Consider the following 56,875-nt stretch of genomic DNA (forward strand, 5'->3'; position numbering starts at 1 on the left):
AACAAGAAAAGTTGCTGTTATGAGAGATAGTCGTATGTTCATTGTTCCTCCTTGAATAAGTCAAAGATTTTCAATAAGTCTAAAGATTTCCATTGAGAGGAATTATTATAGGGGGGGGGGTTAATCTAAGCTTAAAGTTATATGTCTGTGTTGAAAATTTTTATAGAATGTTCCCCGTTATATTTTATTACTTGGCAAGGATTGAAGAATGCAGCGATTGATTATGCTAGTGGTGGTATTTGCGTTAAATTTGCATGCAGAATCTGGGATCATCAAATCATTGCAGTCGCAATTCGAAAACAACAGCACACAAAGAGCTAAAATACAATCTATCCTCCAAAAACATGGTATAAATTTTGAAGTTTTAGAGGTACATAATCTTACCCATGGCCTTAGTTTTGTAGTGGTTGGAGATAAAGAAGGCCACAAGAACTCTTTGTTTAGCACCAATGATGGTGAGGTCATCTTCCACACACAAGCAGTTTTTAGTCTGGATAGAGCTTTTGACACCAAGTTAGAAACTCTCCATCAAGAACTCTATGAAGAGCAAAGAAAGCGCGTGGATTCTCAGGTGTTAGAGATTTTCAAAAACTACACAGATGCAGTGATAAGCTTTAAAGCAAAGACTGCTAGTAAAAAGACATTTTATATTGTTTCTGATCCTAATTGTCCCTACTGCCACAAAGAGTTAGAGAGGCTTCCTATACTGCTAGAAGATGCTAATGTAAAAATGCTTGTTGTGGGATTTTTGGGTGAGAATTCTTTACAGAAAGCAAGTGTGATTCTTGAGAAGAGAGGAGCTGATGAAAAGGCCAATCTAGTCTTACTGCAACAACTCTATACGAAAGACAAAAAGCAAAACCTCTCTTACCAAAAGCAGCTTGAGAAGGCATTGCAAATCACTAGAGCGCTTTCAGATTCTGGAATCAATGGAGTACCTTACATCATTGAGCGTGATAACTAATGCAAGTAGCGCCAATTGTTGAGAGATTCTTTTCTCCATTGCTTACACAAGAGCAAGAAAGCGATAAGTTAGAGCATATCCGTGCTAATACTATTTTGGATTCAAAGACACATTATTTTGATTGGACGGCAAGCGGTCTTGCGTATAGAGATATAGAATCTCGTATAGATGAGATTTTGCCTTTTTATGCTAACACGCATTCTTTTTCCTCTACGCATGCCAAGATAATGAGTGCGCTTTATGAGGAGGCAAAGGTGCATTTGGCAGAGTGTCTTGAGCTAGACTCTAGCTTTGCCTTGCTTGCTTGTGGTAGTGGTGCAAGTGGGGCAATCAAAAAATTCCAAGAGCTCACAGGGCTTTATATCCCACCACAAAGCCTTGAGATTTTACAGAAACAGGGATTTTTGCAAACATTAAGCGTACAGGAAAAAAGTGCGCTTGCAAGAGTTTTTATCAGCTCTTATGAGCACCACTCCAATGAAATCTCATTGCGTCAGGGTCTATGTGAAGTGCTCAAGATAGCACTAGATTCCCAAGGTCGCTTTAGTCTGCAAGATTTGCAATCCCAACTCCAACTATCAACTTCTAGTACGAGGCTTATTGGCGCATTTTGCCTTGCTTCAAATGTCAGTGGATTACTCTCTCCATACAAAGAAATCGCGCGCATTTTTAGGCAATACAATAATTCTATCCTTGCCTTTGATGCAGCAAGTGCCAGCTCGCATCTGAATATACCTTCACGATATTTTGATGCGCTTTTTCTCTCTCCGCATAAGTTACTTGGTGGTGTGCAGGCCTGTGGGCTTTTGGCTATCAAAAGGAGCTTGCTAGATTCACAAAATCCAAGCTTTAGTGGTGGAGGCACTATCGAGTATGCAAGCAATCAAGGACATTTATATGTGCAAGATATGGTACATAGACAAGAGGCTGGAACACCACCGATTTTAGGATTACTGCGTGCATGTCTTAGCTTTAAGCTACGCAATGAAGTGGGGTTGGACCTTATTAGAAGGCGTGAGAAAATCTTAAGCCAGATTCTACTTCATGAGCTTAAGGCAATCCCTGCACTTGAGCTTTATGGCGATTGGCATAGCGCGCAATCCCAGCACAATCTAGGGATTATTAGCTTTAATATCGCCTGTGTGTCTCCTTTTGATTTAAGCTTGGTTTTGAGTGAAAGATTTGGAATCCAGACACGAGCGGGATGTTCGTGTGCTGGACCTTATGGGCATTATTTGATGGAACTAGATTCTTTGCATATAGATTCCCAAAGTACCAAAACCCTCTATGAGCTTTATCAAAATCCAAGCAAGCGTCCGGGCTGGATTAGGATTAGCTTGCATTATGCCCACAGTTTAGAAGATATTGAATACCTCGTAGATTCTCTACAAAAAAGCATAAAACTCCTGCGCAGATAGATAGCAGCCTTTGTTGGCAAATTAAAACAGACTGGTTATTTGTTTTCAATGTTTTGTGTTAAATTCTGTAAACTCTTGAAAACCATACGCTTCTTTGACTTCTTTAAGAAGCACAATTGTTTGAAGCTGTCTCTCAAATCTTTTGATATTTAATAAAATCAATCAAGGGATAATATTTATTATTTATGTATTTTCTCAGTATAGAATTGCTGGCTTTTTCAGTGCAAAACAAACCACTAGAGGCAAATCACCACAAATAAAGGATAAACAAATGAAAAAAAGCTTTTTTTTGCGTACGCTCCTTGGAGCCATAACTATCGTTACATGTGCAGCCCATGATATATCCACACATGATCACTTGCATCATCATATGCACTCTTATGATTCCCACTCTGATGACCATCACAAAGCGCATTGGGGATATGGAAAAGACAATGGTCCAAAGCAATGGGGTAAGCTTGATGAGGCGTACAAGCTCTGTGATTTGGGACATAATCAAAGCCCTATAAGTATCCCCACGCATTCTGCGCAAAAAAGCGCTCATGCGCTAAAAACTGCTTATCTTGCCAATTCTGTTGAGTTTATAAATAACGGACATACATTGCAAGTCAATTATAAAAACTCTGGCGAATTGCTCTATGAAAACAAGCCGTATGAATTGCTCCAATTCCATTTCCATACGCCTTCTGAGACATATATTGATCAAAAAGGGTATCCCCTAGAAATCCATTTTGTCAATAAAAGCGCAAATGATACTCTGCTTGTGCTTGCGGTATTAGTCAAGGAAGGAAAGGCAAATAAACATTTTTCGCAGCTCATAGCGCATCTACCTGAAAAGGAAGGGCAAAGTGTTGCGCTGAAAGGGTTTAATCCTACTAACTTGCTGCCAAAAAAACTTGGCTACTATGCCTTTGATGGCTCACTTACAACTCCTCCTTGCAGTGAAATGGTGCAGTGGGTAGTTTTAAAAGATTATATCTTTGCTTCTAAAGAACAAATAGAAGCTTTGCATAGGATTTTGCAAGACAATGCAAGAGATCTCCAAGAGCTCAATGATCGAGTGATAAAAGTCGCAAACTGATTGCTTTGCAAGCAGTTGCACTTAAGATGGGCTACAATCCACTTTGAGTGAGAATTCATAGTTGTAAAGGAGAAATGATGCCTGTAGCATTTATCACTGGGGCAAGCTCTGGTTTTGGCAGAGAGATAGCTAGGGCCTTGGCAAAGAAGGATTATAAAGTCGTGGCTTTGGCGCGCAGAAGTGAGCGATTGGAAGATTTACGCAAGGAGTTTGGAGAGAGAATCTATCCAATATGTGTGGATGCAAGAAACAAAGAAAGTGTTTTTAGCGCTATTGATTCTTTGCCCCAAGAGTTTTCTGACATAAGCATATTGGTTAATAACGCAGGCCTTGCACTAGAGCAAGTTGAGTTTGATAAGCTTGAAATAGATGATATTGATACTATGGTGGATACGAATATCAAAGGCTTTTTGTATGTGGCTCGCGCTCTTATACCTCTTTTGCGCCGGCAAAAAGATGCCTATATTTTTAATATTGGCTCGGTTGCCGGTAGAAACCCCTATTTTGGCGGGAATGTGTATTGTGGTACAAAAGCTTTTGTCGGACAGTTTTCACTTGCTTTGCGCAATGATTTACGAGGGAGTAATATCAAGGTTACAAACATCGCTCCAGGACTTTGCAAGACAGAATTTAGCGAAGTGCGCTTCAAGGGTGATAAAAAGAAAGCAGATTCCTTGTATGAAAATACAAAATTTATAAGTGCAAAAGACTTGGCAGAAGTGTTATTGATGCTTGTTGCCTTACCTTCTCATATCAATGTCAATGAAATCGAGCTTATGCCAGTCACACAGACATGGTCAGGATTCCATATAGAGAGATTTGGGTAGTGGTGTTTTGGTCTCCATTATCTTACAAGTCTATTTAACTCTCTCAACCACTTGCACATTGTTCACATTGTATTGGAATAAGACAAGTACTTTATCTTGTATTTTGTATATCAAGAGTCAAAGTAGTTGGCTCGCTTGAAGGGAAATGTGTGCCTACAAATCTCATATTTGTTTCTTTGAGCATTCGGAGTACTTCTTGTCTTGTCTTTATCGCCTCATCTTTATCCATATCGTATTCTATGGCAATCTGCGGATTGTCTTTTTGCACATCATAAACATGTAGCAAATCCGCAACAAAGAGTAGCTTAGAGTTTTTGGAATCTTCTAGCAAGATCATAGTGTGTCCGGGCGTGTGCCCAAAAGCTTGCAAGGGTGTAATCTTGAACTGCAAAGATTCTAAAATAGGAGTGTCTTTTGTGAAAAATTCTTTTTTACTGAAAGAGTTAAGAGCATTCTTTGCTTGCAAATCTTGTGAATGCATCCAGAATTCGTATTCCTTTTTCTCGACCAGTAATGTCGCGTTTTTAAAAATATTCTGTTGGTTGTTATCTAAAATCCCTCCTACATGATCTCTGTGCCCATGAGTAATGATTATATGGGTAATATCGCTGGGGGTTAGTCCTTGTTCTTTGAGTTTGGATTCTAAAACTTCTCTTGTATGAGGGAATCCCGTATCTATAAGAGCAATAAAGTCTTTGTTTTTGACAAGCATAATATTGTGCTGATTTTGGCGATAGGTATTGGTCTTTATCATTTTATTTTCTGTAATGAGCTTATTTGTTGGTGGATTGCCTTGCTGCAAAGAGATGACAAATACCTCAGAATCCGCCATATTCTGCTTATAAAATCCACTTCCAAAAGCATAGTAAACACACATACCAAAAGACAAAATCCATACTAAAAGTTTCATTATTAGCTCTCCTTTTTGTATTTTTTATAAACCCATTTTGCCCGGATTTAAGATGTTATTTGGGTCAAAAGCTCTTTTGAGATTCCTAAAAAGATTCATTTCCTCTTTGGTAAAAGCAAGCTCCATAAAAGATGCTTTTGATAGCCCTATACCGTGCTCGCCACTTAGTGTGCCTTCCAAATCTACTGCAAGCTTGAAAATCTCAGTGATTGCCTCATGGCCTCTCTGTAAGTCCTTTAAGTCCTCTACCATCACATTTGTATGTACATTACCATCGCCTGTATGCCCAAAACAAGGAATCTTAAAGCCATATTTCTTGCTGATCTCACCAATACCAGCAAGCAGCTCGGGTAAGCGCGCACGTGGGACTGTTATATCTTCGTTTAGTTTTTTCTTACCATAGATTGTGATGCTTTGGCTTGCATTACGTCTTGCAAACCACAAGTCCTCCTCTTCTTGTTCATTTTGTGCGATCTTAAATTCTTTGCAATTGTTTTCCTTGAACTTTGCTTGGAGTGCGTGTAACTGGTAGTCTAAGAGCTCTTGTAAGTCGCCATCTACCTGGGTGATGATAATAGCACCTGCATCTTTTGGTAATCCTTTGTGGAATCTGTCTTCAACTGCGCAAATACTCAAATTATCCAAAAACTCCATTGCAACGGGTGTGATACCGCTAGCCATAGTTTTGTACACGGCATTCATAGCATCATCAATAGTCGCAAAGATTCCCATGGCAGATCTTTTGAATCTAGGCTTTGCTATGAGCTTTAAAGTAAGCTCTGTGATTACTGCGAGTGTCCCTTCACTTGCAATAAGAGTGCCTACAATGTTATAGCCCGCGACATCTTTGATTGTTTTTTTGCCTGCGCGGATAATGTCTCCATTTGGCAAAACAGCGCGCAAAGCCATCACATAATCTTTCGTGATTCCGTATTTGGCAGCGCGCATTCCGCCGGCATTCTCACTGACATTACCACCCAGAGTACTATAGTCCTGGCTGGCAGGATCAGGTGGATAGAAAAGCCCTTTTTGCTCAATTATATTTTGGAAGTGCTTATTGATAACAGCTGGTTGTACACGCGCTATAAGATTCTTTTCATCGATTTCTAAAATATTATTGAAGTGTTTTTCCATTGCCAAGATTACCCCGCCGCTACTAGGAAGTGCCCCACCTGTGAATCCACTGCCAGCTCCACGCGGGATAAGAGTGATTTTGTGTGTGTTGCAATATTTGAGAATCTCGCTTACTTGGAGCTCATTTTGTGGATAGACTACTGCATCAGGTTCATATCTCTCTCTTGTAGCATCATAGCAATAAGCAATCAAATGCGCCTTGTCGTTGTAGCAGTCTTGCTTTCCTACGATGTTTTGTAAGTTATTGAAATGTTTGGAATCCAACATAGCCAACCCTTATGAATATTGATGGAAGAAAATATCCAAACTGTAGTGCTTGGAGCTATCACGCAAATCCAAATACGCATCTATAAAGCGCAATTCATCTTTTCCATACAGAGACCGTCTTTCGCGCACTCTATCAATCATTTCAAGCTCGAGCATCACATAAAAAAGCGCAATATCTGCCATCTCATCATTAGACGCTAGATTCTCAAAAAGCTTGTACCATCTATCAGGCTCTAAAATCTGCTTGGAGTTTTTTGCAAACTGCAGATAATCACTTTGCGTAAATTTGACTTGCTTAAGACTTGTAACTATAAGATTGGTATCAAGTTTTTCGTGTTCTCTTGTAAGTGCTTTTAGCAATGCATCTTTATGCAATGGCTTAAGAGCTACACCAGAGGTAAAAAACTTCTCCAATTCTTTTTTGTCGCTGGATTCTAGAATCTGCGTTATAGCAAAGTCTTTGAGCTCATCGCATTCATCTTTTTCAAGCATGCTAAAAGCAAATTTTTTGTCGTTTCTTATTCTATTTTTGTTGTTTTGGATACTGAGTTGGTTGTCTTTTTCTAAATCATAATGTTTGAGTTCTACAACTTCGCCATTGATTATGCTTTCATAGTCTTGGATAAGCTTATCGATTTTTGATTCAAGGCATTTTTTAGAATCCACTTTAGGCATAAGTATAAAGCGTCCAAATACCTTAGATAGCAAAGCAATATGAGAATTTTTATAGATTCTTTGTGGCACTGTCTTGTGTAATGCCTGCTCGCTTATTTGCATAATGAGTTTATTGAAGTCATTTTTTGTATGGTAAGACTTGAGAAGTTCTTGTATAAAGTTGGCACCAAAAAGCACCAAAGTACAGACGAAAAATACTAAAACGATTATGATGAGCCAGAGTGCTATGGGCAGAGTGACTTCATGATCAAGATACAAAAGATTCAAACTGTAATCACCCAGGTCTAAGCTATAGGCATAAACGCCCAGCACCATGCAAAAAACAACACTAAAGCCCATATAATATTTGAAATTCATTAAGTTTCCTTTTTTGAAGCCTTCAGATTCTTGTATTTGTTTTCAATATTTTGCGTCTTTTCAAAAAACTCTCTGCAATTGATGCAAAATCTCGCATGTGGCTTTACATTGAGCCGTTGTATATCAATTTCATCATCACACATTTCACAGATTCCATAAGTTTTGGATTTGATCTTATTGAGCACATATTCTATTTCTTGTATCTCTTTTTTCTGTACCTCCATGATTGAGATTATATTGTTTCCATGCTCATGAGCTGCAACCAAATCACTATCATCACTAAAGCTATTCCATTCACGCAAAGCTTTGTCTTTCTCTAGTAAAGAATTTATAAGTTTTTCGCGTCTTGCGGTAAGCAACTCCTTGAAAAAATTATAATCCATGTTTTTAGCCTCCAATTCGATTAAGATGGTTATTTGTGATAAGGATGATTTGCTAGAATGCTTAATGCCCGATATATCTGCTCTATAAGCACAAGTTTTGCAATTTTATGACTGAAAGTAAGCGGGCTCAAACTCAGAGTTTTGACACTTTTCAAAAATCCCTCTTCAAACCCAAAAGCCCCACCGATAAAAAAATTCACCTCATTTGTATCTTTGAGTAAATTTGCAAACCCTAAAGAATCTAATGCTTTGGCATCTGGGTGCAGAGCGATATTAAGAGCATTTACTTTGATAAAAGAAGTAAATACTTTCGTATAAGATTCTTTGGCTTTGGAGGCAGAGAGCTTCTGAGCTCGTGCAATAGATTGGGTAAAAATATCAATAACATTGATTTGCGCATTAAAGGCTTGGGCTTTCATTGCAAACTCCTTTATGATACCTTCAAGCTGAGAATTTGCCTTGCTAATACAATACAGGTTGTATGTCATGCGTTTTGTATGTAAGAGCTTTACAAAGATCATACAGAGTTTGTTTGAGATTCTTGCGCTCTACTACCATATCTATAAGTCCATGTTCTAGTAAAAATTCCGCTGTTTGGAATCCTTGAGGCAAATCTGCGCCTATAGTTTGTTTGATCACCCTTGGTCCGGCAAAGCCAATTATTGCTCCGGGCTCAGCAATAATAATATCTCCCAAAAATGCAAAACTTGCACTCACCCCACCAAAAGTAGGATTGCAAAGTAATGAGATAAAGGGCAGCTTTGCCTCGCTTAGTTTATTGAGCGCACAAGAAGTCTTTGCCATTTGTAAAAGCGAGAAAGTAGATTCTTGCATTCTAGCCCCACCACTTGTGGAGCAAATGATAAGTGCTTGGCGGTTTTTGATCGCGCGATTTATCGCACGGACTATCTTTTCGCCTTCTACTGATCCAAGTGAGCCACCCATAAATTCGAAGTCAAACACTACAAGCTGTACATTCATTCCCTGTATGCTAGCACTTCCTGCTATTACAGCACTAGGCCTGCCTGTCTTTGTCTGCGCCTCTTGGACTCGGTTTTTGTAGCTTTTCTTATCTACGAATTCCAATGGATCGACAGGACGCAAGTCTTTATCAAACTCTTTGAAGCTATCCTTATCGGACAAAAGTTCGATTCTCTGGGTTGCTGAGATTTTGAAGTGGTAATTGCATTTAGGACAAACTTGTGATTGCGAGAAGATTTCTTTGTAATACATTAACGCGCCACAACCTGGACATTTCACCCAATGACTAGGAGCATCATTTTTCTCTGCACGAGGTTCATTTCTTTTGCTTTTAAAAAAATCGCTAAACAACATATCCTCATCCTCTATGTTTTAGGCTCTCTGAGTTGAAGAAGTCGCGCGATAATAGCAAAAATTTGCTTATCTTTGACCTACGAGGGAAAATCTTAGGAATGTGTTTGGTATGCGAGTTTGGGGGATAATAGAGCTGAAATCAGAGCTTGCCAAGAAGCAACTTGTAAGAAGCAATTTGTAAAAATTGTGAAGTATTTTAAAGGGATTGTATGGACTAGGGATTTTAGAGTATATAGCGTGCTAAATCTACATTTTCTACCAAATCTGCTAATTTCTCTCTGACCATAGCAGCACTCACTAGCACTTGCTTGCCGGTATATTCCTCACATGCAAAGCTAATATCTTCTAGTACTCTTTCTATTGTTGTATGTAGCCTGCGCGCACCAATATTCTCTGTTTTTTGGTTTGCATCAAAAGATAATCTTGCAAGCTCTCTAATTGCTTCATCTTCAAAATCCAATGTAATATCTTCAGTTTGTAACAAAAGCTGGTATTGGCGGATAATAGAACTTTTGACTTGGGTAAGAATCTTATATAAGCTCTCTTGTGTAAGGCTTTCTAGCTCCACTCGCAGAGGGAATCTTCCTTGCAGTTCTGGTATCAGATCGCTTGGTTTGCTAAAAGCAAAAGCCCCTGCGGCAATGAAGAGGATATAATCGGTTCGTATCTGGCCGTATTTTGTAGCTACTACACTACCCTCGACTATAGGAAGCAAATCTCGTTGGACGCCTTCTTTGCTAGGGTCTTGGCGAGAAGAATCTTTAGCCCCCACTGCAATCTTATCTATCTCATCGATAAATATCACTCCTTTTTGCTCTGCACGTTTTAAGCCCTCTTGCTTGATTGCTTCATAATCTAGGCATTCCTTGAGTGCCTCTTGGGTAAGCGCAGTTTTTGCCTCCTTCACACTCATTTCGCGTTTTTGCTTTTGTTCTTGTGGGGAAAATACCTTGATAAGAGATTCTTGCATTTTGGCCATATCCATAGGCAACCCTTCATCAATCACTAAGCTTCTGCTAATTTCAATATTGATTTGTAAAGAATCCATCTCGCCTTTACGTACTCTTTCTTTCATTTTTTGGAAGCTTTGGTCGTATTCTTGCTTTTTCTGCTCACTTACACTGCTAGGAAGAGGCGGGAGAATCTTTTGGGTGATTTTATTTAAGATATATTCTTGGATCTTTTGTTCCTCTTTTTGCTTGTATTCTTTTTCCACAAGATTCACACTTGCTAGCACAAGGTCTCGCACTATAGATTCCACATCTCTACCTACAAACCCTACTTCCGTGTATTTGCTTGCTTCCACTTTGACAAAAGGCAGTCCCATGATCTTTGCCATACGCCGCGCAATTTCTGTTTTGCCTACACCTGTCGAGCCTATCATAAGGATGTTTTTTGGTGTGATTTCCTCTTGGACTTCCTTTGGGAGATTCATTCGGCGATAGCGATTTCTTAGAGCAATGGCCACACATTTTTTTGCTTCGCTCTGCCCAATGATATAGTCGTCCAAATACGCCACTATCTCTCTTGGCGTCATATTATCTTGGTTTATCATACTAGCTCCAAAATCTTGATATTTGTATTTGTATAGATACACAACTCTCCTGCAATTTGCAGGGATTGCTCGACAATCTGGCGCGGAGAAATGGATTGAGGGATTCTCTGAAAAGCTCTAGCTGCACTGAGTGCATAATTCCCTCCGCTACCAATAGCAGCTATCTTGCCATCCTCTGGCTCAAGCACATCACCTGTCCCACTTAAAATAAAAATATGCTCTTTGTTAAGCACTATCATCATCGCTTCTAGCTTGCGTAAATACTTATCGCTCCGCCATTGTCTTGAAAACTCAAGCACTGAGCGAACTAACTCTCCCTTTTTACCTTCCAAGATTCTCTCAAACATATCAAAAAGACTAAACGCATCCGCGGTGCTACCGGCAAACCCGCTTAAGATCTGCTCGTTATAAAGTGTGCGCACCTTGGTGGCGTTACTCTTCATGATGCAATTCCCAAATGTCACCTGCCCATCACCGCCAATAACCGCATATTTCTTGCCTTCAAATTCGCCTTTGTAACCTAGAATCGTGGTTGCCTCAAACATCCCCTTCCTTTCATTGTAATGAGTTCTGCTGCTAAAGAATATGGCGTAAAAATAAGGCAGGGATTATAGCTTGTTTGTTTTGGCTTTTTGTGTGGAATTATTTTTGTTTAACCTCGCGATACACAAAAACTAAGGTATTTCTCAATGACTCATTCCCTCGAACCTTTCGCAAGCTTTGAAGAGAATCTGCTTATGTGGATAGCGCTGTTTATGCGTTGGAAAATCAACACTCTCTCAAACCACCAAGTGCGCAGTAAAGAAACAATCTTGCAATGCCTAGAGATTCTCAAATCCCAGCCAAAGAGCATCACAGAACTGCTTAATATCTGCAAGAGGGCAAGAGCCGCGGGACTTATTGGGATTAATATCTTTATCACGCCACTATCAAAGCTCTATGAGTATCTTTGCTCATTGCATCTTAAGAGTCTGCGTGAGATCAATGAGGATGCTATTGTTGATTTCTTGAGTGTCTATACTTCTATGCTGAGCAATGCGAGTAAGAAAAACTACAGAATCGTGCTCATAGGATTTTTTGGCTTTATTGACAAGCGCAATCAAGACAATGGGCTCTCACATGTCTTTGGGATCGAGCTTACTATCAGGCATTTGATGAATCTTAATAGCACGCACAAGCTCCCAGCATATTTGGATGAAGCAGAGCTTGAGAGATTTTTAGAATCACTTGATAACGCACCGCTTGGAGCCAAGTATTCTACGCGCGATAAATTGATTATAAAAATAATCGTCTATACGGGTGTGAGGGTAAGTGAGATTCTCTCTCTTCGCATAAAGGACTTTATCCCGCAAGGAGATTTGTGGCTATTCCAAGTAAGGGGCAAGGGGAACAAAATGCGCGTGGTTATGATAAAAAAAGTCAAGATAGAAAGTCTTATGAAAGCATGGATGGAGCAGCGCACCCAAATAGCATTGCACTCAACTATAGAAGATAATCTCATTTTCTGCAATAAAAAAGGCACAAAACTCACGCAAGCAAGGATATACCAAGTGTTAGGAGACATCCTAAGCTATGCAGGAATCAAAAAGGAAAAAATGGGCGCGCATATGCTTCGGCATACCTTTGCCACTATGCTCTATAGCAAGAAGCATGACCTAGTGCTTGTGCAAGAGGCTCTAGGTCATGCCAATCTTAATACAAGCAGAATCTACACACATTTTGATAAGCAGCGTCTGCTTGAGGCCGCAAGCGTGCTTGATGATTTTGAGAAATAGCATCGTATAAGAATCTGTAGTGTTATAATCACTGCTTTATCTCTAGAAACATGAAAGGATTCCCTATGTCGCGAGTGTTATTAATACTTATGCTCTGTGTTTGCAATGCCTATGGTGAAAAAATCAATGTGCTAGCAGCAGCGTCTTTGAAGTTTGTCTTAGAGGATATAAAAGAAGAGTTTTTAAAAACTCGCAGAGAAGATGGGATTGACATTAGCTACATTTCATCAGGCAAGGCTTATGCGCAGATCAAAAACGGCTCAAATGCACAGCTTTTTGTCTCTGCAGATTCTTCTTATCCACAAAAGATTTTTGAAGACAATCTTGCTTCAAGTCAGCCAAAGGCCTATGCACGTGGCAAATTGGTGCTTTTTAGCGCAAACAAAAGCTATGATGCAAGCAGTCTGAAAATCCTTGAGGATAAGAGCATCAAGCACATAGCCATTCCAAACCCAAAGCTCGCTCCATATGGCGTGGCTGCACAAAGCTATATCAAAAGCATGGGGCTAGAGAAAAAGCTCCATCCCAAGCTTGTGTTTGGAGAATCCATTGGCCAAGCAAGCGCGTATGTGAAACAAGGCGTGGCAGAAATTGGCTTTAGCGCGCTTTCGATCGTGATAAAAGATACAACCACTACCTATAGCGTGATTGAGCAGAAGTATTATGAGCCTATTGTGCAATCACTTGTGGTTACAAAAGCTGGAGGGGATTCTCAGCTGGCAAAGGATTTTGCAGAATATATCTTAGGAGAGAGAGCGCAGAGCATTTTTTACGAATATGGCTATGATGCCCCATAGGATAAGATGAACACACTCAAAGCTAGGATAACAAATATAGAGCATGATGAGAATCTCGCGCTTATAGAGCTAGATTCTTGCTTTGGTATGTTTTTGGTCTTGCTCATTTTTACTCAGAGCAAGCAGCAATGGCAGAGAGGACAAGAAGTAAGGCTTGTGTTTAAGCAAACAGATCTCTTGCTTTCTTTATCAGATAGTTTGCTTGGTATCCACAACTGCTTCATACACGAAATATCCTCCATCAAGCAAGATTGCATACTTTCACTCGTAGAATTCCAAAGCGGTGTGTCTGCCCTGCTATCTACCCGTGATTGCAAGCGTTTGCAAAGCATGGGCTTAAAAGTAGGCGCTACATGCTCATGGACAATAAACCCTACACAGATTCTTCTCCAGCAGCTCGATTAAAAGATTTATAGGAGGAATTATGCAGCAAGAATTTTTGCAAACCATGCTCTTAACCTTTAAGCTTTCTTTGCTTACGACATTGATTTTATTGCCTATTGGGATAATGCTTGCTGCTTTGCTAGATTCTTTGCGCTGTAAGCTTGTCATCGTTTTAGAATCACTCATTTGGATGCCACTTATCCTTCCTCCTTCAGTGCTTGGATTCTATTTGCTTATAGCATTCAATAAACACAATGTCTTAGGTGCATTTCTCTTAGAACATTTTTCTTTCCAGCTTGCTTTTAGCTTTCATGGATTGGTGGTAGCAAGTGTGATTTTTTCTCTGCCTTTTATGGTAAATCCAATCAAAAATGCGCTTGCCTCTTTGCCGCAATCTCTCAAAGAAGCCAGCTACACCTTAGGGAAGGGCAATCTTTATACATTATTTTTCGTCCTCTTGCCAAATATCAAAGGCGCTTTGCTTTTAGGATGTGTAACGAGCTTTGCACACACTATAGGGGAATTTGGAGTAGTGATGATGATAGGTGGCAGCAGGATGGGCGAGACCAAAGTCGCAAGTATTGCAATCTATGAAGAAGCAGAGAGTCTCAATTATGGTTTAGCACACCAGTATGCACTCAGTCTATCTGCTGTAAGCTTTCTGAGCTTGTGTGTGATTTTTCTTATCATGCGCAGATATTTTGATAGGCATCTAAGGATTATCTAGTGATGGATATAGTCTTGGATTTTGCTCAAGAGCTTAGAGGTGGCCAGAGGGATACATTTACGCTTAAGGTACAAGAGAGCTTAGATTTTGGGGATTTTGTCGCGCTTTTTGGTAAATCTGGGGCGGGCAAAACTTCGATTTTAAGAATCTTAGGTGGGCTAGCAAGGCCACAAGAGGGGTTTATCAAAGTTGGCGATGAAATATGGCTGGATAAAAAGACCTATCTGCCACCACAAAAACGTAGTATTGGCTTTGTATTTCAAGACTATGCACTTTTTCCACATTTGAATGTCTATGAAAACATCACCTTTGCACTCACAGACAAGAAAGAGCGCGATTTTGTCCAATGGCTTATCAAGCTCATGGAGCTTACCCCTATTCTCAAAAGCCCAATAAATACTATCTCTGGAGGACAGGCCCAACGCGTGAGCTTGGCGCGCGCTTTAGTGAGAAAGCCAAAAATCTTGCTTTTAGATGAGCCATTTAGCGCTCTAGATTCTCAGATGCGCTTGTCTCTGCAAGATGAGATTGCAAAGCTGCACTATCATCTTAATCTCACGACATTTTTTATCAGTCATGACATGGCAGAAATCTTTAGGCTTGCACGCAAAGCTTGGATTATCAAAAATGGCAAAATAGTGCAAAGCGGAGATATACATAAAGTCTTCCAATCCCCGCATTTGAGTGCGAAAATCCGTCTTCATGGTGAGATTTTGCGTATCACAAATCAGAGCTTGGTGAGTGTGTTTGAGATTCTTTGTGGAGGTGAGATTATTAAGATTCTCTATGAAGCAAAAGAAGCACAAAATTTTCGCGTTGGAGAAAGGGTTTTTTTAGTCTCTAAGGCTTTTGCTCCAATGCTTTTTAAAGCCAACCACAACCATTTGTAAAACCCCAAAAAGTGTTACAATCTCTATAAAAATATATGGAGTGTGATTGAGAGTGTTTATTTTCTTTCTCTTTTTGTTTTGTATCTGCACAAACCCCTTGCAAGCATTAGAATCCACAAAAGAGCAGCACCAGCACCACAAATCACAGCCAAAATTACTCATCATTATGGATGATATAAAATCCGAGCAAGAACTTCTCTCTTTGCAACAACTTGGGCTTAATATCACACCTTCTATCTTTCCCCAAACGCCAAACACACCAAGAACAGCACAAATTGCTAGAATCACTGCAGATTATATGGTGCATTTGCCACTTGAGGCATTACATTTAAAGCAAGAAAGCTTAAAACCACTGCTAATAGGTACGAGCAAAGATGATATGCGCATGCGACTACAGGAGATAAAAACACAATTCCCAAAACTCAAGTATCTCAACAACCACGCAGGATCTAAATTTACAGCCAGCTATGAGGATATGAAGAATCTTTTAGAGGTTTTTGATGAACTTGGCTTGCGCTTTATTGATAGTATGACGACCCAAGATTCCATCACTTCCCATTTGAGCAAAGAGCAAAATCGCCTCATCATGCAACGCGATATTTTTCTTGATAATCGCCCAAACAAAGAAAGCATAGCCCTACAAATTGCCATAGCGATACAGAAGGCAAAGAGCAAAGGCTATGCGATTGCTATCTGCCATCCCAAGCGCGATACCTTTAGAGCACTCAAAGAAGCAAAAGAAAGGCTTTTAGGCGAAGTAGAGCTCATTTCTCCAATGGCTTTAGAATCATTTCTACAAGAGAAAAACATAACATTTTATATCCGTTCAAAGTTCCAATATGCACAAATCCAATGATTTTATAATCAAGCCCTTGCAGATTATCCCTAAGGCCTTGAAGGAATTATCTCGCTCGCCAAAAGAGCTATTTTTCATCGGGGATTCCCATCTGCTTGCAGCACCAATCAAGATAGCCATAGTAGGCACACGCTCGCCAAACCCTTACACAAAGCATTTTTGCGCCATGCTTGCAAGTGCCATAGCCAAAGCAGGAGGTGTGGTAGTGAGTGGAGGCGCACTCGGAGTGGATATTATCGCGCATACAAATGCCCTCCCTCGGACGATTATGTTTTCGCCATCAAGCTTGGATATTATCTATCCTAAAAGCAATGCTAGGATTATTGCTCAAATCGCAAAGGATGGACTCATCCTTAGCGAATACAAATGCGGTTACCAGCCTTTTGCACATAGTTTTTTAGAGCGAAATCGCCTTGTGGTTGGCTTGAGCGATATAGTGATTATCCCGCAAGCAGATCTCATGAGTGGCTCGATGCAAAGTGCTAGACTTTCTTTGGAATCAAAAAAGCCACTTTTTGTCTTGCCACATAGAATGAATGAAAGCCTAGGCACACAAAGCCTACTTGCAAAGAATCAGGCGCGCGCGATTTATGACATAAAAGACTTTGTGAATGAGATTTTTGGGACAGATTCTGTGACAAATGATGAGGTACTAGAGTTTTGTAAAAATGCGCCAAGCTATGAGGAGGCAATCTCACGGTTTGGACTAAAGATTTTGGAATACGAGATGGAAGGAAAAATCATGCGTGATAACGGGATAGTGCGGATATGCTAGATTCTCAAATACGTGTTGTTGCTTGTGATGTGGGGCTAAAACGCATAGGAGTGGCGATTTTGGAGCAAAATATCATTTTACCTCTTGAGCCTATCTTGCGTATTAATCGTAACCAAGCTGCAGAGCAATTAAGTACATTGCTCAAAAACAAAGCAGCCACACACCTTGTTGTAGGTAAGCCAAGCGGTGGCGAGGCAGGACATATGGATACACAAAGGCGTATTGAGCATTTTGTAGGTCTCTTGGACTTCGATGGTCAGATTATATTTGTCAATGAAGATTACAGCTCCAAAGAGGTGATGGGACTATTGCCAAGCAAGAAGTTACGAAGAGAGAGAAAAGGCAAGCTAGATAGCATAAGCGCGATGATTATTTTGCGAACTTTTATGGAAGGTGGGTCAGCTTAGATTCTAAGACTGCTAAGCCTCTATGCAAAGATTGCAAATCTTTCTTATTTGGATTGCAACCACACAAATTAAGGAATCTCGCAATTATCTTTGGCTACGGATAATCAAACTCTCGGGTAGATTGAATTTTGTTATCCAATATTCTTCTTGTACTCTCTGCTCACCACTGTCTCGCTCATGATCAAAACCAAAGATATGCAAAAGCCCGTGGATAAAGAGTAGCTGCAGCTCACACTCAATACTATGCCCTTGCTTTAAAGCCACTTCTTTAGCACATTGTATATTTATCACCACGCTCCCAATGACTTGTCTATTTTCTTGTGTGAAATCTACTTCAAGTGGGAAAGAAAGTACATCAGTTGGGGTATTTTGATTTCTGTGTATCCTATTAAGTTCTTGTATGGATTTTGAATCCACAATAAGGAGTTCTAAGATTGGCATACACAAAGCTTGTGGTTTGTAGAGAGAAAACATCTCATGATAGATTTTCTCAAAACCTTCAGATTCTATATCCTGCTTGCTCAAATTTTCAAACTCAAGCATTGCTTTCTCCTTAGGTAAGTCTGCTCTCAAAAATTATAGCCTCTTTGGTGTATAATCTAAGCCAGCAAGCTTGAGAGAGGGGTTTATATGGTAGATTATGGAATCAATTTTTGGTCAAACAATAACTTCATTATTGATGAAGGACGAGTGAAAATCAATTATAAATCCAAACCAGCGCTGATAGATATTGTGCAAGAGATTCGTGAAAAGGGATATCGCGGTCCATTGCTCTTGCGCTTCCCACATCTTATCAAGAAGCAAATTGATACTATGTTTGGTGCTTTCAAAAAAGCCATCAAAGAGTATTCCTACCAGGGCGATTTCAAAGCAGTCTTTCCTCTGAAAGTCAATCAAATGCCAAACTTTGTGCTTTCACTCGTTGAACAAAGCAAAGATAGAATTTATGGATTTGAAGCAGGTAGTAAGCCAGAGCTCATACTTGCAATGGCTTATACGAATAAAAATACACCAATCACAGTCAATGGATTCAAAGATAGAGAAATGATTTCGCTTGGCTTTATTGCAGCAAATATGAAACATGATATAACCTTGACCATTGAAGGTCTCAATGAGCTAGAGACAATTATCGAAGTGGCAAAAGAGATGGGTGAGCCATATCCAAATATTGGTCTTAGAATCCGCTTACATAGTGCGGGCATAGGAGTATGGGCTAAGAGTGGTGGGATAAATTCGAAATTTGGGCTAACCTCGCCAGAATTACTCGAAGCCATCGATATGCTTAAGAAAGAAAAGCTTTTGCATAAATTTACAATGATTCACTTCCATATTGGCTCACAGATTAGTGATATTTCTCCACTCAAAAAGGCATTACGAGAAGCAGGCAATATCTATGCAGAGTTGCGCAAAAAAGGTGCTAATAATCTTAAGGTGGTCAATATCGGCGGGGGGCTTGCCGTAGAATACACCCAGCATGAAAGTGGAAACAATCGCAACTACACGCTTGAGGAATTTAGCGGCGATGTCGTATTTTCTTTACGTGATATTGCGAAAAACAAAAAAGAACCAGAACCTGATATTTTTATAGAATCAGGACGTTTCATCGCCGCAAATCATGCTGTTTTAGTCACACCAGTGCTTGAGTTGTTTTCGCATGAATATGATGAGCGTGCCTTAAAGCTCAAACAAAAAAATCCTCCACTTATCGAGGAGCTTTATGACCTCTACAATAGTGTGAGTGAAAAAAGTGCGATTGAGTATTTGCATGATAGTTTTGATCATATGGAATCTTTACTGACACTTTTTGATTTGGGTTATATTGACTTGCAAGATAGGAGTAATACCGAAGTTCTTGTGCATTTGATTATCAAAAAAGTTATAAAACTGCTCAAGCACAAAAACCACAATGAGATTATCAGAATCCAAGAGCAAGTCCAAGAGCGCTATTTACTAAATTGCAGCTTTTTCCAAAGCTTGCCAGATTATTGGGGATTAGCACAAAATTTCCCCGTAATGCCACTTGACAGATTAAACCGCCGTCCTAATAGAAGCGCAAGCTTGTGGGATATTACTTGCGATTCTGATGGAGAGATTGCTTTTAATGCGAAGAAACCGCTTTTCTTGCATGATGTGGATGTGACAAAAGAGGAGTATTTTTTGGGATTTTTTCTCGTGGGAGCATACCAAGAGGTGCTAGGTATGAGACACAATCTTTTCACGCATCCCACAGAATTCAGCATCATCTTTGATGATGATCTCAATAAAGGCTATGAACTAAGTAATGTCTTAGAGGCGCAAACAATTTTAGATGTATTAGATGACTTAGATTATGATACAAAGGAGATCGAGCGTCGCTTGAAACAATACATCGAAGAGAATCAAGACTTAGGCGTAGAGGAAAAAAAAGAGGTGCTAGGTCAGCTCTATATTATGTTGAGTGAAAATGGCTATTTACGCACAATCATCAATAAAAACCAAGATAAACCATAGGGGTCAATCATATGCAAAAACAATCCAGTCTTTTTAGTCTAATACGAGAGGATTTTGCGGTCGTTAAGACGCGAGATCCGGCGTTACAAAGTAGCTTTGAATTGTTATTTAATTACCCGGGGCTTATCGCTCTTGTACATTATAGAATCGCTCATTGGCTTTATATGCGAGGCTTTAAAAAACTAGGCAGAGCAATCTCTGGAATCACACTGTTTCTTACAAATGTGGATATCCATCCAGAAGCAAAAATTGGCAGAAGAGTATTTATAGACCATGCCATAGGTGTTGTAATAGGGCAAACCGCTGTTGTGGGTGATGATGTTACAATCTACCAAGGAGTGAGCTTAGGTGGCGTGAGCTTGGCTAGAACAAAACGCCACCCAACTATAGAATCTGGTGTAGTGATTGGCGCGGGTGCAAAGGTGCTAGGTGATATAGTCGTCGGTGAAAATGCCAAAATAGGCGCAAATTCCGTCGTTATCAAAGATGTACCAAGAGATTGTACTGCTGTAGGAATACCTGCACGCGTGATTGTGAAAGGAAGATCCAAAGAAGCCGATGCGGCAAACAAGCTACCTGATATTGATAGAGTCTTATTCCAATATCTCCTAACGCGTATGAAAATCCTAGAGAAAAACACACAATTACCCCAACAATGCGTCAAAGAATTAGAAGAGCTAGAAGTTTTGTATAAAGATTTTTTGGAATCTTGCAACCACTAGGCACTCTGTTGCATATCTAAACGCCTATAATTCTTGAAGGATAGCCATGCAAAGCGCACTGTTTAAGAAAATCATCGCATTCAAAACACAGCTTAATTCTTGTATATTAGGACAAGAGGAGCTTATAGAATCTGTGCTTGTTGGCATCTTCGCGCAAGGTCATATATTGCTCTCAAGTGTTCCTGGACTTGCTAAAAGCACACTTGCACAAAGCATTGCAAAATCCCTCAATCTTAGCTTCAAACGCATACAATTCACTCCAGATCTCATTCCTAGTGATATTTTAGGCGCCCAAATTTATAATCCAGCTATCAATCAACTGCAAATACACCTTGGCCCAATCTTTGCAAATGTCGTTTTGGCTGATGAGATAAACCGCGCTCCAGCAAAAGTCCAGAGCGCGCTTTTAGAAGCTATGCAAGAGAAGCAAGTGACATTAGGAAATGACAGCTATTTACTTCCACAGCCCTTTGTAGTAGTAGCCACCGCAAACCCTATAGAATCACAAGGTGTTTATGTGCTTCCTGAAGCCCAGCTTGATAGATTTATGCTTTGTATCCATTTAGAATATCCATCCAGTGAGAGTGAAATAAAGATTCTCAAAAATATGCATACCAAGCGACCGGATACGTTGCTTGATTCTTATGATTTGGAGCTTATCAAAAAGCATATTGAAAATATTTATGTAGAAGAAAGCCTTTATAAATACATAGTGGATCTAGCACAAGCTACACGAAAACAAGTCAGCCTCAAAGGCATTGATTCTTGCTTGCAGCTTGGCGTCTCTCCTCGCGCTAGCATTGATTTATTGAAAGCATCGCAAGCATTTGCTTTACTGCAAGATCGCGATTATCTCATACCTAGCGATGTCTTAAGGGTACTACCTCTTGTGTTTTCACATAGAATCTTACTTGGCTTTGAAGCAAAAAGTATGGGGATAAGTGCACAAGACATACTCCAAGAGATTATCGCACTCACTCCCATTCCATAATTGCCTATGTTAGTCTTTAGCAAACCGCTTCCTTTCGTACAATTTTCTTGTTTGCGCGATACTTTTGGTGATGGTTATGATTTTTTAGAATTACGCGAATACCAGTACAACCAAGACGCTCGGTTTATCGCACCTTTGGCTTCACTGAAGTATGGACGTCCTATGGTAAAAACATACAGCACTCAAGCATTTTCTTATGTACATATTTGTCTTTTTGTATCCAAAAGCCTGCTTTTAGGAAAGCCAAGAAAGCTAGAGTTTATCTCTAGGATTTGTGAGATTTTATTGCAAAGCGCGGCATTCTATCAGCTCAAAGCATTGGTGCATATTCTAGATTCTAAGGCTATAAGGACCTTAGATAATGCTTTGGATATCTCGCGATTCTTAGATGAGTGCAAAAATGTTACCTTAGCCCAGAGGGAAACTTTTACAAAACTCCCTTTTTCTTATGGGCTACATTTTTTACTCACCCAAAGACACAAAAAAGGCCTGATGGTATTACTTGGAGATTTTTTCGAGCTTGATTTTTCTCTGAATCCCCAAGTATTACACTCAAGTTTCAAACATTCTCTTCTACTCTATGGACTTTGTGTGCGAGATAAAAGCGAGATAGATCCCAAGCCGGGATTTTGTGTGCAAGATGTAGAGTCAAATCAAGTCTATGCTTCTATGATTTCTTACAAACTCTATGAGCAAAGACTCAGGGCCTACAATGCAAAATTACAAAGCTATTTTGCAAATCTTGGTGCACACTTTAGCTTACTTAGCACACAAGATGAACTACCACAGGCTTTGCAAAGGATTTTTTAGATTCGTATCTTAAAGTTGCAATCCGTGGTGATTCAAAAAAAAAAAAAAAAAACTGAATTTAAGGATTTAAAAGTATGAAAATTGTCAAACTCATTGGTGGACTTGGGAATCAATTATTCCAATATGCTTTTGCAAGAGCATTAGGCGAAAAATCACAAGATAAGGTTTTACTCGATGCAAGTTGGTACTCAAACTCCTATAATTCCATACACCCACGCCCTCTTTTACTCTCGCTCTATAACATCACTCTACCAATAGCTACAAATAAGCGTATGCTCTATTACCAGAAAATATACAGGCGGACTCCAAAGATCGTGCGTAAATTTCTTTATCAATCACTTGTTGAAACAGAAGACAGATACACAGAGTTTGATGAAACTTTTTTCCGAAAAACCAAAATTTATGCGACCTACCGGGGTTATTTCCAGAATCTGGATTATTTTAAAAATCTCTTGAAAACCTTGCAACAAGAACTTACTTTAACAATACCCCTTGATTCTCCCAATACACGACTTTTAAAACAAATCAAATCAACAAATGCCGTAAGTTTGCATATAAGGGCGGGGGATTATTGTATTAATGGAATCAAATTGCTACCAATGGAATACTACAAGCAAGCTATAAACTATATTAAGACAAAACTTGCAGATCCTGTGTTTTATCTGTTCTCGGATGATTATGGATACTTAGAGAAAAATATCCAAAATCTTGGGATACAAAGATTCCAAATCGTAAAAAATGCGCAAGACAAAGGATATTGTGATTTGGAACTTATGAGAGCTTGTAAGGCAAATATCATAGCTAATTCTACATTTTCATTATGGGGGGGGGTATTAAATGAAAATGCAGACAAAATCATCATCGCACCAAAAACTTGGATTCATAACCAAAGAGATTATATGGGATTGCCAGAATCTTGGATAAAGATATAGACCACACTTTATGTCAAAGTGGTCTTTCAAAAAGCTTGAGCAAAAACCCATAGCCTTCTTTTTTCATAGCTTCTAATGGTATAAAGCGTAGCGAAGCACTGTTGATACAATATCTTAGTCCTCCTCTTGGTCCATCATCAAATACATGTCCTAAATGTGAGTTTGAAGCGCGGCTTAATACTTCTATACGCGACATATTCAAACTAAAATCCTCTTTTGTCCTTACTACTTCTGGGCTTATTGGTCTCACAAAGCTTGGCCATCCACTGCCAGAATCATATTTGTCATAAGAGCTAAAAAGCGGCTCACCGCTTACTCTATCTACATAGATTCCATGCTCGTGGTTGTCCCAATATTCATTATCAAATGCCATCTCTGTCGCACTTTCTTGGGTAACGTCATATTGCAATGGGGTAAGTGTAGCTCTAAGATATTGAGAATCTGGTTTTGGATAATCGCTCTGTATGATCTCACCCACATTTTGCAGGTCAATATGACAATAGCCATAGGGATTTTTCTCGAGATAATTTTGGTGGTATTCCTCAGCGCGTACATAATTTTGCAATACAAAAAGCTCGATTTTAATTTTTTGTTGGTATCTGCTTTGGAGATTATCGAGTGCCTCTTTAGCAGTAGTATATACATCAGAATCTGGCGGGTAATAGATCCCACTTCTGTATTGTCGCCCTACATCATTTCCTTGCTTGTTGATACTTATAGGATCGATGACTTTAAAAAACTTCTCTAGCAGTCTTGCAAGAGGCATTTTTAAATGATCATAGAGGACTTTTACTACTTCGGCATGATCGGTTATATGAAGCATGTGGTAGTTTGTATCGCTGGTTTTGCCATTCGCATAGCCTACTTCTGTCTCAAGGACACCATAAATGCCTTTCATATACGCTTCTATCCCCCAAAAGCAACCACCTGCAAGGTAAATCATCCGCTTTGAATCTTCTAGCAAGCAAAACTCCTTTGATGTTTTGTTTTCGTGGATAATACTTCAAAAATATGGAGTGAAACAATAAACTTTAATCTACTGTTTGCTAGAGTCGCCAGAAGTTTCGACTCCAAGTAAGCCTTAAACAAAGGGAGAGATATGGACGTAAGAGGATACTACATAAAAGCACAGGCTCTTTTAGAAGGACATTTTTTGCTCAGCAGCGGCAATCATTCTGCCTATTACCTACAATCAGCCAAAGTACTTGAGAATCCAAAAGTAGCAGAAATTCTTGTCCAAGCTTTAGCCAAAGAGATTACGGCTTATGGGCTAGAAATCAGCTGTGTCTGTTCGCCAGCACTTGGAGGGATTCTCGCAGGCTATGAGCTGGCACGAACGCTTGGCGTGCGATTTATCTTCACAGAGCGCGTAAATGGTGAGATGACTTTGCGTAGAGGCTTTAGCGTTAGCAAAGATGAAGCGGTGCTTATTTGCGAGGATATTATCACAACAGGTGGTTCTGCACTAGAATCTGCCCAATGCGTAGAAAAAAAGGGGGCGAAGATAGTAGGATTTGCCGGACTAGCCAATCGTGGAATCTGCAAGCGCGTAGGCTCTAAAATACAATCCTTATCACTTGCCAAACTCCCAAAAGATAAACCACTTTTTGCGTTAGATGATTTTGTGTTTGAGATGTATGAGCCAAGCCAATGTCCTTTGTGTAAGACTGGTAGCATAGCCATAAAACCAGGTAGCAGAGGAAACTAAGTGAATAAAAAGCCTCATAAAAACAAAAAAAAACCATTCCATTTAATAGACAGGCTTATAGCCTTTGTTACAGATATGTTTATGATAAATATGCCAATCCTTTATATTACAACCTACTTTGTGCTTGGCTCTAAAGAAGCATTTTTAGAAAATCATATTGCTATTTTTGTGTGTGTCATTTTGTTTGGAATTATCACAGCACTCTTTTTTGCAGCAAGTGGACAAACACCCGGCTACAGATATGCAAGGATAAAGCTTGTACAAGAAGGTGCAGACATACAAAAACCATCATTTCTTGTGGCTTTTTTGCGTTATTTGTTATGGATTTTTAGCATGGCTTGTGTCGTGGGAGTATTACTCGCATTATTCCGAAAAGATTCTAAGACGCTTTATGACTTGGTGTGTCATACGAAAGTGGTTTCGCTAGAAAAGTTGTGATTTTTTTTAAGTTCCTATAAATTTTAACTTTTGGCTTTTAAAACTGATTTGAGCTTTTGTTATAATTTTGCAAATTTATAAATTCGCAGGGGTTGGATATGGCGTCGTTTAAGAGCTTTTTGTTTGCGCTGTTTTGCTTAATATTATTTGGTGGTGGGATCGTGTTTTATGTGCTTTTTTTGGAGAACAAAAATTTCTTAGTCCATTTTGCCAAAACACCTACTGAGCTTAATATTCCTTTGAGTGCAAGCAAAAATGTGCAGCCAGATGAATACAGTGCTTCGCCACGTTTTAGTGCTAGCTTAGAACTTTCACAAAAATTATCCTTAAGTCCCGAAGAAAAATCCATGATTAGCACGGCTTTTCGAAAAATAGCAGAGAAAATCGAAGAAAGCGGGTTATGTCATGGTGGCACCCATACATTAGAGCCTGTCTTTTCTTACAAAAATGGCGCAAAATCTGTGAATGGACAGAACTTCAACGCAAGCTTTTCTTGTAGGTTTTCAAGAGACAAGCTAGGACAATACAATGACTTACTGCAAGAAGTTGAGCTTATAAATACAAATCTTGGATTTTTTATGATCATCTTGCCTGAGGCTCATCCCACTTTAAGTGCAAGCCAAAAGCAGCATATCACTTATGAATTGCGCAATGACATCCTCAAGCAAGCAAAGGATTTGGAGCAGGATTATACGCAGAGTATAGGCAAGCCATGTGAAATTACAAAAATAGATTTTTTCTCACATACTCCTAAGCATCATACTCCCCAAAAGCCTGACAAAGAACTGCAAACTCTATATGCACAGACCAGTCTTAGATGTTGAAAGGCCGAAGCATTAAAGGCTGCGCATGAATGTGTTTTTCAAACAAGGTGGGTTTGTAAGTCGAGAGAGCTTTAACGGTGAGTTTGATTCTCATAAAACTATTCTTTGGATTGATCTTTTTGCGCCAAGTAGTATAGAAATAGATCACATCGCCAATACTTATAATCTTGATATTCCTACTAAAGAAGAACGTGAGGAGATTGAGCAATCTGCGCGTTACTGGGAGGATAGCAATAGTATCACTATCAATACTTATTTTCTTATCCGCGCAGGAAATGAGCTTGTCAATGAGACAGTAACATTTATCTTGCATAAAAATATTCTCTTTACTTTGCGTTATAGCGAGTTTAAGGTATTTGAGGAAATTGAAGCCATTGTGTTGGCAAGCCCTAAGAATTTTGAAAGTGGTTTTGATCTTATTGCCAAGATGTTTGAAGCAAGAGTAGAAAAAGATGCTGATTTACTAGAATCTGCGGCCAAAGAAACTCGAATCCTGCGGAAAAATGTTTTTAACGAAAAAATCACCGACTATGAGCACACACTTGAGAGACTTTCAAATCTGCAAGAACTCAATATGAGTGTGAGAGATTCTTTGTTTGACAAAAGACGGGCTATTACTGCGATATTAAAAAGCGATAAGGCAGATTCCCAAACCAAAAAAAACCTCACTATCGTACTCAAAGATTTAAATTCTCTTGTGGAATTTACTGCAGTCAACATGAATGCACTTGATAATGTGCAAAATATTTTGACCAATCAAATCAATATTGAGCAGAACAAAACAATCAAGCTCTTCACAGTCGTAACAGTAGCTATGATGCCCCCTACGCTAATTGGTACGATTTATGGGATGAATTTTGATGTCATGCCTGAAACGCATTGGGATTTTGGCTATCCTATAGTACTTGTGGTGATGGCACTATCGACACTTTTTCCCATTGTGTATTTCAAGAAAAAAGGTTGGTTGTAATAAGCTAGGCTTATTACGAATCTTTTTTGGGACTCCACAAAGGGGGATTACACGAAGGGCGAAAATGAATTTTTCTAAAACTGGATTTATCCTAGCAACACTTGGTAGTTCTATTGGATTAGGTCATATCTGGAAATTCCCTTATACAGCAGGCATAAATGGTGGTGGGGCTTTCGTCCTGCTATATGTAGTTTTAGCCTGCTCTATTGGTGTGGCAATGCTCATAGCAGAAATGCTCATTGGACTTACTTCTCGCAAAAACGCGCTAGAGTGCTATCCTACTTTAGCATCACAGCATGCACAAGCTAGTCCAAAGTACCAGCTCTTTGGGGTTGGTGTGTTTGTGGGTCCTATTGTCTTGTCATTTTATGCCATAGTACTTGGCTGGATTGTGTGTTATTTGGGCTTGGCATTTATAGGCTATCCGCAAGATGTTTATGTTGCAAAGATACTTTTTATAAATTTGAGCACCCTCTCTTTTTGGATCCAAAGCCTTAGTTTTAGCCTCATATTGTTCTTGAGCGCATTTATCGTAGCCAAAGGCATCAAAAGAGGAATTGAAACTTGCAATATGGTTTTTATGCCATTGCTTTTTGCGATTTTTTGCATCTTGCTTGTGTATTCTTACAGTATGCAAGAAGGCTTTAGCAAAAGCATCGCATTTTTATTCCGCTTTGAGATTGATAAGATTACCCCGCTTGTCTTTATGCAGGCTTTAGGACAAGTGTTTTTCTCGCTCTCTCTTGGGGTTGGGACTATCTTGACCTATGCGCGTTACTCACAAAATTCACAGAATCTCTTGAAAAGTTCGCTTTGGGTAGTGCTGAGTGGAATCATCATTTCACTTATTGCTGGGGTTATGATTTTTGCGTTCTTGTATGAATTTGGACAAAACCCCACACAAGGTGCATCTCTTATGCTCCAAGCCCTTCCATTAGCTTTTGGCAAAATGAATGAGCAGATTGCTTATAGTGGTCAAATTGTGGGATTCTTCTTTTTCTTAGCAGTAATTTTTGCTGGCATTACCTCAGCAGTTTCACTTCTAGAACCCATCGTAGTGGTTTTGCAAGAAAAATACCATTTCACACAGGCAAAGGCTGTATGGATTGCGACATTGTGTATTTGGCTCATAGGCGAAATTGTCATTATAAGCTCTTTGGAATCTCTAGCACCAAGCTTTAGTCTTTTTGAACGCAGTCTGTTTGATAATCTCACATTTTTGAGCTCGGATTTATTGATGCCTATTGGCGGGCTTTTAGTTGTAGTATTTGTGGGTTACAAACTTAACAGAGGATTTTTGGAATCTGCCACAAGCTCTTTTTTTAGTAGATTCCAATTCCGCATTTGGCTTTTCCTTGTGCGATTTGTGATACCTGTAGTGATTATGGGGATTATCATCTTTGGCGTCTTAAGTGTTTTCTAACCACAAACTCCGAGAATTTTTAGATTCCCAATACACACTTTTTAATACCCAAGATGCACTCAACCCAGACAAGCCCGATCCTTTACTTATCGTGCATAGATTTAAAAATCACGAATGTTTAGCAGAGATTGCGCTTTTTTGCGCACTTCTTTCATATGGGAATGCGAAGCAGATTGTCAAATTCCTCTCCAAGTTTGATTTTAAAAGTCTCCAGCGTAATCAGCCCATATCTCTTGATACTAGGCTTTTTTATCGATTCCAAAGCGCACAGGATATAGCTTATTTGCTTGAAATTTTGAGAATCTGCGCTCATAAAGGTGGTGTAAAAAAGGTCTTTGTACATGGATACAGCAATATCAACTTTACACCCTTTAGGATTTTAAATGGAATCTATCACAGCATGTACTATCTCTGGCAGATAGCACACAAAATAGGAGTACACAAAAGCACAGGATTGAAATTTGCACTTGGGGAGATCCCTTCAAGATTCAAGCCCAAAGGACAGAGCGCACTGAAACGTTGGAATCTCTTTGCAAGATGGCTTGTGAGGAAAGATAATATCGATTTGGGATTATGGAGCGAGATAGATTCAAGTGATTTGCTTATCCCGCTTGATACCCATAGCTTCCAAATAAGCAAGGCTCTTGGACTTTTAGAGCGCAATATTGCAGATTTACAATCTGTATTGGAGCTAAGCGAAAGTCTTAAGGCCTTTGACTCACAAGATCCTATCAAATACGACTTTGCGCTTTATCGCATCGGACAGTTAGGTCTGCTTGAGGGGAGATAAAGGATTTTTAGGGCTTGGTATTTTATTACACGCAAAAAGTCCCAGCCATCGGCTTAATATGGCTTCTTTGCTAAATTTTTGGCCTATGATTTGCTTTGCATATGCGCCAAAATCTGCTCTTTTTTGCTCATCGCTCATGAGAATCTTAAGCTTAGAAGCAAAGTCTTGGAGATTACCATCGGCTATCAAAAACCCGCTTTTGGCATGCTCGATAATATCACTTGGCCCAGTGCTGATATCAAATGCAACAATTGGCAGTCCATATGAGCTTGATTCTAAAAGTACCATAGGAAAGCCCTCGATATAGCTGCTCATAACAAACACACTCGCACTCAAATATTCTTGCTCTATATTTTTTGTGAAAGATCTTAAGAAGACGCAATCTTGTAAGCCAAGCTCAATGATTTTTGATTGGATTTCTGCTTGCATTTGGCCATTGCCTACGATTCTTAGTTGCCATTGTTGGAATTCCTGAGCAAATGCTTTGTCATTCTTTAAAAGATTCCATATCTCAAGCAATCGCAAGAAGCCTTTATCATGGCATAACCTACCAACAGCTAAGACTACTTTTTGGCTTGTGTCTGTGGATTTGCTAGGGAGAGATGGGATAAAGTTGGGGATACAAGCTACATTTTTAAAAAACTTGCTTGCTTGCTGCTTTTGGGAATCTGTGAGAGTGATAACCCAATCAAAAGAGCGATTGCGAGCATTAAAATGCTTCATGCTTAGGTGTAACACCTTGATATATAGAGTATGTTTGGAGCGAAAAAACGGAGCAAATGTCCAGTCATTAGTAATCATCACATCATAATCCCTATACATTTTGCATACTTTGTAGGAGATGGCAAGTCTTTGGAAATTTTTGAAATAGATTTTTTTCAAAAAATTACCCATAAAGCGCTCTTTGAACTTATACTCTGGAAGAGTATAAAGAAAATGGAGCTCTACCTCATCTCTTAATGTATAAGGGAGCTTATCTCTTGGCAACGCTCCATTATAAAAACTTATCACTGCTACTTCGTATCCATAGCCAACCAGAGCATTTGCAAGATTTACTACTACCCGTTCCACGCCTCCTGTAGTAGTTATATCACTGATAGTTAGGATGATTTTTGGCATGATGTGCTCCACAATGTATTTGTCAAGTATAACAAATCTCCTTGAAAGCTCCTCTTTGGGAGCATTTAGAACTTTAAGCTTAAATGCACTACAATCACTCCCTCTCAAAAAGGCTACATAAAGATTTCCTACATTGACTGAGTAATCCCCACAAGCCACTCATATCTTAAGGAGTAAAAAATATGGAGAAAATTCTTGATATTGTTGATTTGATAGCTTACGAAAAGGGCATAGAGCCAGATGTTGTCTATAACATAGTGCGTGAAAACATTATTCGTGTAGCAAAAGAGGAGATAAACCAAGATTATGATTTTTTTGTAGAAAAAGATACAAAAATGCGTTCTCTTCGACTCTTTTATAAAGTTTTAGTTTGTGCTGATGACGACGAAAGACTACAAGAGGGGAGTCCCAACTTTGTCCCATTCTCGCAAGTACAAGAAAATGGCGATGTGCAAGTTGGCGATAGTTTGGAATATGAGATCGCACTAGATTCTATGAAACGAGGAGCAATCAATAAGCTTTTTTTGAATCTGGAAGTAGGATTGCAGCGACAGATTGAAGACCAGCTCTTAGAAAGCCTCAATGCAAAACTACACCATATTGTAGCGGGTGTTGTCGTGGGCGTGGATAAAGAAGAAAATACCTTTGTAGAGATTAGCGGTATCCGTGCGATTTTAGCCAAAAAGCATCGTATCAAAGGAGAGAGTTTTAAGGTAGGGCAGACAATCCGCGCACTTTTAAAGTTTGTAGGTTTCAAGCGAGGTGAAATCCATTTAGAGCTATCTCGCACTGCAGTAAAGTTTTTAGAAGAGCTTTTGGCACTTGAAGTTCCCGAATTAAAAGATGAGGAAATCATCATTTATAAAAGCGCCAGAATCCCCGGTGATAGAGCAAAAATCGCAGTCTATACCACCAATGCCAGAATCGACCCCATTGGCTGCTGTGTGGGTGTTAAAGGCGTGCGTATCAATGCCGTAAGTAGCGAGCTACATGGTGAAAATATCGATTGCATCGAATACACTCAAAATAGAGAAATGTTTATCGCACGCGCACTTGCCCCCGCACAAGTGCTAAGTGTCAAAATCCAAAAAGCCCAAAAAGATATAGACATGCAAAGCATTGAAAAAATTTCAGAATCTAAAGAAAACAAAGTATCAAAAGATAAGGCAATCGTGCAAATTAAGAGTGATCAAAAAAGCAAGGCTATTGGCAAAAGCGGGATTAATGTTCGCTTGGCAGGTATGCTTTGTGATTGCGAGATTGAACTACAAGAAGTAGGTGAGAGTGCGCCACAAGATATGCCAGCACAAAGCGAGCAAGCGCAAAAAGTAGGGATTGACGCGTTGCAGTCGCTATTTAAAAACTAAGCTACAAAAAGGAAAAAACATGCTACTTTTCACCCCCGGACCAACACCCATTCCAGAATCTATCCGCGTAGCGATGAGCGTGCCTACCCTGCACCATCGCACGCCAGAGTTTGAGGCGATTTTTGCGCGCGTCAGAGAAGAGCTAAAAGCACTCCTTAAAATGCCAGAAGTCCTTATGCTAGCAAGTAGTGGAAGTGGTGCAATGGAGGCTTGTGTGAGGACATTCACGCGTAAAAAAATGCTAAGTGTGAATTGTGGCAAATTTGGCGAGCGCTTTGGCAAAATCGCGCAAAGCTACAACATTCCTTATGTCGAGATAAAGCATCAGTGGGATACACCTGCAAGTGAGCAAGAGATTTTGCAAGCTTTTCAAAATGATAGCGAGCTAGATTGTCTTTGTGTGCAAATGTGTGAATCTGCGGGCGGTTTGCGCCATCCAGTAGAAGAAATCGCAAAAGCGCTAAAAAGCTATAATCCTGAAATTATGGTCGTGGTGGATTCTATCACGGCTATGGGCGTTGAGCCCATTGACACGACGCATATTGACGCGCTTATTGGCGGCTCGCAAAAGGCATTTATGCTTCCGCCGGGCTTAAGCATTATTGGGCTTTCAGATTCTGCACTCAAAGTGCTTGAATCACATAGCACAGGCTTTTATTTCAATCTTAAAACTGAGCTAAAAAATCAAATTAAAAACACCACCGCTTGGACTGCGCCAACGACTATCATTCAAGGGCTTGATAAGTATTTTTCGCTTGTGAAAGAATATGGCGGGATTGGAACAATCTACAAACTTACGCTTGCGCGCGCCCTTGCTACAAATGAGGCATTAAGAGCGCTAGGGCTTAAAATCTATCCAAAAAGCCCAGCGCTAGCAATGAGTGCGATTTATGATGAAAAGCACGCCAAAGATTTGCGTAAGATTCTGAAAAACGACTTTGGTATAAACGCTGCTGGCGGGCAGGATCACTTGAAAGATTCTCTTGTGCGTTTTAACCATATGGGGCTTATACCACTCCATGAAAGTGCTTGGGTGCTCAATGGCGTAGAGCTAGCCTTACAAAAGCTAGGAATCCGCAAGTTTGATGGGCTTGGCAATAATGTGTTTATTAAAAAATATTACGAATTGCTAGGATAGTTTTTGCAAAACACGCAATACAAAAGATTGTCACATGCAAAAAAATGGGCGCAAAAGATTCTCATTTCCCAAAAATAATCGCACTTCTTGGCGCGAGTGGTAGCGGAAAAAGTGCCTTAGCGCTTGAATTAGCAAAGGCGCATGATGGTGCGATTTTCTCACTTGATTCCCTAAGCGTTTATAAATATATCAATATCGCTTCTGCAAAGCCTACAAGAGCGGAATTACAGGAAGTTAAGCATTATGCAATTGATATGCTAGAGCCAGATTTACCCTGCAATGCTATGACTTTTTGGAATCTACTCACAAGCGCATTTGATGAGACGCGTGTGCTGGGCAAAAAGGTGCTTTTTATCGTTGGTGGTAGTAGCTTTTATCTAAAAAGTATGCTTGAAGGCTTAAGTCCGCAACCCCAAATAAATGCGCATTCACGCATGCAAGTGCAAGAAAAAATACGCGCGCTAAATGCGCCTTATGAGTTTTTGGCGCGTATTGATAGTGAATTTGCGCTTACAATCAAGCCAAATGATACCTATCGCTTGCAAAAGGCTCTAGAAATTTATTTTGCGACAAACCTACCCCCAAGCGTGTATTTTAGGGCAAATCCAAAGCAAAAACACCCGCTTTTAGTAAATCTTTCACTTTTTGTGCTTACACTTCCACGTGATGAGATTATTAAGCGCATAAAGGCGCGCACGCAAAAAATGCTAGATTCTGGCTTGCTTGAAGAAGTTGCATTTTTAGCGCAAAATTATCCGCTAGATTCCCAATCTTTGCGTGCTATTGGGATTAAAGAATGTTTAGAGTTTTTAGGCTACCAAAACGTGCAAAATGCGAAAAATTTGCAAAATATGCCAAATCCCAAAAATGTGCAATTCTTACAAGATTTTCAAAAAAGCCCTAAGAATCTCCAAGATTTATGCGCGCTTATTGCTACGCACACTTCCCAGCTAGCCAAACGACAAAGCACTTTTAACCGCACGCAGTTTAGGGATGCATATTTTGGCGATGCCACGCAAATTGCCAAAGAAATTACGCAGATTTTTAAATAACTACATTAAAAAGGAGTAAAAATGCAAGACAAAGTTTTTCTAAGAGAGCTTAAGGAAGAGCAAATAAAAAAGCTAAAGCAAAGACAAGAGGATAAAATCCTAGAAAAAGAAAATGCTGATTTTTTGATAAAACTCATACAAAATGCAGAATCCAAAGAAGATGTGTTAAAGCTATCCGCCCTAGGAATGAGTCTAAAACGTACGGGTTTTCACTTTGATGTGCGATTAGAAAAGAGTGATGGGACGATAAAGTATTTTGTGAAAAATGAAAAACTAAGCTTTGAACCTTTAAGTGAAGCAGAATCCACAAAAGAAAGCGATTCTAAGATTTTAGATGAGAAATGTGGGCTACAAGAAAAAGCACAAGTGGATAAGGCGGAAGCAGTTGAGATGAGAAAACAAGGCGAAGCCGAAGTTTCTTTAGTAAATGCAACGCTAGAGCAAAAGATAACGCATACACTCATTATCGGCGACAACTACCCTGCTCTTTTAAACCTACTTATAAACTATAAAAGAAAGGTAAAGGTTATCTACATAGACCCGCCTTATGGTAAAGATGATTTAGGGGAGTTTGCTAAGACCAACTATGACAACGCCATAACACGCGATAATCTTCTCTCAATGCTCTATCCGCGTTTGCAACTAGCCAAGCAACTTTTATGCGATGATGGCGTGATATTTTGTAGTATAGATGATAGGAATCAAGCCTATGTCAAAGGACTTTTTGATGAAGTCTTTGGGGAAGGGAATTTTGTAGGGGATTTTATCCGCAAGACAAAAAGCACGACAAACGATGCAAAAACAGGCTTAAACTATCAACACGAATTTTTACTTTGCTATGCAAAGGATAGGGCAAATATAAATTTGTTGGGGGGAGAAAAAGATTTGAGCGGATATAAAAACCCCGATAATGACCCTAATGGCAGATGGGTCAGCGATAACCCATCTGCCAAAAGTGGCGATATGAAAACGGGCTATTTTGCCGTGAAAAATCCCTACACAGGCAAGGAGGATTATCCACCAAAAGGAATGTTTTGGCGATTTTCTCAAAATACAATACAAAAGCACATTGATGAAGGGCGAATTTGCTTTAAAAAAGAGCATAAAGACAATGAAAGGGGCTTTATTTATAAACGCTATTTGAAAGATTTGCAAACAGAGCAAAGGACTTTTGATAGCCTAAAATTTGTAGATAATGCTTATATGAATCAAGTGGCTACAAAGGAAGCAAAAGATATAGGATTTGTAGAAAACTTTGCCTATCCTAAACCTATACATTTTATAAAAGAGATTCTAAGACACGCTACAACAAACCCTAGTGATTATGTGGATTTACAAGTAGATTCTATGGATTGCCACGAGTTTGCTAATGCAAAATCTCACAATGACAAAGGAGCTTATACCAACGCCACAACTACGGGGGGGGGGGGCAAACTCGCCGCATAGCCTAGAATCTAAAAAGGTGGATTCTACCGACATAGATTTTAAAGCAGAAATTACAAGCAATAATGATTCTAAGATTTTGCAAGGAAAAGAACAAGTAGATAAGGCGGAAGCAGAATCTACAAGCCAAGACGATTCTAAGATTTTGCAAGAAAAAGCACAAGTAGATAAGGCAGAAGCAGAATCTACAAGCAAATGGCATTCTAGTATTTTGGATGAGAAATGTGGGTTGCAAGAAAAAGTGCAAGGGAGTTACCTAAAGGGTAATGACCGCCGCACTTTTTCGTCGCTCCCGCATTTATCGCCAAAAGACGAATGCCAAGAAATTATCTTAGACTTTTTTGCTGGCTCCGGCACCACCGCCCACGCCGTAATGGAACTCAACCGCGAAGATGGCGGAAACCGCAAGGCTATCTTAGTAACCAATAATGAAAAAACAGAGCTAAACCCCAATGGCATAGCTTATGATGTAACCACAAAGCGACTAAAACGCATAATGAGTGGAGAGTGTTATGATGGAGATAAGGGCTTTAAATGGCTTGAGAAAAACACGCCCTATGGCGATGGGCTAGAAGTGCTAGATATAGAAGAATCTCCAAGTGATATGGATACTAGTATTTTTGACAAAATTGATGAAAGGCTTTATGGGCTAGACTTTACAGATTCTAAGCAAGAAAAGATTAAGTGGGTGTGTGAGAACTTTGAAAGCACTTGCAAGAGTTTAGAATCCAAACAAGATTCTTCGGCTTTTTCAAAGGCTCACAAAGAGAGTATTTTACACACTGACAATGGGGATTCTACAAAGGAGGACAAATGACACAAGCTGCCTTAGAACTACAACAAAACGCGGTGCAAAGCTTGCTCTATCTAGCAAAGCAAAATCAAAAGGATATAACGCTAAAAGCCCCCACAGGCAGTGGTAAAACAAGAATGATGGCAGCTTTTATGAATGCAATGCTAGGTTTTAACTCTAAAGTTGTGTTTCTTGTATCTACACTTTCAAAAGGCAAACTAGCAACACAAAATTATGAAAGCTTTGTGGAATTAGCCAATGCGTGTATTTATCCAAAGCTAAAGCCTTTTTATATAAGTAGTGGTGCGGAAAATAGCAAAAATACAGAATATAGCCTAGATATTGATACAAATGCGAATGTGTATGTTTTACCCACTAATCAATTTACAAAAAGCAGCAGAATCTACAAAGAAAGGGCATTGCTAAAGTTTCTACAAAATACTAAAGAGAGTGGTAAAAAAATTATTTTAATCCGCGATGAAGCACATATTGCTACAAATAAGCTAGAAAATGAATTGCAAGAGTATTTCACGCAAATCTTGCATTTTTCTGCTACGCCAAAAAATGATAAGTTTGATGTAGAGATAAAAGAGAGTGAGGCAGTGGAAGCAGGGCTTATAAAATCTGTAGAGTGGTGTGGGGATAGTGAAAGAGACTTGCAAGAAGACTTAACAGAGGCACTAGAGAAGTTTAAAGAATTGAGAGAAGTGTATGCAAAGCAAGGGATAAATCCTTGCTTTATTGTGCAAATATCTAATGAGGGCAAGGCAGAAAATGAGCTAGAAATCATCAAAAAAGTCGTAGAAGAAATGGGCTTAAGATGGGTGTGCTTTGTGGAGAAAGAAAAAGGCTATGAGACAAACACAAGACTAGATAAGGTAAAAAACAAAGCCCTATGGCAAAAATATGTCAAGGAAAATAGCTCATTTATTGATGTGGTGATTTTCAAAATGGTGATAACAGAGGGCTTTGATATACCTAGGGCTTGTATGCTCTATCAAGTGAGAGATTCTAAGTCAAGTAGCCTAGATATGCAAGTGATTGGGAGAGTTAGGAGAAATCCTATGCTAAAAGAGTTTGAAAGGCTAGATTTTGCCACGCAAGAAGTCTTTAGCAAGGCATATATCTATGGGATAATGCCTAAAGAAAATGGCAGGAAAAAAGTGTGGCTAAAAGGGGAGAAGCAAATCTATGATGACAAAAGCTTATATCAAGAGCAAACAAATGAGATTATAAAAGAGTTTCGTCCCTTTTATGCGACTATGTATAAAGAAGTGCCAAAAGAGCATATTGATATAGAATCTTGCATTAGCCCCTTGCAAGAATATGAGTTTAAAAAGTCCATTTTTCAAGCTTATAGAGAGATACAAAAATGCGATGATAAAGTGAGAGAAAAATACGCAGAATATGTGAGGGAGTTTAGGGATTTTTATAGCTTTAGTGCAAATTTGGATTCTATTAAAAATAAAGTAAAAAGTGTGGTGGAAAACTATGATGAATATTTAGAATCTCAGTGTGTGGAGATACGCGAAGAAGTGTATAGTTTTTATGAAGAGAGTGAGTTTAACACAGAGAGTGAGAGCTGGATATGGCGCAATGATAATAGTGGTGATGATGAGTTTGGGCTTGATTCTCAAGCGGAAAAAGAGTGGTGTAAAGTCCTTAGAAATCTTGCTAAAACTTGTGCTAAAAGCATAGAAATAAATGGGGAGAAAATCTATCTTTTTGGAAAAAACTTCATAGAGAAATCAAATATAAAATATGAATATTATGATGAGAGGAAACGCGTGAGCTATCCGGACTTTATCTTTAAAGACAAAAACAACCAAATCCATATTTTTGAGGTAAAAAGCGTAAATGCAAGCAAATCTCAAAGTATAGAAAAGCAAGCCTATAAACAAAAGATACAAAGGCTAAAGCAAGCGTATTTATATGCTAGCAAAATCACGGGGCATATTTTTTATTTGCCTGTAAAAGTAGGAGAAGATTGGCAGATATGGTGTGCGGAAAATGGCGAAATTTTGCATGAGCATATGAATAAGGCGATGTTTGAGAAGAAATTTAAAGATGAGTTTGAAAAAGATAAAAAACCCATTGATAAGCCAAACTAAAAAAGAACAAAAGTTTTTGTAACATAAAGGATACTTACCTGCTATAACTACGAATTTTTGAAAATTTCATCCCACATTTTAAGGCGCACATTTGCATTATTTTTTGACACGCGATACTTTTTTAATCTCAGATTCTCACTTCGGACATGAAGCTGTGCTTTCAAAAGAGCCCTCACGTTTAAGAAGCGCGTTTGAATGCGGGTTTAAAGATTTTGATTCTTATAGTGTATATTTGTGGAATAGCGCACTTAGTGAAAAATCAAGAATCTGGCATTTAGGAGATTTATACTTTGGCAAAGGCTATAAGATTCTCAAAAAACTCAATGGCACAAAGACGCTCATTGTGGGAAATAACGACATTGGCAAGTTTGAGTATGTCAAGGGGCTAAAATCTTGGCATGTATGCTCTAAACTCTCCTTGCAGATTCCAGAGCGTAAGCTTATCAAAGAGCGCTTAAAAGCGCGATTTGGCAAAGAGTGCTTAAAAAATATTTACCTCAATGCGGTGGTGTGTGATTTTGAAGATGAGCGCATTATGTTTTCGCATTTTCCTGTGTTTAACCGCAAGGCGCGTGATAGATTTGGCGCGGCGCGTGATGTGCTTGATGAGACTTTTAAACTTGCACGATGCTCGCTAAATATCCACGGGCATTTGCATTCGCGCGATAGTGGCAATAGCTTCTGTATCAATGTAAGCTGCGAAAGACTGCGCTTTATGCCGCGCAAACTGAGTGAAATTCTGAGTTTGCATAAAAAACGGGTTGATTTTTATGACTGAATTTCTCACAAATCTTGTACTAGGGCAGGCTCTCAAACCAAGTGGTCAGAAAGAAAAAGAGATTTTTCACAAACTCCTAAGCATAAGCGCGCTTGTCTGTATAAAAAAGCAATATTTTGGATTGCAAGAATCCTTCTTGCTTGGTAGAATTGACACAAGTCTGGATAAAAAGAAAGCGTTTTTGCTGCCATTTGGGGCATACAGCAAGGATTTGATTCTAAAAAACTATCCACAAAACCTCATGCGAGGAGACATCATCCTTGCAAAACTTGCAGCCCAGAAGCATGGCAAACGCAATGGCGTTATGCAGCTAAAATCCGTAGCAAAATTTATGCTAACACTCTTGCAAAAAGAAGTGAGTGCTGTATGCGTGCTTGCAGATAAAGACTCCAAACTGCAAGCTTTAAGTCTGCAAGATAACACCTTCTATAACCCCAAAGCCTCGCAAAAATCCCTCAAAGCCTTGCCCAAGAAAAGTGTGATAAAACTCAACGCTAGAACGCTTGAAGTTACCAAAGTCTTGGGAGTTTTTAGCGATGAAAGCATAGATAAGCAAATCTGCCTTGAAGCACATGGTATAAAGCAAGAATTTCCAAAAGATTCTCTTAGCTTTGCACAGAGCTATGGGGATAAGCTTGATCACACTCTGTATCCGGATAGAAAAGACTATACAGCCTTGCCTTTTTGTGTGATAGACCCCAAGGGTGCAAAAGACCATGATGATGCAATCTTTTATGACCAAAAAGAGCGCAAACTTTTTGTGGCAATCGCTGATGTGAGCGAGTATGTCCCTAAAGACACACCTTTGGATAAGGAAGCAAGAAACCGTTGCTTTAGCGTGTATTTTCCAGATTCTGTCGTGCCAATGCTCCCGCCTCTACTTTCTAATACTCTGTGTTCGTTGCAAGAAAATGAGATACGTCTTGCTCTTGTCTTTGAGATAAAGCTCCAAAGAGGTGAGATCAAGAGCTTTTCACTGCATGAAGGCGTGATAAAGTCGCATGCATTTTTAGACTATGAGCAGGTAGATAATCTCCTAGCAAGGCAAGAGCACAAAAACATTAGAAACAAAAACATCCAAAAATGCCTCCAATGGCTCAAGAAATATGAAAAAATCGTCAAAAGGATGCGTATAAAGCGTCTTAAAAGTGGATATGACTTCCGCAATCCAGAAGTCAAGGTCGTATTAGACAAAGATTCTTGTGTGCAAGAGATTGCACTCCAGCAAGCCAGCATATCCCACCACATCATTGAGGAGTCTATGCTCTTAGCAAATATCTGCGCTGCTACTATGCTAGAGGAAATAAGCCCTCTAGGAATATACAGAATCCACCAAGCCCCAAGGGAGTCTAAGATACAAGAGCTTTTTAGCTACATACATAGCACATACCTAGGCACAAAAAAGCTCACCCAAAACAGAGACAAATTGCACGCAGCAATCTCAGAATTACAGAATTTTGCTAGCAAAAATGGCATACGAGAAATCGTAGATTCTATGATAGTGCGCTTTTTTAATAAAGCTCTTTATAGCACGCTTGCACAAGAACACTTTGGATTAGGATTTAGACTTTATACGCACTTTACTTCACCTATTCGTAGATATGGGGATTTGTGCGTACATAGAATCTTAAAGGCACACTTACAATCCTGCAGCACTAAAAAACTCCTCTATTTGACACAAAATCTCTATGCTATTACCAATGATCTCAATACCAAAGAGCGCGAGATTATCTATTTACAAAGAGAATTTTTGGATATGAAATATGCGCGCTTCATAGACAAAAAGCTTACAAACAATGAACACATAGAGCTTAGAGCAATAACCATTGATGAAAGCACGCCACAATGTATAGCGTTAGAGATTATCCCGCAAGCAAGGATATTGCTTACTAATGGGGATTCTCTACAATTTAAAGATATGCTGCAGTTTGAAAATGTCCGTGTGCGACTGAAAAAAGTGGATTTGCTCACGCGATGCTTGTATGGCGAGATCATCAATCAAGACACAAAATCATGAGGAGTAGGATATGTATAAAAAAGAGCTAGATTCTCTACTATCAAGACCAAACAAACCTCATGCTTACCTTTTGTATGGAGCAAGCGATTTTTATATCAATTTTTATGGGGATAAAATAGCCAGACTTCTCTCTTTAGAGTTAGATGGAGCGCAAGTACAGAATTTTTATTTTGAGGAGTGCGACATTGGCTATATCGAAGGTCTTTTGTCGCAAAAATCCCTTTTTGGGGACAAGACACTTTTGCGCCTAAAGCTGGACAAAAAGCTGGACAAAAAGTCTTGCGATCTACTCCTAAATGCCCTAGCAAATAACCAAGAAAACGCACTTATTATTGAATTTTTTGCTTCCCATACAAGAACTACCACCCAATACACGCAAGATTCTCGTGCATTTGCTACAAATTTTAAAAGCACCAAACTCTCTGTTGCCGAAGTGCGATTCTTTGAGCCGACCTTATCTGAATCCATCCAAATACTTTCCCAACGCTGCTTAGAACTCAAAATAGCTGTCCAAACCCAAGACTTGCGTTACATCTTAGAACTCCAAAACAACAACCTAGCAATAGCCTTCAAAGAGCTAGAAAAACTCTGTATAGGTGCAACCTCACAAGAAACAAAGCATATCAGTAGCCAAGAAGTGCAGTTTTTATGTGAAGGAACAGCCACTTTTAGTATAGAGGAGCTAAATTGCGCGATTATGCAGAAAAAAAACCTCACCAAAATAGTGCGAGCCATCTATGAAGAAGGTATCGAGGAAGTTGTACTTATCAGGGAAATCGGGAGATTTTTCTACCAGCTTTTTTTGTTTTTTTGTTATATCAAGACAGTGGGCACACCAAATACTATGGAGATTCTAGGGTTTAACCCTCCAAAACACATTGTTGAAAGACACAGCAGCTTTTGCATACGACTGAAAGAAAGCGATTATGCTGAAATCTTTGATTTACTCAACCAATGGCATGTTGATTGTATAAGCGGGAAAAGCCCCCATCCTCTCACGACTTTAATAAAAATTCAAGCTATGGTTAGCTAGAATCGCGCTTTTTATAGCCTTGCTCTTTGATTTAAATATTGAAGGGCGATTACACCACAAGGAGAAATATGCGACACTACGAGACTATGTTTATTGTCAGGCCTACGCTGACAGAAGAGGAAATCAAAGCAAGAATTGAGTTTTTTAAAGAAATTATCACAAACAACAACGGTGTGATAGAGACATGCTTAGACATGGGTATGCGCAATCTTGCTTATGAGATCAACAAATGCAAGCGAGGTTATTATTTTGTGATCTATTTTAAAGCAGAGCCCACGCTTATTACAGAGCTTGAGCGGAACTACAGAATCAATGAAAATATTTTGCGCTTTATTGTGATCAAATACGAAAGCAAAAAAGACCAAAAAACATGGCAAAGCTTGGTAGATAGGGCAAATGGCAGAGTAGATTCAAAACCAGAACTAAAAGACAAGCCTGAGCAAAACGCCACCACTCCTGCAACACCCCAAACCCATGAGACAGCCCAAGAATCTCAGCAGGATGAGACGCTGGATTCTTAGCCAAGGCTTATTTTATGTACAACAAAGTAATTATTGTAGGTAACCTTACGCGTGATGTAGATTTGCGTTATTTGCCAAGTGGGAGCGCGATAGCGACACTAGGCCTTGCGTCAAATCGTCGTTACAACAAACAAGATGGCACAAAAGGCGAGGAAGTGTGTTTTATCGATGTGAAGATTTTTGGCAGGAGTGCTGAGGTCGCCAATCAATATTTAAAAAAAGGCTCAAAAATACTGATTGACGGCAGACTTTCTTTTGAAAGTTGGACTGACCAAAGCGGACAGAAGCGCTCAAAACATAGTGTGGTAGCAGAGAGCATGCAGATGCTTGACACTAAGTCCCAAAGCGAAGGCTCTTATTCCAACCAGTCCTATGATTCTTATGAGACTCAGCCACCACAGAAATCAACCCAAAACACATACAGCAAACCAACAGAGCAAAACATGGCTCAGAACATCCCAGAAATCAATATCGATGACGAAGATATACCATTTTAAAGGAGAGAAGTATGGAAAAGAAAAAATACTCAAAACGTTATTGTCGCTACACGGAAGCAAAGATAGAATTTATCGATTACAAAGATATTGAGATGCTCAAACATTCCTTATCGGAACGATACAAAATAATGCCTCGCCGTCTTACTGGCAACACAAAAAAATGGCAGGAAAGAGTAGAAGTAGCCATAAAGCGCGCTCGTCATATGGCACTCATCCCTTACATAATCGATAGAAAAAAGGTCATAGAACATCCTTTCAAAATATGATTTTCAAAGGTTGGCGCACTATGTGTGCTGATTCTCTTTAAACATTCTCTAAGTGTCTTAGTATCAAATGTGCAATAAAGCACTGTCACAAAAGTATCAACAATCCACTCTCGCGCACCACAGTTTGTTCTGCATCATTACAAATTTCTTAACTTTTTTAGAATAACTTTCTTATACCTCTATACAACACACATCGTTAAAATATATATTTTAAGGAAATGGGGAACAAGATGGTTCTCTATGTAAGCCTTAGATCCACCGCCAGCAATGCAATCCAATTGGAATTTGGAATGCCTAAAAGTACAATTCCTCACAAAAGCAATTTAAGGTATATCCCAGGAAAATAACTAAGACAACGACACAATTCATTGTGCAAGAAATATCGAGCAAACACTTAAGAGTTATGCTTGTAGTCTTGCTTTTAACCCATCATTTTAGCAAGCTTCTCTAGAGCCAATGGGAAAGTTCTGAATCCATCAGAATCCATAAAATGCCCGCCTTCTTGTGTCTGTATAAAATCTGCTCCAAGATTCTGTGCAAGCTCCTTGCTTAAAGTGGTTGGTACGATGGAATCATCTTTAGCGCTCAATACCACTCTTTTATGTATCATCGCTTTGAGCTTGCTATAATCCAAAGGCGTGTGGGTAAAGCCATCAAGTAGAGGCAAAGAAGGCAGTGCTTTAGCAAATCCACTTACTAGCACCACACCGCCAATCTCTACACAATCTAGTGTTTGTAAATATTGCAATATAGTAATACACCCTAGACTATGCCCCACAAGAAAGGTTTGTTTGCTAGGGGAGATGGCTTGGCGCAGGATTTGTATCCATAGATTGAGATTAGGATTTTGCGAATCTGGCAGATCTAAAATCGCTACTTTTATGCCTCCGTGCTTTTTTAGTTCACTCTCTAGCCACAAAAACCAGTTTTTCCTAGGGCTTGAGTCATAGCCGTGTATGATAAAAACTTCTTTTATCTTTGCTCTTTCTGGCATTTACACTCCTTTTGGGGTTTTTGATTTTTTTGACGATTGCAGCATTGAGAGCATCACGATACCTATACCTATGTCAATCATCACATCAGCGAAATTAAAAATCGCAAATTCAAACCCATAGTGCCAATAAATATAATCAACCACACCATCATGGATAAATCTATCAAGCACATTGCTTCCTCCAGCACCAAAGATCAAGCCAAATGCTACAAAAAAGCGGGATATAAGCCCATTGTAGATTCCGAATACAAAAAGTGCTAGAAGCAAAAAAAGCTGCAAATACTTCAGGCTTTCTCCCAAAAACTCAAGGAGCGAAAATGCCACACCTTTATTAAACACAAGCGCATACCCGCCAAATGTGATAAATCCGGAATCTAAAACAAAGCCCTGTAAAAATATCCATTTCAAAAGCTGATCTATCCCAAGCGTTGTAAGCGCTATAAGAAACACGAGGAGGTATTTTTTGGAATCAAAGTTCTTCTGGCATTGGTCCAAGAATATTTTTAGCAGAGTCTTTATTTGCATCATAAAGTTTATGAGAGTTTATTGCTTAAGAAAGTCTTGAGTTCGTTTATCTGATTCTTCGTGCTTTTTGTGTCTTTGCCTTCTATGAGTATTCTTAGCTTATTTTCTGTACCAGAGTAGCGCACTAGGTGGCGATTGCCAGATTTACTTATGGAATCTAGTCGCTCTTGTAAGCCTTGGATTTGCTCTAGGGGGATTTTTTGAGAGACATTGAGATTAAGGCATTGGCTAGGATAGAGAGAGAAGGGATTGAGTGCGATTGAAGATCTTTGTCTGGTGCTTTTGAGATAGGCTAGTACTTGGAGTGCGCTTACTAAGCCATCGCCTGTTTTGGCGTAATTATTAAAAATAATATGCCCGCTATTTTCTCCACCAAAGTTCAGATTGTGTTTTTTGATTGATTCTATTACGTATTTGTCCCCGACATTACATCGTATAAGCTCTATATTATGTGATTTTAAAAATTCTTCAAGTGCTAGATTGCTCATTAGTGTAGCGACGATTTTCCCACCTTTTAATGTGCCATTTTGCTGTTGGTATAGTGCTAATGCCCCAAGGAGTTTATCGCCATCAACCACTTCGCCCTTATCATCAGCCACTACCAGCCTGTCTGCATCACCATCAAGGGCAAAGCCAATATCTGCGCGATAACGCTTGACTTCTAAGGATAGTACTTGCGGGTGCATCGCCCCACATTGTTCATTGATATTGTGTCCGTTTGGCTCGTTGTTTATGACTATCACATCAGCGCCAAGCTCTTTGAATATCGTAGGTGCGACTTTATAAGCCGCTCCATTAGCGCAGTCACACACGATGCGCATGCCTTGTAGATTGAGATTCTTGGGGAAGGAGTTTTTGATATGTACAATATAGCGACCTATAACATCATCTATGCGCTTTGAGCTGCCAATCTCTAGCCCCGTTTTAAGATTTGCGCTTTGCAATTCCTTATCATGGTATATTTGCTCGATTCTCGCTTCACTTTCCTCATCAAGTTTATATCCACTATGGTCAAAAAATTTTATACCATTATCATCATAAGGATTGTGGCTAGCACTTATCATGATTCCAGCATCGCAGCGCATATCTTCAGTCAAAAAAGCGATAGCAGGCGTGGGCATAGGTCCCACTTGAATCACATCATAGCCTACAGAAGTCAGGCTTGAAACAAGGGCATTTTCTATCATATAACCACTGCGACGAGTGTCTTTGCCTACAAGGATTTTGTTTGTAAAGACTTGGTTTCCAGATCGAAAGAATATTCCAGCACTTGAACCAAGTTTGATAACTGAGCTAGGTGTTAAAAACTGTCCTGCTTTGCCTCTAACCCCATCTGTACCAAAAATTTTTGCTGGAATATCCTTACCCATGTTTTGCCTTTATGTGTTTTAAACTCTGTTTAATCAAATTTCGGGCAGGATTGTGCCCGAAATTTTTTTATAAAAGGATTAAGTCCTATGGCAAACCATAAATCCGCACAGAAAAGAATCCGACAGACAAAAGTTCGCACACAACGTAATCGCTACTACAAAACAAGATTCAAAAACATCGTTCGTGACCTTAAAGAGGCTATAGACTCCAAAGATATTACAAAAGCTCAAGAATGCTTCAAGATAGTAAATAAAGAAATACACAAGCTCGTGAGTAAAGGTATTTTAAAGAAAAATACTGCTTCGCGAAAAGTTTCACGTCTTAATGCAAGTGTGAAAAAACTTGCATTAAGTGCTTAAAAAACACAATTTTTAACACCTAATAGATTCTTGCCAAACCCCACATGCTCCAAAGCAAACTGACTCCTATCATAGCGCGATATGACGAAATCACGGAGCTTTTACAAACTCCTGAAGTACTCCAAGATATACAGAGATTAAAACATCTCAGCAAAGAACAGAGCGATATACAAGAGCTTGTAAGTGCCGCGAAGTCTTATCTGCATGTTTTAGAGCAAATCACACAAAACAAGGCCTTACTTGATGATAAGGAACTAGGCGAGCTCGCCAAAGAGGAGCTGAAAGTTTTAGAAATAAAAAAATCTTCACTTGAAGAGGATATAAAGATTCTGCTTATCCCCAAAGATCCAAATGACGATAAAAATATCTATCTTGAACTTCGTGCTGGTACAGGTGGGGATGAAGCGGGGATTTTTGTGGGTGATTTGTTTAAGGCGTATTGTCGGTATGCAGATTTGCAAAAGTGGAAAGTGGAGATTATCAGCTCTAGTGAAAATAATGTCGGTGGCTACAAAGAAGTGATAGCACTTCTTAAGGGCAAGGGTGCTTATTCGCGATTGAAATACGAAGGTGGCACGCATAGAGTGCAAAGAGTGCCAGAGACTGAGTCACAGGGTCGTATCCATACTTCAGCTATAACTGTGGCTATTATGCCAGAGGTCGATGAGCTTGAAGTGAATATCAATCCTAACGATTTAAAAATCGAGGTATTTCGTGCTGGAGGACATGGTGGGCAATGTGTGAATACGACAGATTCCGCTGTGCGTATCACGCATATCCCTACAGGTATAAGTGTGTCTATGCAAGATGAAAAATCACAGCACAAAAACAAAGACAAAGCAATGAAGATTCTGCAAGCAAGGATTTATGAGACAAAACTCAAAGAACAAGAAATCCAAAATGCACAAACAAGAAAAAGCCAAGTAGGAAGTGGCGATAGAAGTGAGAGAATCCGCACATACAACTACCCCCAAAATCGATTGAGCGATCATCGAATCAATCTCACACTGTATAGCCTAGATGAGATTATGCTCTCAGGCAATTTGGATCTTGTGATAAATCCTTTGATTGCTGCGGCACAAAGCGATTCTGTAAGAATACAAGAGTAGTTTGGGGCTATGGTAATTATTCCAGCACGCTTAGAATCTTCAAGACTAGCACGTAAGGTATTGTGTGATATTGGTGGTTTACCTATGGTCGTGCGCACTGCACTTCAAGCAAGTAAAATTGACGAGGTTGTAGTGGCTTGTGATGATTCTGAGATTATGGATATCTGCAAGCGATACAAAATAGCTTGTGTAATGACTGACAAGACACATACTAGCGGCACAGATAGATGTGCGCAGGCTGCTAATAAGCTGGGGTTAAATGATGAGGAGATTGTGATAAATTTGCAAGCTGACGAACCCTTTATAGAAACAGAGGTTTTGGAATCTTTGCGGGATCTCAGCGCTGTATCAAGCGCATTTATAAATACACTTGCCAAGGTCATTGCCCCTAATGAGATTAGCGATGTCAATCTCGTGAAAGTACTATTAAATATCAATAATGAGGCGATTTATTTCTCAAGACTTGGGATTCCATACAGCCGCGATGGGTTAGATTCCCAGCTTATAAGAGAGAATCCTTATCTTGGACATTTGGGGTTGTATGGCTTTAGAAAAGCGAATTTGGATGAATTTTGCAGTCTTAAGAAATCTCCACTAGAACATATCGAAAAGCTTGAGCAGCTTCGCGCGCTTTATCACAACAAAACAATTGCTATTAAAGTGGTAGAGACTAAAAGCGTTGGTATTGATACGATGGATGATTTACAAAAAGCCAGAGAGGCTTTTGTCCAGTTTGGGTTGTAACTAAGGAATATTATGGTTGAAATAAGCAGTTTTTGGCACACACCAAAAGGAAGCAAGGGAATAAGCGTTATTGAGCTTTTGAGTATTAAGAGTTTTTGTGATAATGGATACAAATTCGTCCTTTATACCTATGAAGCAGATTCTCCTATCTATCAAAATCTCGTAAGTGAGTTAGAAAACTTTGAAGTGCGAGATGCTAATGTGATTGTCCCTTTTAGTGAGTATTTTAGTGATGATCGTGGCGCTGGGGTAGCTGCATTTAGTGATTATTTTCGCTACCACTTGTGCCATTTTGGCGTACCAGCTATAAATGGGGGGGGGGGGGATTTACAGACTTAATGCCAAATACTATCACTCCTGTCTGGGTGGATTTGGATATGGTGAGTCTGCATCCAAACTTTGATTTTTCCAATCTCCCTTTTTTGTTTGTGAGCGAAACTGATAAATATTCTAATTTTGCGCGTATAACGACTTGTGTGCTTAAGCTACCAAGAGCTAGCAGTTTTGGTGAGCGCTTGATACAAGAGACAAAACGGGTGATAAATGCTCGCAAACATGTACCTTGGGGATGTATAGGGCCGGACTTTTTGGATCGTATGGTGCGCTCCTTTGGTCTGCAACACTTTACACTCGCATGGCAAGAAAGCTCGCAAATACCTGCATTTGAAGCGGAAAGATTTATTATTGGCAATACTTCTCTTGATTCTTCGCGTCCACTTTTGCATTTGTATTTGGAGATGTGGAGACAGAATTGTTTCAATAAAAGATATTTCTATAAAACCGGTGTTGTTGGGGAACTGTTACAAAAATATCACGTATATGAGTTTGCAATGCGCATAGGACTGGAAAACTATGACAAAGAATTCTCATTCATGCTCTCAGAGCTTTCACGCAAGAATCACGAGATATACTGCAGACTGCGGCTTTTATTAAGTATGATACGCAGGCCAAAACGACTATTTTCTCTCTTAAAAGCTCAGAATCCACTCCAAGAAAGACCTTCTAGTATATGTGAAGTTCGTGATTTAAAGCCATAACCCCAAGAAATTCACACTCAAGGAACAATATGCCAAAAGTAGCAGATTTTAAGATTTCTATCATCATTCCTGTGTTTAATACGCTTCCCTATATTACGCGTGCTTTAGAATCTTGTGTCAATCAGAGTTTTACTGATATTGGTATTATCGTTGTTGATGATTGTGGGAGTGATGGGGCTATTGAGATTGCAAAAGAATTTGCACAAAAAGACAAACGTATAAAAATTGTTCAAAACCCTCGCAATATGGGGCTCTTATATGCTCGCTTTGCAGGTGCGAAAGCAGCCATAAACCTAAATCAAAGCGATACCAAGCACTACTTACTTTTCTTAGACAGCGATGATTTTATCTCACATGATTTGTGCGAAAATCTTGCAAATATTGTCAGTAAGAATGAAGTAGATATGGTAAGTTTCGCAGTTTTTTCACAAAATATGGAAGGAAAGTTTTCTCTGCGACACCAAGAAAAATCAATCCTTTTAAACCAAAGAGAATATCTTGCTTTGGCGCAGTCTGTGGATTTTTGCCCATGGCATCTTTGCAGCAAGCTTATAGAATCTCAGGTGTACTTTAAGGCATTTGAAAGCTTGGTTGGTTTTGAAGACTGGGGTTTGACTTTTGCTGAAGATGCGCTTGTGTATTTTGCTATGCTCCCGTCTCTAAAGAATGTCTATATAAGCACGGAATCTAGCAGTGGATATTTTTATTGTCTCAATCTAAATTCAGCAACCAATACAAAAACATACAAATCATTAGAGAGAAATTTACGCGATGAAGCGCGAGTGCTTGGTGTTTTGCAGCAGATTCTCAAAGAGACAAAGAATAACGATGAGCTAAGAAGCTTCTATCAATGGGCTTTTCGGCTGCTCACACATTACCACTTGCAGCATCTGCGGACATTTTACAGGCTAAAATATGGCAAGTTTTCATTGAGATTTATCTTAAGTGTCTGCCTCTTGTATTGCAGGAAAGAATTTGTCTGGAGATTTTATATTTTCTAAATGCCCTACTCGAAATTCTCGCCAAACCACTTCGCCACATCACTTCGTATTGTTTGCTGAAGCTTGATACCAGCGATATGGTTATTATTGACTGCCTTTTTTAAGAGACTGAGTGCACCATTGCGAAATTTGCTCAAATACGGATGGTCTATCTGTGTGTAATCTCCTAAAAACACAATCCTACTACCTTGTCCTACACGCGTGCCTATAAGTTTTATCGTAGCATTTGAAGCATTTTGGACTTCATCAAAGATAATGAACTTATTTGAGAGCGTGATACCGCGCGCATGCGCAATATCTATAATCTCGATTTTGTGTTTTTGTAAAAAGTATTCTGTTGCTTCCATTTTTTCGATGCTCTTTGCTTCTCCGCGATACTCGATTCTTTTGGCAAGTGAGCTCTGTTGTAATCTGTCAATCGTGAAATTTATCGCGCTAAAGAGTGGATACATAAAATAGTATAGCTTTTGATTCTCATCACCTTTGCGAAAGCCTAGCTCGGCTTCCCTATCGCTAGCACTTACGGTGTTGCGCAGGTAGATTATCCCATCGACTACACCACTTTTAAAGAGACTGATACCTGCTTGTAGTGCGATAAGAGTTTTACCACTACCCGTAGCACCCGTTGCAATTGTGAGGAAGTTTTTTGGATGTAAAAGCAGCGCATAGAGCATCTTTTGTTCTAAATTGATAGGTGGAATATAAGGCTTGTGTTCCTCGATAAGAAAATCAATCTCGCAAAGTTCACATTTGCCCTCGACTTTGAAACCAAAAAACTTCTTTCCTGTACGATAGACAGCATTATCGGTATTGTTGATTTCATCAATTTCTAGCAACCCCCAGTCACTTAAGGCTTGAAATTTTTCAAGTTTCTCTAATGAGTTTGGGCTGTCGTCTTTATGCAGCTCAAAATGCTCCCAGAAAGTGATTTTTTCAGGGTTTTCTACACGATCCCTAAAGAGTGATTGGGATTTTATATCTTGCGCTAGTGCGCGGATTCTTAGTGATATATCATTTGTAAGCAAGATAAGATTGTAATCTTTTGCTATTTCGATTATCTTAGAATCATTGTGATTTTTTTCTTGCTGCTGCACTTTGTAATCTGCGCGATAAATAAGCGTTATCGGTACACTAAGCCCCTCTTTTTCAAAAAACACATTGCTTATAAAATCATTTTCTAAAGGCTCAGTGTAGTCTATGTTGTATTCTCTGTGAGATTCTGTATGGACATTACGAAAAAATTCCCGCACAAAGTAGCCCATTTCATTAAGCAGATCTTTTTTCTTATCGAGCTCATCAATAATCGTATCACTAAGAAAGAGTTGGTTTTGTCCGTTTTGGTAGAGATAAATGATATTTTGTACATCATCAAGCAGCACAGAGGTATCAAGCAAATACGATTTACCCAATAAGATTTCCTTCGAATATTATTTTTATGTAGAATCCGTGGGTGATTGTAACACAATCATAATCTTAAACTTAATACAAAGGATGAAGATGTCAGTAACATTTCAAGGTGGAGCCGTAAAACTCTTTGGTAATACACTAAAGGTTGGCGATAATGCACCAGAGGTAACATTGGTAGGCAAAGATCTAAGCGATGTGAAAATTGGTGGAGCACAGGGTAAATTTCAGGTCATCAATGTAGTACCAAGTCTTGATACAGGTGTATGCGCTATCCAAGCAAGAAAATTCAATGAAAAAGCAGCAAGCCTCAGCAATACAAAAGTATATGTTGTTTCAGTGGATTTACCATTTGCACAAGGCAGATTCTGCTCAACAGAAGGGATTGAGAATCTCGTCGTAGCAAGCGATTTCAGAGACAAAGAACTTGGTAAAAAATACGGGCTTTTGATAGAGGATACCGCACTAAAAGGTGTCCTTACTCGCGCAGTGATTGTAGTCAATGCAGAAGGCAAAGTAGTCTATGAAGAAGTGTGCAAAGAGATTACCAATGAGCCAAACTATGATGCAGCAATCACGGCTTTAAAATAATTGCATTACTTACTGTAGGCACTAGCGCCTACAGCTTTCTTTAAACTTCTTGTATTCTTAAGCTTCTTTCCGTACCAACAAGCATTGTATATCCCAAGTGAAAATGCGATAATCCCACAAGCATTTGCCTATAAGGATACAGGTGAAAAACTTTTTACTCGTTGCTTACAAACCAAAATTTATCAGTTCCAATGCCTTTTTAACTCTCTTGAAAAAACATATTGGCGAGAAAAAAGCCGGATATAGCGGCACGCTTGATCCTTTCGCAAGCGGGCTGCTTATCATTGGCTTTGGTGCTTACACCAAGCTTTTGCCATTTCTCACCAAATCCCCAAAGTGCTATCGTGCTACGCTTTTTCTAGGCGCACAATCCACCACACTCGATATAGAGGGGATACAAAAAGTAGAGCTGATAAAACCTCTATGCTTAGACAACATTTTGCAAGTCTTAGATTCTCTGCAAGGAGAAATAAGCTACATACCACCACAATTTAGCGCTAAGCATATCAATGGCACCCGCGCTTACAAACTTGCTCGATCAGGAGTATCATTCCAACTAGAGCGCCAAAATATGCGAGTTTTTGGGCTGAAGTTGCTAGCTTATAACCACCCATTTTTAAGCTTTGAAGTCTGCTTAGATGAAGGCGGATATGTGCGATCAATAGGGGAGCTTATAAGCTCTAAGCTTGGAGTAAGTGGTGCTTTGAGTGCATTAGAGCGCATAAGCGAGGGAGTATTTTCGCTAGATTCAGATACTCTACGACTTACTAGCAAAAAGGAGGGTGAGCTGAGCCACCAGATATTTGAGTTTAAGGCACACAGATTTTCTTATACCCACACACAAGCGAGGTTTTTCATCATCCCACCAGATTATGCCCTGCCTTTTGCTAAGATGCCTCCATTGTGTACTCAAGATATGGCGCTACATGGCAAAAAACCTACTTTACTAAATGCAAAAAGCGGAATCTACCAATGGTTTTTTAGGGATTTTTTTTCTATAATTGAAATCAAAGAAAACGGCGGTTTTGCCTATATCTGCAATAGGATTCCATATGCTGATACTCTCCAGAAAACAAGATGAAGGCGTGGTGATAGGCGATGAGATTGAAATAAAGATTATCTCCATCGACAAAGGAAATGTAAGAATCGGCTTCAAAGCCCCGCAAGAAATGCTTATCCTGCGCTCTGAACTCAAAAATGCAATAGCCTTACAAAATAAACAAGCTTCATTACAAAACTTTCAGCTCACACAACTCCCCAAAGTCAAAAAACTAGACAGTAAATGCAGCCAATAGAGCTCATATCCTACCCCAAAGTAAATATTTTTCTAAAAATCATCCAAAAGCGAGATGATGGCTACCATCTCTTAAGCTCGCGATTTATGCTAGCGCATGGGGAAATACATGATGTGCTGTGTATAGAATCTAGCGAGCATTTTAGCTTACAAGGCGAGTTTGGCTGTCTTATGCAAGAAAATACGATTTTTAAAGCAAAACTTGCGCTTGCAGAGATTCTCAAGTCTCAAGACAGAGGAGAAGAGAAGTTTTTAGACCACATAAAAGTAAGTGTGCAAAAGAATATTCCAGCAGGAAGTGGGCTTGGAGGAGGCAGTAGTAATGCCGCTAGCTTCATTTTAGGAGTACAGAGACTTCTAGGATTCTCACTCAGTCAAAGCGATCTTGTACAGATAGCCAAGGCGTGTGGAGCTGATGTGATGTTTTTCTTAAGCCAAGATAAGAGCGCGAATGTCTATGGTATAGGCGAGTATGTCCAAACCTATGCAGAAGATCCACTAGACTTTGAAATCCATACTCCTCACATTTTCTGCTCCACGCCACAAGTATATGCGCGATATGCCTACTCTATCGCAAAACATCAATGCAAATATGCCTCACTCAAAGAGAGTAATGCCTTAGAATCCACCCCTAGCAAGCAAATTTTGCAAGCTCATGCAATAAATGGTGGCAAAAGCATCCTAAATGATTTGTTTTTGAGTGCTTGCAGCCTCTATACAGAATTAAAAGATATAGCGGATGATTTAGGGGATGAATGGTTTTTTAGTGGTAGTGGCAGCAGTTTTTTTCGTTTAAAAGCCCACTAGGTTATTTGGCGGCCAATTTTAGGAAACCAATGTGGTAAAATCGCGCTTTATTTATGTTTAAGGAATCTACCTGCCAATGCCCCATCTAAGCTTCCATCTGCTCATTTTTTTGTTTCTTTGTGGGATGGTGTGTATTTTTGCGAGTGTATTTGTTGTCAAGATTTATGACAAGAACTATTTTGTACGATCCCGTGCGAAATACTCTCTCTCTCTTGCATCTACATTCGCCTTTATCATCGCTTGGTATGCTCAGTATTGGGATTTAAGTTTAGAATCTTTGCTTAGCTTTGCCCTGCTTGTAATCTTCTTGATTCTATTCTTTGCTATGGCATTGCTTGATTACAAATACTTCGCCTTACCCAATAAACTCTTAGCAGTGTTTTTTTTCTTGTGTATTGCTATTACTTATTTCCTAGGCACGCAGCCCTTGGAAGATTCCCTAAGCACAGTAGGGCTATTTTTCTTACTCAAGCTATGTATGGAGTCTCTAAGCCAAAAGCCCATGTTAGGCGAAGCAGATATTGTCGTTTTAGGTGGTATAGGAGCTGTTTTTGGGATATTTGGTTGTCTTAAGATTGTATTTCTTGGGAGTTGCATCAGTCTAGCATGTGTTGTGTTCCATGCTTTAAAAAACAACCAAAGTTTAAGGGATACCAAGATAGCCTTTGTGAGCTATCTTTTCTTAGGCACATTGGGCTTTATACTTATAGAATCTATTTTCAGAGAATTCTATGTTTAAGCGTTATTTGTTCCTTTCATTTTCACAGCTGTTCTTTCCATTTTTTATAGTCTTACTTTTTATTGCATCTGTTGTATTACTGATTAATATCGCTGCAAGAACTTATATAGTGAAGATGGATTTTTTGGATCTGTTCGCGCTCTTTTGCTATTCCTTGCCAGGAAGTGTGTTTTTTATCATTCCTATCACCTTTTTTGCTTCATTGGTTTTGGGTGTTGCTAAGCTTTCATATGATTACGAACTTATGGTTTTCTTTGCACTTGGAGTAAAGCCTAGTGATATTTTGAAAGCATTTTTGCCTATCATATTGCTCGCGACAGCGATTTTGCTGGTCTTTTCTCTCATCATGGTGCCGCTATCAACGAGTGCGTCAAAAAACTTTGTCGCCCAAAAGCGGGCAGATATTGATGTCAATCTCAAAGCTGGGGAGCTAGGCCAGAAGCTCGGAGACTGGCTTATATATGTCGATGAAGCCAAAGACAGACACTATAAAAATCTCATACTTTACTCCCAAGACAGCGTATTAGATTCCCAGTCTTTCATCGTAGCGCAGGAGGGTGTGACGAGGAATTCTGATGGGCTTTTTGAACTTTTGCTCAGCGGAGGAGATGCATATTTCACAGAGGAAAATGAAATAAGAAAGATAAGTTACAAGCAAATGAATGTCCGCCAGATTATCGGCGAGCCCCAGCTTAGTGGATATGACTTGATAGATTATTGGAAAGATGCGCTCAATCACAATTCAAAATCCCAAGAACGCAAGTTCTCTCAAGCAATACTTGTATCATTTTTCCCATTAGCCTCGATTTTTCTTATACTCGTTTTTGGTGTGGCAAACCCAAGATTCCAATCCAATATGTCATATTTTTATGTAATAGGCTCTGTCGCACTGTATTTCGTGATGGTGCATATTTCCTCAGAGAATTTCCCATTTTTAGGCATCACTTGCATCCCGACTCTGTGGTTTATAGGCTCATATCTTCTTTATCGCAGGACTATCAAGCTGTATTTTTGATTCTAGTCCCTTTGTTAGTGAAATTTCTCACAACAGTTTGTCCACCTTTACTATTCCCATTTTTTGTTCTTTCATCTGTAAAGAGATAGACTGTATCTGCATTATTGCTTGAGCTTATTGTTCCATTATTTTCAA

General features: G+C 39.3%; 60 protein-coding genes and 2 pseudogenes. 47 read left to right on the forward strand and 15 right to left on the reverse strand.

The window, feature by feature from the left end; genetic code table 11:
* Positions 1-208 precede the first annotated feature (208 nt).
* The 4 genes from CCY97_RS02375 to CCY97_RS02390 all read left to right on the forward strand — a co-directional run bounded on the left by CCY97_RS02375 (position 209) and on the right by CCY97_RS02390 (position 4,290).
* Entirely contained in the window at positions 209-964 is a 756-nt protein-coding gene (locus CCY97_RS02375; RefSeq protein WP_112063897.1) for a hypothetical protein, read from the forward strand.
* On the forward strand, positions 964-2,382 hold the full coding sequence (locus tag CCY97_RS02380) for an aminotransferase class V-fold PLP-dependent enzyme (protein WP_112063898.1): 1,419 nt from the start codon (positions 964-966) through the stop codon (positions 2,380-2,382). The genes CCY97_RS02375 and CCY97_RS02380 overlap by 1 nt, the downstream gene beginning before the upstream one ends.
* Before the next feature lie 271 nt (positions 2,383-2,653).
* Entirely contained in the window at positions 2,654-3,463 is an 810-nt protein-coding gene (locus CCY97_RS02385) for a carbonic anhydrase family protein (protein WP_112063899.1), read from the forward strand.
* A gap of 77 nt (positions 3,464-3,540) precedes the next feature.
* A complete protein-coding gene (locus CCY97_RS02390) occupies positions 3,541-4,290 on the forward strand; it encodes an SDR family NAD(P)-dependent oxidoreductase (protein ID WP_112063900.1) in 750 nt (249 codons plus the stop codon).
* 91 nt (positions 4,291-4,381) lie between these two features.
* On the opposite strand, the gene CCY97_RS02395 is transcribed toward CCY97_RS02390, so the two are convergent.
* From CCY97_RS02395 to hslV, 8 genes are all read right to left on the reverse strand, one after another.
* Positions 4,382-5,200 carry an MBL fold metallo-hydrolase gene (locus CCY97_RS02395; RefSeq protein WP_112063901.1) on the reverse strand — a complete coding sequence of 273 codons (819 nt, stop codon included), beginning with the start codon at positions 5,198-5,200 and terminating at the stop codon, positions 4,382-4,384.
* Positions 5,201-5,224: 24 nt separating this feature from the next.
* The gene (locus CCY97_RS02400; protein WP_112063902.1) at positions 5,225-6,601 is read right to left on the reverse strand and encodes an FAD-linked oxidase C-terminal domain-containing protein; all 1,377 of its coding nucleotides are present in this window, start codon (positions 6,599-6,601) and stop codon (positions 5,225-5,227) included.
* A gap of 9 nt (positions 6,602-6,610) precedes the next feature.
* Positions 6,611-7,633, reverse strand: coding sequence for a hypothetical protein (locus CCY97_RS02405; protein WP_112063903.1), 1,023 nt, complete (start codon positions 7,631-7,633; stop codon positions 6,611-6,613).
* The gene (gene dksA / locus CCY97_RS02410; RefSeq protein ID WP_112063904.1) at positions 7,633-8,016 is read right to left on the reverse strand and encodes an RNA polymerase-binding protein DksA; all 384 of its coding nucleotides are present in this window, start codon (positions 8,014-8,016) and stop codon (positions 7,633-7,635) included. The genes CCY97_RS02405 and dksA overlap by 1 nt, the downstream gene beginning before the upstream one ends.
* A gap of 29 nt (positions 8,017-8,045) precedes the next feature.
* Positions 8,046-8,537 carry a 23S rRNA (pseudouridine(1915)-N(3))-methyltransferase RlmH gene (locus tag CCY97_RS02415; protein ID WP_346435140.1) on the reverse strand — a complete coding sequence of 164 codons (492 nt, stop codon included), beginning with the start codon at positions 8,535-8,537 and terminating at the stop codon, positions 8,046-8,048.
* Complete coding sequence (accD, locus tag CCY97_RS02420; protein WP_112063906.1) at positions 8,479-9,351, reverse strand: acetyl-CoA carboxylase, carboxyltransferase subunit beta; 873 nt, start codon at positions 9,349-9,351, stop codon at positions 8,479-8,481. Before accD ends, CCY97_RS02415 begins: the two co-directional genes overlap by 59 nt.
* Positions 9,352-9,574: 223 nt before the next feature.
* Entirely contained in the window at positions 9,575-10,888 is a 1,314-nt protein-coding gene (gene hslU / locus CCY97_RS02425) for an HslU--HslV peptidase ATPase subunit (RefSeq protein WP_112063992.1), read from the reverse strand.
* 14 nt (positions 10,889-10,902) lie between these two features.
* Positions 10,903-11,451 (reverse strand): ATP-dependent protease subunit HslV, encoded by a 549-nt coding sequence (gene hslV / locus CCY97_RS02430; RefSeq protein ID WP_112063907.1) that lies wholly within the window; start codon positions 11,449-11,451, stop codon positions 10,903-10,905.
* 144 nt (positions 11,452-11,595) lie between these two features.
* On the opposite strand from hslV, the gene CCY97_RS02435 reads away from it, so the two are divergent.
* From CCY97_RS02435 to ruvX, 8 genes are all read left to right on the forward strand, one after another.
* Entirely contained in the window at positions 11,596-12,681 is a 1,086-nt protein-coding gene (locus CCY97_RS02435; protein ID WP_112063908.1) for a tyrosine-type recombinase/integrase, read from the forward strand.
* 65 nt (positions 12,682-12,746) lie between these two features.
* Positions 12,747-13,478, forward strand: coding sequence for a molybdate ABC transporter substrate-binding protein (modA, locus tag CCY97_RS02440; RefSeq protein WP_258456876.1), 732 nt, complete (start codon positions 12,747-12,749; stop codon positions 13,476-13,478).
* A gap of 6 nt (positions 13,479-13,484) precedes the next feature.
* Positions 13,485-13,883: a hypothetical protein gene (locus tag CCY97_RS02445; RefSeq protein ID WP_112063910.1), complete on the forward strand. Its 399-nt coding sequence runs from the start codon at positions 13,485-13,487 to the stop codon at positions 13,881-13,883.
* A 19-nt stretch (positions 13,884-13,902) separates the two neighbouring features.
* Positions 13,903-14,589, forward strand: a complete 687-nt coding sequence (gene modB / locus CCY97_RS02450) for a molybdate ABC transporter permease subunit (protein ID WP_112063911.1) — start codon at positions 13,903-13,905, stop codon at positions 14,587-14,589.
* Positions 14,590-14,591: 2 nt separating this feature from the next.
* Positions 14,592-15,479 carry an ATP-binding cassette domain-containing protein gene (locus CCY97_RS02455; RefSeq protein ID WP_112063912.1) on the forward strand — a complete coding sequence of 296 codons (888 nt, stop codon included), beginning with the start codon at positions 14,592-14,594 and terminating at the stop codon, positions 15,477-15,479.
* A 52-nt stretch (positions 15,480-15,531) separates the two neighbouring features.
* On the forward strand, positions 15,532-16,335 hold the full coding sequence (locus CCY97_RS02460; protein ID WP_258456907.1) for a divergent polysaccharide deacetylase family protein: 804 nt from the start codon (positions 15,532-15,534) through the stop codon (positions 16,333-16,335).
* A complete protein-coding gene (gene dprA / locus CCY97_RS02465; RefSeq protein ID WP_112063914.1) occupies positions 16,319-17,110 on the forward strand; it encodes a DNA-processing protein DprA in 792 nt (263 codons plus the stop codon). The genes CCY97_RS02460 and dprA overlap by 17 nt, the downstream gene beginning before the upstream one ends.
* Positions 17,104-17,517: a Holliday junction resolvase RuvX gene (gene ruvX / locus CCY97_RS02470; protein ID WP_112063915.1), complete on the forward strand. Its 414-nt coding sequence runs from the start codon at positions 17,104-17,106 to the stop codon at positions 17,515-17,517. Before dprA ends, ruvX begins: the two co-directional genes overlap by 7 nt.
* Before the next feature lie 84 nt (positions 17,518-17,601).
* Here ruvX and ybeY read toward each other — a convergent pair whose 3' ends face one another.
* Positions 17,602-18,060, reverse strand: a complete 459-nt coding sequence (gene ybeY / locus CCY97_RS02475) for an rRNA maturation RNase YbeY (protein ID WP_112063916.1) — start codon at positions 18,058-18,060, stop codon at positions 17,602-17,604.
* Between the two features lie 87 nt (positions 18,061-18,147).
* On the opposite strand from ybeY, the gene speA reads away from it, so the two are divergent.
* The 5 genes from speA (at position 18,148) to CCY97_RS02500 (ending at position 23,462) form a co-directional block, all read left to right on the forward strand.
* Positions 18,148-20,007: an arginine decarboxylase gene (speA, locus tag CCY97_RS02480; protein WP_112063917.1), complete on the forward strand. Its 1,860-nt coding sequence runs from the start codon at positions 18,148-18,150 to the stop codon at positions 20,005-20,007.
* A gap of 11 nt (positions 20,008-20,018) precedes the next feature.
* Positions 20,019-20,729: a serine O-acetyltransferase gene (cysE, locus tag CCY97_RS02485; RefSeq protein ID WP_112063918.1), complete on the forward strand. Its 711-nt coding sequence runs from the start codon at positions 20,019-20,021 to the stop codon at positions 20,727-20,729.
* 46 nt (positions 20,730-20,775) lie between these two features.
* On the forward strand, positions 20,776-21,720 hold the full coding sequence (locus CCY97_RS02490) for a MoxR family ATPase (RefSeq protein WP_112063919.1): 945 nt from the start codon (positions 20,776-20,778) through the stop codon (positions 21,718-21,720).
* 6 nt (positions 21,721-21,726) lie between these two features.
* Entirely contained in the window at positions 21,727-22,530 is an 804-nt protein-coding gene (locus CCY97_RS02495; RefSeq protein WP_112063920.1) for a DUF58 domain-containing protein, read from the forward strand.
* Between the two features lie 74 nt (positions 22,531-22,604).
* Entirely contained in the window at positions 22,605-23,462 is an 858-nt protein-coding gene (locus CCY97_RS02500; protein WP_112063921.1) for an alpha-1,2-fucosyltransferase, read from the forward strand.
* Positions 23,463-23,475: 13 nt separating this feature from the next.
* Here CCY97_RS02500 and msrB read toward each other — a convergent pair whose 3' ends face one another.
* A complete protein-coding gene (gene msrB / locus CCY97_RS02505; RefSeq protein ID WP_258456879.1) occupies positions 23,476-24,426 on the reverse strand; it encodes a peptide-methionine (R)-S-oxide reductase MsrB in 951 nt (316 codons plus the stop codon).
* 135 nt (positions 24,427-24,561) lie between these two features.
* Here msrB and pyrE point away from each other — a divergent pair, with 135 nt between their 5' ends.
* The 6 genes from pyrE to CCY97_RS02535 all read left to right on the forward strand — a co-directional run bounded on the left by pyrE (position 24,562) and on the right by CCY97_RS02535 (position 29,615).
* Positions 24,562-25,170 (forward strand): orotate phosphoribosyltransferase, encoded by a 609-nt coding sequence (gene pyrE / locus CCY97_RS02510; protein ID WP_112063922.1) that lies wholly within the window; start codon positions 24,562-24,564, stop codon positions 25,168-25,170.
* Positions 25,171-25,608 carry an RDD family protein gene (locus tag CCY97_RS02515; protein ID WP_112063923.1) on the forward strand — a complete coding sequence of 146 codons (438 nt, stop codon included), beginning with the start codon at positions 25,171-25,173 and terminating at the stop codon, positions 25,606-25,608.
* Positions 25,609-25,706: 98 nt separating this feature from the next.
* Positions 25,707-26,432, forward strand: a complete 726-nt coding sequence (locus CCY97_RS02520) for a hypothetical protein (protein WP_112063924.1) — start codon at positions 25,707-25,709, stop codon at positions 26,430-26,432.
* Between the two features lie 25 nt (positions 26,433-26,457).
* Positions 26,458-27,402: a magnesium/cobalt transporter CorA gene (gene corA / locus CCY97_RS02525; RefSeq protein WP_112063925.1), complete on the forward strand. Its 945-nt coding sequence runs from the start codon at positions 26,458-26,460 to the stop codon at positions 27,400-27,402.
* Between the two features lie 64 nt (positions 27,403-27,466).
* Positions 27,467-28,825, forward strand: a complete 1,359-nt coding sequence (locus tag CCY97_RS02530; RefSeq protein WP_112063926.1) for a sodium-dependent transporter — start codon at positions 27,467-27,469, stop codon at positions 28,823-28,825.
* A complete protein-coding gene (locus CCY97_RS02535) occupies positions 28,815-29,615 on the forward strand; it encodes a TIGR02757 family protein (protein ID WP_112063927.1) in 801 nt (266 codons plus the stop codon). Before CCY97_RS02530 ends, CCY97_RS02535 begins: the two co-directional genes overlap by 11 nt.
* Here the strand turns inward: CCY97_RS02535 and CCY97_RS02540 are convergent.
* Entirely contained in the window at positions 29,592-30,734 is a 1,143-nt protein-coding gene (locus CCY97_RS02540) for a glycosyltransferase family 4 protein (RefSeq protein WP_146744491.1), read from the reverse strand. The genes CCY97_RS02535 and CCY97_RS02540 overlap by 24 nt on opposite strands.
* A gap of 182 nt (positions 30,735-30,916) precedes the next feature.
* On the opposite strand from CCY97_RS02540, the gene nusA reads away from it, so the two are divergent.
* The 12 genes and pseudogenes from nusA to rpsR all read left to right on the forward strand — a co-directional run bounded on the left by nusA (position 30,917) and on the right by rpsR (position 43,750).
* Positions 30,917-32,101 (forward strand): transcription termination factor NusA, encoded by a 1,185-nt coding sequence (gene nusA, locus CCY97_RS02545; protein ID WP_112063929.1) that lies wholly within the window; start codon positions 30,917-30,919, stop codon positions 32,099-32,101.
* Positions 32,102-32,120: 19 nt separating this feature from the next.
* Positions 32,121-33,239 (forward strand): alanine--glyoxylate aminotransferase family protein, encoded by a 1,119-nt coding sequence (locus CCY97_RS02550; protein ID WP_112063930.1) that lies wholly within the window; start codon positions 32,121-32,123, stop codon positions 33,237-33,239.
* Between the two features lie 44 nt (positions 33,240-33,283).
* A complete protein-coding gene (gene miaA, locus CCY97_RS02555) occupies positions 33,284-34,291 on the forward strand; it encodes a tRNA (adenosine(37)-N6)-dimethylallyltransferase MiaA (protein WP_112063931.1) in 1,008 nt (335 codons plus the stop codon).
* Positions 34,292-34,312: 21 nt separating this feature from the next.
* Positions 34,313-35,737 (forward strand): site-specific DNA-methyltransferase, encoded by a 1,425-nt coding sequence (locus CCY97_RS02560; RefSeq protein ID WP_258456881.1) that lies wholly within the window; start codon positions 34,313-34,315, stop codon positions 35,735-35,737.
* 319 nt (positions 35,738-36,056) lie between these two features.
* Positions 36,057-36,551: pseudogene (locus tag CCY97_RS08565) on the forward strand (DNA methyltransferase); the annotation flags it as partial.
* Positions 36,548-38,638 (forward strand): DEAD/DEAH box helicase family protein, encoded by a 2,091-nt coding sequence (locus CCY97_RS02570; RefSeq protein WP_112063933.1) that lies wholly within the window; start codon positions 36,548-36,550, stop codon positions 38,636-38,638. The pseudogene CCY97_RS08565 and the gene CCY97_RS02570, both read left to right, overlap by 4 nt.
* 91 nt (positions 38,639-38,729) lie before the next feature.
* Positions 38,730-39,416 (forward strand): hypothetical protein, encoded by a 687-nt coding sequence (locus CCY97_RS02575; protein WP_112063934.1) that lies wholly within the window; start codon positions 38,730-38,732, stop codon positions 39,414-39,416.
* Positions 39,409-41,433, forward strand: coding sequence for a ribonuclease R family protein (locus tag CCY97_RS02580; RefSeq protein ID WP_112063935.1), 2,025 nt, complete (start codon positions 39,409-39,411; stop codon positions 41,431-41,433). Before CCY97_RS02575 ends, CCY97_RS02580 begins: the two co-directional genes overlap by 8 nt.
* 10 nt (positions 41,434-41,443) lie before the next feature.
* The gene (gene holA / locus CCY97_RS02585) at positions 41,444-42,466 is read left to right on the forward strand and encodes a DNA polymerase III subunit delta (protein WP_112063936.1); all 1,023 of its coding nucleotides are present in this window, start codon (positions 41,444-41,446) and stop codon (positions 42,464-42,466) included.
* A 68-nt stretch (positions 42,467-42,534) separates the two neighbouring features.
* A pseudogene (gene rpsF / locus CCY97_RS02590) lies at positions 42,535-42,870 on the forward strand (30S ribosomal protein S6); the annotation flags it as partial.
* 131 nt (positions 42,871-43,001) lie between these two features.
* Positions 43,002-43,484 (forward strand): single-stranded DNA-binding protein, encoded by a 483-nt coding sequence (locus CCY97_RS02595; RefSeq protein WP_112063938.1) that lies wholly within the window; start codon positions 43,002-43,004, stop codon positions 43,482-43,484.
* Positions 43,485-43,495: 11 nt separating this feature from the next.
* The gene (gene rpsR, locus CCY97_RS02600) at positions 43,496-43,750 is read left to right on the forward strand and encodes a 30S ribosomal protein S18 (RefSeq protein WP_112063939.1); all 255 of its coding nucleotides are present in this window, start codon (positions 43,496-43,498) and stop codon (positions 43,748-43,750) included.
* A gap of 421 nt (positions 43,751-44,171) precedes the next feature.
* Here rpsR and CCY97_RS02605 read toward each other — a convergent pair whose 3' ends face one another.
* From CCY97_RS02605 to glmM, 3 genes are read right to left on the reverse strand one after another with little or no spacing between them, the layout of a single operon-like run.
* Complete coding sequence (locus CCY97_RS02605) at positions 44,172-44,744, reverse strand: alpha/beta hydrolase (RefSeq protein ID WP_112063940.1); 573 nt, start codon at positions 44,742-44,744, stop codon at positions 44,172-44,174.
* Positions 44,745-45,269, reverse strand: coding sequence for a signal peptidase II (lspA, locus tag CCY97_RS02610; protein ID WP_112063994.1), 525 nt, complete (start codon positions 45,267-45,269; stop codon positions 44,745-44,747).
* A gap of 8 nt (positions 45,270-45,277) precedes the next feature.
* Positions 45,278-46,639 carry a phosphoglucosamine mutase gene (gene glmM / locus CCY97_RS02615; RefSeq protein WP_112063941.1) on the reverse strand — a complete coding sequence of 454 codons (1,362 nt, stop codon included), beginning with the start codon at positions 46,637-46,639 and terminating at the stop codon, positions 45,278-45,280.
* A gap of 87 nt (positions 46,640-46,726) precedes the next feature.
* Here glmM and rpsT point away from each other — a divergent pair, with 87 nt between their 5' ends.
* From rpsT to CCY97_RS02645, 6 genes are read left to right on the forward strand one after another with little or no spacing between them, the layout of a single operon-like run.
* Positions 46,727-46,999, forward strand: coding sequence for a 30S ribosomal protein S20 (gene rpsT / locus CCY97_RS02620; protein ID WP_112063942.1), 273 nt, complete (start codon positions 46,727-46,729; stop codon positions 46,997-46,999).
* A 44-nt stretch (positions 47,000-47,043) separates the two neighbouring features.
* The gene (prfA, locus tag CCY97_RS02625; RefSeq protein WP_112063943.1) at positions 47,044-48,108 is read left to right on the forward strand and encodes a peptide chain release factor 1; all 1,065 of its coding nucleotides are present in this window, start codon (positions 47,044-47,046) and stop codon (positions 48,106-48,108) included.
* 9 nt (positions 48,109-48,117) lie between these two features.
* Positions 48,118-48,852, forward strand: coding sequence for a 3-deoxy-manno-octulosonate cytidylyltransferase (gene kdsB, locus CCY97_RS02630; protein WP_112063944.1), 735 nt, complete (start codon positions 48,118-48,120; stop codon positions 48,850-48,852).
* A gap of 12 nt (positions 48,853-48,864) precedes the next feature.
* On the forward strand, positions 48,865-49,191 hold the full coding sequence (locus CCY97_RS02635) for a hypothetical protein (RefSeq protein WP_258456889.1): 327 nt from the start codon (positions 48,865-48,867) through the stop codon (positions 49,189-49,191).
* Entirely contained in the window at positions 49,191-49,889 is a 699-nt protein-coding gene (locus CCY97_RS02640) for a hypothetical protein (RefSeq protein WP_112063946.1), read from the forward strand. The genes CCY97_RS02635 and CCY97_RS02640 overlap by 1 nt, the downstream gene beginning before the upstream one ends.
* 29 nt (positions 49,890-49,918) lie before the next feature.
* Positions 49,919-50,890, forward strand: a complete 972-nt coding sequence (locus CCY97_RS02645) for a glycosyltransferase family 2 protein (RefSeq protein WP_112063947.1) — start codon at positions 49,919-49,921, stop codon at positions 50,888-50,890.
* 5 nt (positions 50,891-50,895) lie between these two features.
* On the opposite strand, the gene CCY97_RS02650 is transcribed toward CCY97_RS02645, so the two are convergent.
* Entirely contained in the window at positions 50,896-52,299 is a 1,404-nt protein-coding gene (locus CCY97_RS02650) for a PhoH family protein (RefSeq protein WP_112063948.1), read from the reverse strand.
* An 88-nt stretch (positions 52,300-52,387) separates the two neighbouring features.
* Here CCY97_RS02650 and tpx point away from each other — a divergent pair, with 88 nt between their 5' ends.
* The 6 genes from tpx (at position 52,388) to CCY97_RS02680 (ending at position 56,740) form a co-directional block, all read left to right on the forward strand.
* Positions 52,388-52,885, forward strand: coding sequence for a thiol peroxidase (gene tpx, locus CCY97_RS02655; RefSeq protein ID WP_112063949.1), 498 nt, complete (start codon positions 52,388-52,390; stop codon positions 52,883-52,885).
* 142 nt (positions 52,886-53,027) lie between these two features.
* A complete protein-coding gene (gene truB, locus CCY97_RS02660; RefSeq protein WP_112063950.1) occupies positions 53,028-53,966 on the forward strand; it encodes a tRNA pseudouridine(55) synthase TruB in 939 nt (312 codons plus the stop codon).
* On the forward strand, positions 53,938-54,180 hold the full coding sequence (locus CCY97_RS02665) for a carbon storage regulator (RefSeq protein WP_112063951.1): 243 nt from the start codon (positions 53,938-53,940) through the stop codon (positions 54,178-54,180). The genes truB and CCY97_RS02665 overlap by 29 nt, the downstream gene beginning before the upstream one ends.
* On the forward strand, positions 54,168-54,986 hold the full coding sequence (locus tag CCY97_RS02670) for a 4-(cytidine 5'-diphospho)-2-C-methyl-D-erythritol kinase (protein ID WP_112063952.1): 819 nt from the start codon (positions 54,168-54,170) through the stop codon (positions 54,984-54,986). The genes CCY97_RS02665 and CCY97_RS02670 overlap by 13 nt, the downstream gene beginning before the upstream one ends.
* Positions 54,987-55,062: 76 nt before the next feature.
* Positions 55,063-55,725, forward strand: a complete 663-nt coding sequence (locus CCY97_RS02675) for a prepilin peptidase (protein ID WP_112063953.1) — start codon at positions 55,063-55,065, stop codon at positions 55,723-55,725.
* Positions 55,718-56,740, forward strand: coding sequence for an LptF/LptG family permease (locus CCY97_RS02680; protein WP_112063954.1), 1,023 nt, complete (start codon positions 55,718-55,720; stop codon positions 56,738-56,740). The genes CCY97_RS02675 and CCY97_RS02680 overlap by 8 nt, the downstream gene beginning before the upstream one ends.
* Positions 56,741-56,875: the final 135 nt, after the last annotated feature.

It is taken from the genome of Helicobacter sp. 10-6591, from assembly GCF_003288805.1.
GTDB lineage: Bacteria > Campylobacterota > Campylobacteria > Campylobacterales > Helicobacteraceae > Helicobacter_F.

Excerpts from the sequence above, each read along its gene's own strand:
- CCY97_RS02550 (WP_112063930.1), top strand. The coding sequence starts at position 32,121 with ATGCTACTTTTCACCCCCGGACCAACACCCATTCCAGAATCTATCCGC.
- modA (WP_258456876.1), top strand. The coding sequence starts at position 12,747 with ATGTCGCGAGTGTTATTAATACTTATGCTCTGTGTTTGCAATGCCTAT.
- CCY97_RS02595 (WP_112063938.1), top strand. The coding sequence starts at position 43,002 with ATGTACAACAAAGTAATTATTGTAGGTAACCTTACGCGTGATGTAGAT.
- nusA (WP_112063929.1), top strand. The coding sequence starts at position 30,917 with ATGGAGAAAATTCTTGATATTGTTGATTTGATAGCTTACGAAAAGGGC.
- CCY97_RS02495 (WP_112063920.1), top strand. The coding sequence starts at position 21,727 with ATGTTAGTCTTTAGCAAACCGCTTCCTTTCGTACAATTTTCTTGTTTG.
- CCY97_RS02435 (WP_112063908.1), top strand. The coding sequence starts at position 11,596 with ATGACTCATTCCCTCGAACCTTTCGCAAGCTTTGAAGAGAATCTGCTT.
- holA (WP_112063936.1), top strand. The coding sequence starts at position 41,444 with ATGTATAAAAAAGAGCTAGATTCTCTACTATCAAGACCAAACAAACCT.
- CCY97_RS02540 (WP_146744491.1), bottom strand. The coding sequence starts at position 30,734 with ATGCCAAAAATCATCCTAACTATCAGTGATATAACTACTACAGGAGGC.
- pyrE (WP_112063922.1), top strand. The coding sequence starts at position 24,562 with ATGGACGTAAGAGGATACTACATAAAAGCACAGGCTCTTTTAGAAGGA.
- CCY97_RS02570 (WP_112063933.1), top strand. The coding sequence starts at position 36,548 with ATGACACAAGCTGCCTTAGAACTACAACAAAACGCGGTGCAAAGCTTG.
- CCY97_RS02405 (WP_112063903.1), bottom strand. The coding sequence starts at position 7,633 with ATGAATTTCAAATATTATATGGGCTTTAGTGTTGTTTTTTGCATGGTG.
- CCY97_RS02380 (WP_112063898.1), top strand. The coding sequence starts at position 964 with ATGCAAGTAGCGCCAATTGTTGAGAGATTCTTTTCTCCATTGCTTACA.
- CCY97_RS02375 (WP_112063897.1), top strand. The coding sequence starts at position 209 with ATGCAGCGATTGATTATGCTAGTGGTGGTATTTGCGTTAAATTTGCAT.
- CCY97_RS02400 (WP_112063902.1), bottom strand. The coding sequence starts at position 6,601 with ATGTTGGATTCCAAACATTTCAATAACTTACAAAACATCGTAGGAAAG.
- lspA (WP_112063994.1), bottom strand. The coding sequence starts at position 45,269 with ATGCAAATAAAGACTCTGCTAAAAATATTCTTGGACCAATGCCAGAAG.
- cysE (WP_112063918.1), top strand. The coding sequence starts at position 20,019 with ATGCAAAAACAATCCAGTCTTTTTAGTCTAATACGAGAGGATTTTGCG.
- hslU (WP_112063992.1), bottom strand. The coding sequence starts at position 10,888 with ATGACGCCAAGAGAGATAGTGGCGTATTTGGACGACTATATCATTGGG.
- CCY97_RS02605 (WP_112063940.1), bottom strand. The coding sequence starts at position 44,744 with ATGCCAGAAAGAGCAAAGATAAAAGAAGTTTTTATCATACACGGCTAT.
- CCY97_RS02530 (WP_112063926.1), top strand. The coding sequence starts at position 27,467 with ATGAATTTTTCTAAAACTGGATTTATCCTAGCAACACTTGGTAGTTCT.
- prfA (WP_112063943.1), top strand. The coding sequence starts at position 47,044 with ATGCTCCAAAGCAAACTGACTCCTATCATAGCGCGATATGACGAAATC.
- kdsB (WP_112063944.1), top strand. The coding sequence starts at position 48,118 with ATGGTAATTATTCCAGCACGCTTAGAATCTTCAAGACTAGCACGTAAG.
- ruvX (WP_112063915.1), top strand. The coding sequence starts at position 17,104 with ATGCTAGATTCTCAAATACGTGTTGTTGCTTGTGATGTGGGGCTAAAA.
- hslV (WP_112063907.1), bottom strand. The coding sequence starts at position 11,451 with ATGTTTGAGGCAACCACGATTCTAGGTTACAAAGGCGAATTTGAAGGC.
- modB (WP_112063911.1), top strand. The coding sequence starts at position 13,903 with ATGCAGCAAGAATTTTTGCAAACCATGCTCTTAACCTTTAAGCTTTCT.
- CCY97_RS02680 (WP_112063954.1), top strand. The coding sequence starts at position 55,718 with ATGTTTAAGCGTTATTTGTTCCTTTCATTTTCACAGCTGTTCTTTCCA.
- CCY97_RS02500 (WP_112063921.1), top strand. The coding sequence starts at position 22,605 with ATGAAAATTGTCAAACTCATTGGTGGACTTGGGAATCAATTATTCCAA.
- accD (WP_112063906.1), bottom strand. The coding sequence starts at position 9,351 with ATGTTGTTTAGCGATTTTTTTAAAAGCAAAAGAAATGAACCTCGTGCA.
- rpsR (WP_112063939.1), top strand. The coding sequence starts at position 43,496 with ATGGAAAAGAAAAAATACTCAAAACGTTATTGTCGCTACACGGAAGCA.
- CCY97_RS02395 (WP_112063901.1), bottom strand. The coding sequence starts at position 5,200 with ATGAAACTTTTAGTATGGATTTTGTCTTTTGGTATGTGTGTTTACTAT.
- CCY97_RS02580 (WP_112063935.1), top strand. The coding sequence starts at position 39,409 with ATGACTGAATTTCTCACAAATCTTGTACTAGGGCAGGCTCTCAAACCA.
- CCY97_RS02560 (WP_258456881.1), top strand. The coding sequence starts at position 34,313 with ATGCAAGACAAAGTTTTTCTAAGAGAGCTTAAGGAAGAGCAAATAAAA.
- dksA (WP_112063904.1), bottom strand. The coding sequence starts at position 8,016 with ATGGATTATAATTTTTTCAAGGAGTTGCTTACCGCAAGACGCGAAAAA.
- speA (WP_112063917.1), top strand. The coding sequence starts at position 18,148 with ATGGTAGATTATGGAATCAATTTTTGGTCAAACAATAACTTCATTATT.
- CCY97_RS02390 (WP_112063900.1), top strand. The coding sequence starts at position 3,541 with ATGCCTGTAGCATTTATCACTGGGGCAAGCTCTGGTTTTGGCAGAGAG.
- CCY97_RS02385 (WP_112063899.1), top strand. The coding sequence starts at position 2,654 with ATGAAAAAAAGCTTTTTTTTGCGTACGCTCCTTGGAGCCATAACTATC.
- dprA (WP_112063914.1), top strand. The coding sequence starts at position 16,319 with ATGCACAAATCCAATGATTTTATAATCAAGCCCTTGCAGATTATCCCT.
- ybeY (WP_112063916.1), bottom strand. The coding sequence starts at position 18,060 with ATGCTTGAGTTTGAAAATTTGAGCAAGCAGGATATAGAATCTGAAGGT.
- CCY97_RS02640 (WP_112063946.1), top strand. The coding sequence starts at position 49,191 with ATGCCAAATACTATCACTCCTGTCTGGGTGGATTTGGATATGGTGAGT.
- CCY97_RS02675 (WP_112063953.1), top strand. The coding sequence starts at position 55,063 with ATGCCCCATCTAAGCTTCCATCTGCTCATTTTTTTGTTTCTTTGTGGG.
- CCY97_RS02645 (WP_112063947.1), top strand. The coding sequence starts at position 49,919 with ATGCCAAAAGTAGCAGATTTTAAGATTTCTATCATCATTCCTGTGTTT.
- CCY97_RS02455 (WP_112063912.1), top strand. The coding sequence starts at position 14,592 with ATGGATATAGTCTTGGATTTTGCTCAAGAGCTTAGAGGTGGCCAGAGG.
- CCY97_RS02445 (WP_112063910.1), top strand. The coding sequence starts at position 13,485 with ATGAACACACTCAAAGCTAGGATAACAAATATAGAGCATGATGAGAAT.
- corA (WP_112063925.1), top strand. The coding sequence starts at position 26,458 with ATGAATGTGTTTTTCAAACAAGGTGGGTTTGTAAGTCGAGAGAGCTTT.
- tpx (WP_112063949.1), top strand. The coding sequence starts at position 52,388 with ATGTCAGTAACATTTCAAGGTGGAGCCGTAAAACTCTTTGGTAATACA.
- CCY97_RS02415 (WP_346435140.1), bottom strand. The coding sequence starts at position 8,537 with ATGATCTTTGTAAAGCTCTTACATACAAAACGCATGACATACAACCTG.
- CCY97_RS02520 (WP_112063924.1), top strand. The coding sequence starts at position 25,707 with ATGGCGTCGTTTAAGAGCTTTTTGTTTGCGCTGTTTTGCTTAATATTA.
- rpsT (WP_112063942.1), top strand. The coding sequence starts at position 46,727 with ATGGCAAACCATAAATCCGCACAGAAAAGAATCCGACAGACAAAAGTT.
- CCY97_RS02490 (WP_112063919.1), top strand. The coding sequence starts at position 20,776 with ATGCAAAGCGCACTGTTTAAGAAAATCATCGCATTCAAAACACAGCTT.
- CCY97_RS02670 (WP_112063952.1), top strand. The coding sequence starts at position 54,168 with ATGCAGCCAATAGAGCTCATATCCTACCCCAAAGTAAATATTTTTCTA.
- glmM (WP_112063941.1), bottom strand. The coding sequence starts at position 46,639 with ATGGGTAAGGATATTCCAGCAAAAATTTTTGGTACAGATGGGGTTAGA.
- miaA (WP_112063931.1), top strand. The coding sequence starts at position 33,284 with ATGGGCGCAAAAGATTCTCATTTCCCAAAAATAATCGCACTTCTTGGC.
- CCY97_RS02665 (WP_112063951.1), top strand. The coding sequence starts at position 53,938 with ATGCTGATACTCTCCAGAAAACAAGATGAAGGCGTGGTGATAGGCGAT.
- CCY97_RS02635 (WP_258456889.1), top strand. The coding sequence starts at position 48,865 with ATGGTTGAAATAAGCAGTTTTTGGCACACACCAAAAGGAAGCAAGGGA.